Genomic DNA, 56,294 nt, shown 5'->3' on the forward strand with positions numbered 1-56,294 from the left:
CCGTCGCCGTGACCGCCGTCGCCGTGACCGCCGTCGCCGTGACCGCCGTCGCCGTGACCGCCGTCACCGTGACCGCCATCGCCGTGACCGCCATCGCCGTGACCGCCATCGCCGTGACCATCGCCGCCATGGCCACCATCACCATGACCGCCGTCGCCGTGGCTACCATCACCATGACCAACGCCGCCATGACCGTCGCCATCGCCGTGCCCGTGGCCATGTCCATCGCCATGACCGTCGCCATCGCCGTGGCCGTGGCCATCGCCATGACCATCACCGTCGCCGTCGCCGTGACCATGCCCATCGCCATCGCCGTGGCCGTGGCCGTGCCCGTCGCCATGGTGCCCGTGACCGCCCGTATCTCCCCCCGTATCTCCGCCGCCAGTGTTGCCGCCGCCCGTGCCGCCGTCGCCCGGACCGCTCGATCCCGAACCGGTGCCTCCGCCCGAGTTTCCGGAGCTACCTGATGATCCGCCGCCCGCGTTCGTGCCGCCCGCGCCCGCCGTCGCGCCCGGCCCGGCGCTCGCCGAGCCCTGACCGGCACCCGCGCCGCTGGTGCCGCCCGAAGCGCTCGAGCCGCTCGTGCCGCCGCCCGCGCTGGTTCCGGACGATCCATCGCCTCGACCGCCCCCGAGCAGAATCACGGTCGACGACTGCGTATCGACCGTCGGTTCCGTCGTCGGCGGCGCGCTCGTCATCGAGTCCGTCGCCGCAACCGTCATCACGGCGCTCAGACTGACAGGCGCGCATCCATCGGCTGTAGGGTTGGCGCAAGCCTGCGCAGTCGTTTGCGCCGACGCAAGACTCGACACGGCCGCGACGATCACGGCCACGCTGAGCTTGATCGCGGTATTCAAAGTCCATTTATTAGGATTACTCATGTTAGCCCCTTTTAGTATTTCTTCGCCACGCGTTACACGCGTCCAATGAAGCGTCCCGACGCGATGTGGGGCAAGAATGACAGCCTGTACGGAGCGTTCTGTGCGGTACGTAACCGGACGCGAGGCCGTGATCGTTTCGCGTCGTGCGAGACCGCGCAGAGAACGTTTGCGAGCGATCGGGAGAAGGGGAATGCGCTTGCCTGTCGCAGCGACATTCGTCGTGCCGGCGATCGGCCATGGCGGCCATTGCAGCCGCTCGCACTGAACATCGATAAGTCGCGACGCTACGGAAAGCGAAGGAATACCCCGACAGCGCAGCGACTCACATTGAAAGCTATATATCTATAAACAGTAGGCTATCTGTATGGAATGGCCCGCGTCAAACGCGCTGTGTGCTGTGAACCGCAAATCCAGATGACTGATGCAAGCGCAACAGCGCATCGGCATAAAAAGCGAACGCACGATCGATTACGCCCGCGGCAAGCGCATGATTTGCGAACGTCCCGAACAACATCGCAATTCTGTGAAGAGAACATATCGACTGACCAAATAATCGGCATCGAAGTTGGCGAAAATATCGACTACAGTTTTTAATTATTCATTTTTGAATCGCCTGTGCGCGCGTTGCTCGGATTCGTCGAAGTTAAGCGCACGCCCGAGGTTGCATAGAGAACGGACGATCCGCTAGCCGGTGCAGTGATGTTCATAAGAATTAGGAATACAAACTAACGGGGCGCATCGATGTGCATCCGACACATCGTATCTATCAACCGGAGGGTGCCATGCAAAAAGGGAAACGAGTCGCCTGCATCGAGGCGACGGCGATTGTCGCACTTTCGATGGTTCAGGCAGCCGTTGCGCATGCGGAGGATGAAGTCGTCGTGAATACGAATCCGGCTGCGTCGCGCATTGCGCTGGCGGATGTGCTGAACGTCAAGCCGGTCGTCAACGTGCTGCTTCCGCCGGACACATCCGCGATCATGCCGAGCACCGATGCGGGACCGTACGCGCCGGGCGTGATGACGCCGGATGGCATCGTGAGCCAGGCGCAGGCGAGAGCATATGGCAGTTTCGGCATTCCTTATACGAGTGGCCGCGTGCAGGACGGCAACCAGAGCGCGGGCGGCACCACGACCGCGAATTACCTGAGCACGACGTATCCGTATCGGACGATCGGCAGACTCACTTTCTCCGCCGGATATTGCACGGCGAGCCTGATCCGCAGAAGCGTCCTCGTCACGGCGGCGCACTGCATCCAGACGTTCGGAAGCGGAAACTCGCTCTTCTCGAACTGGCAGTTCATCCCCGGCTACTATGGCGCTTCCGGCGCCACGTCCGCGCAGATCGCGCCTTATGGCACATGGACCTGGGGCGGCCTCGTGCGGCCGTCGTCATGGGCGAACGGTACCGATACCGGATCGGGCTCCGCGCGCAACAACGATATCGCGGTGATCGCGGTGGCCAAGAACTCGTCGAACCAGTTCATCGGCGATATCGTGGGCTATCTGAACTATGGATGGAACAACTATTCCTTCGTATCGTCATCCAAAACCGGCAATCTCCAGACGGCGGCCGTCACGACGCTGGGTTATCCCGCGCTGCTCGATGGCGGTGCGATCATGCAGCGCACCGACGGCCCGACCTATACGACGACAGTCAGCGGCGCATCGCAGCTCTGGCAGGGCAGCAACCTCACGGGCGGCGCGAGCGGCGGTCCGTGGATCGTCAACTTCAGGGCGCGCGATGCCGCTCTGTCCGGCGGCGCCGTCGCGGGCAGTTCGCCGAATCTCGCGATCATCGGCGTGACCTCGTGGGGCTCGTCCGATCCGAACGCGCCCAAGGACAACTACGCGTCGCAGTTCCGTCAGAACGCGCAGTATCCGAACGCGAGCTACGGGAACTACGGATCGGGCAACATCGCGTCGCTGCTGAACACGCTGTGCAGCTCCGCGGCGCCGGGCGGCGGCACGTTCGCGTCGCAGGGATATTGCAACTAGCGTGCGCCTCGGCGATCCGCTGCTTCGAACGGACAGCGGATCGCCGGATTCAACTTCCGATGACAGGAGCAAGCGATGCGATGGCTCACAGTGACATCGTCGGTCGTTGGCGCATTGCTATGGAGCGCGGCGGTGATCGCACAGCCATTGACCATCGACGCGTTGCAGGGCAACTGGATGATGACCGCGCCGTCGACGGATGAACGCGCGCTGCCGAGGTTCACCATCGACGGTCAATCGATCCAGGGTTTCGACGGCTGCAACGAGTTCTCCGGCCGTCTCGATCAGCCGGGAAGCATCGGTTCGACACGGCGCGGCTGCCCCGGACAAACGCTGCGGCTGCCGTTCGATCTGAGCGATCCCATGCCGCGGCTCACATCCGGCAAGATCGAAAAAGGTAAACTGACCTTGCCCGCGGATGGACCTTTCCCCGAAACGTCGTTCAGAAAGGGTTCGTGAAGACGAGCCATGCCAAAGCCAGGAATCTGGCCTCGGTCCCATCATGGCATGCGCGGGCATGCGTTCCTGCATTGCCCCGATCACTCGCTATGTCCTCCATGTCTTCGCCTCCACTGCTCGATGAGACACTGCGGCTCGTTGCGCGCCGCTATCGCTTGCCTCCGCTCGCCGACGCGATGTCCCGCATGCAGGAGGCCAGTGCGTCGACGACGCTCGCGCTCGCGATCGAAGCGGCTCGCAGCGCGATCGAACGCGGCTCGGCGCCCGATTCAACGTCGAAGCGTCTCTTCATCGAAGCGCTCGCGCGCCTGATTCATGACGCGATGCGCACCGAAGCGGGCGATCCCGTATTTCAGGCCATGGTGCTGCGCCATCACGCGGCACAGGTGCGCGAGTATGCGTCGGTGTCCGCGCATGAAACGCAGGATCGCCGTGCCGTTCGTGTGGCCGTCGATTCGATCGCGCATCCGCGCAAGCAGGAGCGCATCGAGCACGCTTCGCAACGGGAGGCGCTTGCCCGGCTGCATGCTGCGGGATCATCCGAATCGGCGTCAGGTCTCTTCGATACAGTGCGATCGCTTCTGGATATGCCCGAGATCGCGAACGATTCATCGCTGGGGCGCGGCTTGACGCAACTGCGCGACAGCGCCGCGCTGGAGCGCTTGCGGCGTCTCGAAGCACTGGAGACGGAAGAAACCGTGCGCGAATACCGATCGCTGTGGGACCGGAGCGGTCCACGTCCAGGAAGCGAAACGGCTGTTGCGCGGGGCGTCGAAGCGAAGCGGCGTGGCGCGGCGATGGAAGCATCGGCCGCGCGCGCGCTCGAAGCGCTGGCGCTACGGCTCGAAGAAGCGCAAGGACAGGCCGCGTCGTATCGGGTAGTGACCTCGATGCGCGTGCCCGCTTCGATCCCCGGCAGTCACGCACGCGCCAAGACCGAATGGGATGCAGTACTGTTGCGAAGCGCACAGACGTCCGATGCCGAGCTAGTGTGGGACGTTTGCCTGTTCGTCGAAGCAAAGGCTTCCGTCGATGCCGCGACGACGGACTTCGCGCGGCTATTGCGCGGATTGCGCCTGCTCGCGCACGCCGAAGCGCATATCGACTACTCGTTCGATACGCAGCAGGGGACGTTCCTCATTCGCGGCGCCTCGCTGAGCGCGCTGCGCACCGACGAGGCCGCGCTCGAACGAACAGTGCTGTATTGCTGCGATGCGCCCGTCGAACGCGCGCCGCGTCTGCTGAGCGCCGCTGGCCGAATGCAGCTCCTGTCCACGCCGGCGAGCCTCGAATTCGCGTGCACGCTCATGAATGAGCAACACGCAGCTAATCGGGACCTTGAACCGGTCTGGGATGCATTGCTCGAATCGCCACAATGGGCCGCCGTGCTCAATCAATATCCGATGCTGTGCCAGGTGCGCGAATTGATGGTTCATCCGGAAGACTTACTGTGTGCGATAGCCGGTTGACAACCACTCACACATCTGTTGTTTTGGGCAAGCCGTGCTTCGTGCTGTGAAACAGGCGCCTCGAAAGCTTCGCTTGCTCTCTGGCGAATCTCGTCGCGTGAAGACAATACACTTGCTTCGACCGCCAATGTCGCCGGCGCAGCTTCGCTCATGGCATGGCGGATGCTAGCATGACAATTCTGCATATAGCGCTGCTTCCCAAGCCTGTCGCCGCGTCATAGACTGTGAGCCGGTAAGTGCACTTCGCTCGAGGATTCCTTCATACGTTTGATAAGGAATTTTCGGGCAGCGTGCACGGCGCGCCCTGCCGCGCCGCTGTGGAGACAATGGCAAGGGGCGCGGCATCGCACCGGACCCATGAAGATACTCATTGCGAACACTCTCTACTATCCCGATGAGCCCGGCGGGGCGGAAGTATCGACGCGACTGCTTGCGGAAGGACTGGTCAAGGCGGGCATGGAGGTCTGCGTAGTCTGCGCGACGGGGACGGGTGCCGACCGCGTGGAAGACGTGAACGGTGTGAAGGTGTATCGCCTTCGCTCGGTCAATCTCTACTGGCCGCATTCGCGAGAGAAGCGCGGACGTGTCGCCAGACTCATCTGGCATGTCATCGACGTGCATAACGTCGTCATGTCGCGCAAGCTGTCCAGCATCATCGCGCGGGAGAAGCCGGACGTTCTCAGCACGAGCAATCTGTCCTGCTTGTCCATCGATATCTGGCGCCTCGCGAACAATGCCGGCGTGCCCGTCGTGCATACCATGCGCGACTATTATCTGCTGTGCCCGACCGCGATCATGTGCTCGCATGGCAAGCCGTGCGAGCGGCAGTGCGGCGTCTGCGCGCTGTATGCGGAGCCGAAGCGGGTGGGGTCGGCGCGCGTCGCGGTCGCCGTGGGCGTGAGCCAGTACGTGTTGCAAAAACATCTGGATAAAAACTATTTTCCGCGTGCGGCACGCACGACGGTCATCCACAATTGCTGCGAGCCGTTCGACGGCCCGACGGCGCCGCAACGCACGCGCCGCTATGAAGGCGGACCGGTGCGGCTCGGCTTGCTCGGGCGCGTGGCGCCCGAGAAGGGAATCGAGATTCTGCTCGAACAACTGCTCGCGGACGATACCTTGCAATGGACACTCGCCGTCGGCGGTGCGGGCGATGCGGACTACCTCAGTTCGCTCAAGGCAAAGTATGACGATCCGCGCGTCGAATATCTCGGGCATGTGAAGTCCAGCGAGTTCTTCAACAGCATCGATATTCTGGTGGTGCCGTCGCTCTGGAGCGAACCGTTCGGTCGCGTGACCGTGGAAGCGTATTCCTATGGCCTGCCGGTCGTCGCCGCGAATACCGGCGGCATTCCTGAAATCGTCGAACCGCGCACGAATCTCGTGTTCGATATCGCGCGGCCCGAGACGATCATCGGCAAGCTGCATGAGGCGGTCGCGCTGCTCGAAGATCCGCGTATCCATGACCGTCTGCGCGAGCATGCCGGACGCTTCACTCGCGATGCAATGGTCGATTCCTATCTCGATCTCTACGAAGGCGTGCTGGGCGATGCGCCGATCAAGGGCGCGCTTTGCTGATTCATGCCCCGATGCACTCATGACATTCGCGCAAGACTGAAGCCGCATTCATGCGGCTTCGTCGAGCGCAAGGTCAGTGTTGCGGCGCGCCGTCCCAGGCGGGCAGCGTCGCGCCGTGATAAACGGACAGAATCGCCGATGCGACGTTCGCCTGCTGATAGCTGTCGACGAGCGTCTTCACCCACGGCGCCTGGGCATCCTTCGCATTGACGGCGATGAAGTTGCGATACGGATTGCCCTGCACCTTCTCCTGCGCGATGCGTTCCTGCGGAATCCTGATCCCCGCCTTGATCGCCCAGTCGGTGTTGACGACGGCCGCATCGAGATCGCCGATCGCGCGCCCGACGATGCCCGCATCGAGCTCCTTGATCTGAACGTGTTTCGGGTTGTCGGCGATGTCGCGCGCGGTCGGCAGCAGGCCGGCGCCTTCGCGCAGCTTGATCACGCCATTCGCCTGCAACAGCAGTAGCGCGCGGCCTTCGTTGCTCGGATCGTTGGGCACGCCGATCGCGGCGTTCTGCGGCAGTTCGGCGACCGATTTCACCTTGCGAGAATAAAGGCCGATGGGCTGCACATAGGTAAAGCCCACGGGCACGATGTTGTAATGGCGCGCCTGGATCTGCGCGTCGAGATAGGGCTTGTGCTGAAACGAGTTGGCGTCGAGATCGTGTTGCGCGAGCGCCTCGTTCGGCTGCGTGTAGTCGGCGAAGGTCGTGACCTTGACGGTGATGCCGTGCCTCGCCGCGTTGGCCGCGACCGCGCGCCAGACATCCTCGTCCTCGCCGGACATGATGCCGACGCGAACCGTCTGACCTGCCGCCTGCACCGGTTGCAGACTTGCCGCGCCCCATGCGAGCAGAACCGAGAGAAGCGCGGATTTGAATGGCGTAGAGATCTTCATGAATGCGGACGTCGTCGGTTAAAGGAGATGTGATGCTAGAGGCGCGGATACGGCGCGACAAATAATATCGAGCGCTATAGATATGCTCGCACTCAAGTTCCGCCGCGCGATGCCGTTACTTCGGCATACAGCCGAACCCGAAAGGAACCGGATCCGAAACCCTTTTATCGACTTGCGGCGCGCGCAAGTCATCACATCGACATGAAACTCGTAGTCGCCCTATCTGCACTTTCGATCGTCATCGCCGGATGCGGCGGAGGCGGATCGGATAGCAATCCGGCCACGCCGCCGGCGCCCGTTGCAAATGCCGCTCAAGGCCTCTATGCGGGAACCGATGCGAACAGCAACGCCGTGGGCGGAGCAGTGCTCGACACGGGTGCGTTCTATTTCGTGTACGCCAACACGAACACCAACGCATCGGGGCTGGTGCAAGGCACGGCTTCCGCATCTCACGGGACTTTTCAGTCCGACGATGCGCGCACGTTCGATATCAGCGGCAAAGGCGCGAGCGATACACCGATCCTCTCGGGTTACAACGAGAAGAACAGCCTTCAGGGCGCGATCTACACGAGCGCGGCGAAGCAGAACAGCATCAGGTTCAACGTCCTCTATGACGGCACATACGAGCAGCCGATCTCGCTGTCGACGATCGCCGGGACATACTCGGGCTCGGCCGGATCGACGAAGGGCGGGGAGGCTGCGACCTTCGCCATCGGTCAGGACGGCGCGATCAGGGGCGCGGGGCTGAGCGGCTGCACGTTCGGCGGCACGGCAAGCCCGCACGGAAACAAGAATGTGCTCGATGCATCGATCACCTTCGGACCGGCACCGTGCGTCTACCCCGGCGCGACGCTGACGGGCGTCGTATTCTTCAGCAGTAACCAGGTCGTGGCGGCGTTGACGCTGCCCGACCGTTCGGATGCGTTCGTCGTCGCCGCTTCCAAATAAGCCGCGCCCGCACGATCCAGTCTTCAGGCCCGGTACGGCGCATGCCCGCCGTACCCGCCGTCTCCCCCTCCCGCGCCCGTCCGTCATCGCCCCTCCCGTCGCGAGAGGGGCTTAAACCGCCCCCCTTCCGTATTCTCTCTGCGGGACTTCATTGCGCTGCCGCACTCGTATGCCGTGCGGCGGAGCGTGAGGATCGCCGATCGGCTCGCCATCGCGAGCATCGGCACATCGAACACCAGGCGGTTGCGCGAACCGTTCGCGCCTGATCGCTGCAACGGAACGCAAGAGCATGAGCATCATCGGATACAGCGTCGCGACGATCGACGAGTTCGTCGGGCAGGAATTGGGCGTGTCGGAATGGGTGATCGTCGATCAGGCGCGCATCGACGCCTTCGCGCAGTGCACCGGCGACACGCAATGGATTCACTTGAACGAGGAGCGCGCGAAGCGCGAAAGCCCTTTCGGCGGCACGATCGCGCATGGTTATCTGACGCTTTCGCTGCTGGCGACGCTCGCGATCGAAGTGGGCCTCATCCCGTCGGATGCGTCCGCCGGCCTGAACTACGGCCTCGACAAGGTGCGCTTCATGGCGCCCGTGCGATCCGGCGCGCGCGTGCGCAGCCGCGTCGTGCTGACGTCCGTCGAGCGGAAGAGCGGCGGCCGCATCCTCGTCAAGACGGATAACGAGCTGCAGGTCGAAGGCGAGGAGAAGCCCGCGCTGATCGCGCAGACGCTCGCGATGATCATGGTGTGACGATCATGCGGACGGAGAAGTCGAACATGAAGAAGGAGAAGGAGATGGCAGCGAACACGAGCAGCGAGAAAGACGACATCACGGCCGGTGCAACCGAGGGCATGCTCGGACCCAATCCGTTCGTCGGGCTGCGCCCCATCGATATGCTCGCCGCTGCCGGACAGATCGGCGCCCAGGCGATGCTGCATCCCACGCTGGTGCTGAAGCAGACCGCGGCGCTCGCGCGCGACCTGACGTCGGCGATCAGCGGCAAGGACGCACCGTCGCCGCAGAAAGGCGACAAACGTTTCGCCGATGAGGCTTGGCGCGATCAGCCGCTCTATCGCACGACGATGCACGGCTATCTGGCCTGGCGCAACGCGCTCGCCGGATTCGTCGAGCACTCGGCGCTCGACGACAGGAGCAAGGAACGCGCTCAGTTCGTGATGTCGCTCATGACGGATGCGCTCGCGCCGACCAACACGCTCGCGGGCAATCCCGCCGCGTTGAAGAAGCTCGTGAAGACGCGCGGCGCGAGTGCCGTTGCCGGCATGAAGAATCTGCTGACGGATTCGCTCGGCAACAAGGGCATGCCCTCGCAGGTCGACAAGCGCGCGTTTCGCGTCGGCGGCAATCTCGGCACGTCGGCGGGCGCGGTCGTGTTCCGCAACGAGGTGCTCGAACTGATCCAGTACGCGCCGGCGACGCCGAACGTGCACGCGCGCCCGCAGCTGATCGTGCCGCCGCAGGTCAACAAGTACTATATCTTCGATCTGTCGCCGGGCAAGAGCATCGTCGAGTATCTGGTGAAGAGCGAGTTCCAGGTATTCGCCGTGAGCTGGCGCAATCCGACCAAGGCACATCGCGATTGGGATATGGACACCTATGTCGCCGCGCTGATCGAAGCGATCGAAGCGGTGCGCGACATCACCGGCAGCGATGACGTGAACCTGCACGGCGCATGCTCCGGCGCAATGACGATATCGGCGCTGCTCGGCCATCTGGCGAGCCGTGGCGAGAAGACCGTCAATGCGGCCACGCTGATGGTGGCGGTGCTCGACAATACGTCGCCGTCGCAGCTCGGGCTTTTCACGACGCCCGAGGCCATCGAGATGGCCAAGCGGAACAGCAACACCAAGGGCGTGCTGGCAGGCGACGAAATGGGGCGCGTGTTCGCCTGGATGCGGCCCAACGATCTCGTGTGGAGCTTCTGGGTCAACAACTATCTGATGGGCGAGGCGCCTCCGGCCTTCGACATTCTCTACTGGAACAACGACACGACACGCCTGCCCGCGAAGCTGCACGGCCAGTTGCTCGACATCTTCACGGGCAATCTGTTCAGCAAGCCCGGCGCGCTGAATGTCCTCGGCACGCCGGTCGATCTGTCCAAAGTTACGTGCGATACCTACGTGATGGCGGGCATGACCGATCACATCACGCCGTGGAAAGGTGTCTACAACACCGCGCGCGCATTCGGCGGCAACACGCGATACGTGCTCAGTTCGAGCGGCCATATCCAGAGCCTGATCAATCCGCCGGGCAATGCGAAGGCGCAGTTCTTCCATAAGGCGGAGTTGCCCGAAGACGCCGAGGCATGGCTCTCCGGCGCGAAACCCGAAGCAGGTTCATGGTGGAACGACTGGCGTGCGTGGCTCGCCGAACGCTCGGGCGAATTGCGCGCCGCGCCCAAGGCGCTCGGCAGCAAGCGGCATAAATCATTGGCCGAGGCACCGGGAACCTACGTGCTCGAAGCCTGAGCCGCAGCGGAGTTTCATCAGGTGCGATGAGTTCAGCGCGACGCCGCGACACGACGGGCGACGCGGCCTCGCGAGCATGCAAGTTGCCGCCCGCCCGGCGCGGCGTTCCATCGACATTTACATGGGACAAGAACGATGAAAACGATGCGCACATTGGATATACAGACCGTCGCCATGGACGGCCAGCTGCTTCGCGTCGGCATATGGCGCGGCAGCGATGCATCGCCGCCGCTCGTCATCTTCAACGGCATCGGCGCCAATCTCGAACTGGTTCAGCCCTTCGCCGACGCACTCGGTGACGTGGAAGTCGTGATTTTCGATATTCCCGGCGTCGGCGGATCGCCCGCGCCGCTCGTGCCGTATCGCTTCTCCACGCTGGCGGTGTTGACCGACAAGCTGCTCGCTAAGCTCGGCTATGCCGGGCCGGTGGACGTGCTCGGCGTTTCGTGGGGCGGCGCGCTCGCGCAGCAGTTCGCGTATCTGTATCCGTATCGATGCCGGCGCCTCGTGCTGGCTGCGACGTCGCCGGGCGTCATCATGGTGCCGGGCCGGCTTTCCGTGCTGTCGAAGCTGGTTGGCGCGCGCCGCTATCGGGACCCCGATTATCTGCGTGAAGTGGGCGCGGAAATCTATGGCGGCGCGTACCGGAACGATCCTGACCTGCTCGAAGAGCATGGCCGTCATATTCAGGCGCCGGGCGGCCGTGGCTATCTTTATCAACTGCTGGCCACGTGCGGATGGAGCAGCCTGCTGTGGCTCGGCGCGCTGCGTCAGCAGACGCTCGTCATGCACGGCGACGATGATCCCATCGTCCCGCTCGTCAACGCGAAAATTCTCGCAGGCCGTATCCGTCAGGCGACGCTTCACGTCATCGAGGACGGCCATCTCTTCCTGATCACGCGAACGAGCGAAGTCGGTCCGCTGGTGCGCGACTTCCTGCGCGGCGCGTAGTTCGGACCAAAAAAGCGGACGTAAAAAAACCGGCTCCCGCCGTGTTCGAGATGAACACGGACGGGAGCCGGACGCAAGTCCGCTCCCCGTCATTACTTCAGAACTGATCCTCGTCGAGCGCGAGCACGCCCTGATCGCTCTTCGCGCTGACGATCGATGCCTCCAGCGCAACGGCCTGCGGCAGCACGTGATCCGCGAAGAAATGCGCGGTCGCGATCTTCGCGCCGTAGAACGCGGGATCGTCGGCGCGTTTCGTGTGCGCGACGATCAGCGCGCGCGCCATTTGCCAGCCCGACAACACGATGCCCGCGAGCTTCAGATACGCGACGCTGCCCGCGAACACGGCTTTCGGGTCCGCCTTCGCGTTTTGCAGCATGTACTCGACGGTGCTCGCGAGTGCGGCGCGTCCGGCCGACAGTCGGCGATGCATCGCGTCGAAGGCGGCGCCGTCATGCTGTTGGAGCGCGGCGAGCGTTTCGTCGATCTCGGCGAGAATCGCGCGGGCGGCGGCACCGCCGTCGCGGAGCGTCTTGCGGCCGATCAGATCGTTGGCCTGGATCGCGGTCGTGCCTTCATAGATCGTCAGGATGCGTGCATCGCGGTAGTGCTGCGCCGCGCCCGTCTCCTCGATGAAGCCCATGCCGCCGTGCACCTGCACGCCGAGGCTCGTGACGTCGATCGACATTTCCGTGCTCCAGCCCTTCACGACCGGCACGAGGTATTCGTAGATGGCCGCATGATGCGCGCGCGTGTCGGCGTCGGCCGCGCGATGCGCGATGTCCGAATGCGCCGCCGCGACATAGGCGAGCGCGCGGGCGCCTTCGGTCAGCGCGCGCATCGTCGCGAGCATGCGGCGCACATCCGGATGCTGAATGATGGCGACGGACCCCTTCGCGGAACCATCGACGGGACGGCTTTGCACGCGATCCTTCGCGTAGGCGGCGGCCTGCTGATAGGCGCGATCCGACACCGCGATGCCCTGCACGCCGACCGCGAAGCGCGCTGCGTTCATCATGATGAACATGTATTCGACGCCGCGATTCTCCTCGCCGATCAGATAGCCGGTCGCGCCGCCCTGATCGCCGTATTGCAGCACGGCGGTCGGGCTCGCCTTGATGCCGAGCTTGTGTTCGATCGATACGCAATGCACGTCGTTGCGCGCGCCGAGCGAGCCGTCGTCGTTCACCATGAACTTCGGCACGAGAAAGAGCGAGATGCCTTTCACGCCCTCGGGTGCGCCCGGCGTGCGCGCCAGCACGAGATGGACGATGTTCTCCGCCATGTCGTGCTCGCCGTAGGTGATGAAGATCTTCGTGCCGAACACCTTGTACGTGCCGTCGCCCTGCGGTTCCGCCCGCGAGCGCACCAGCGCGAGATCGGAACCGGCCTGCGGCTCCGTGAGGTTCATCGTGCCGGTCCATTGGCCGGAGATGAGCTTCGGCAGGTAGCGCTGTTTGAGTTCGTCGGAACCGGCGGTCAGGAGCGCTTCGATCGCGCCGTCGGTCAGGAGCGGGCAGAGCGCGAACGACATGTTCGCGGCGTTCAGCATCTCGATGCACGGCGTGGCGATGAGCTTCGGTAGTTCCTGCCCGCCGAACTCGGCCGGATGCACGACGCCTTGCCAGCCGCCTTCGCCGTATTGACGGAACGCTTCCTTGAAACCGGGCGTCGTGGTGACTTCGCCGTCGTGCCACTCGCTCGGATGCTGATCGCCCTGCGCGTTGAGCGGGGCCAGAATTTCGCCGTTGAACTTCGCGGCCTCGTCGAGGACGGCCTGGGCGGTTTCGAGCGTGGCATCCTCGAAACCCGGCAACGCGGCAACTTCCGCGATGTCGGCGAGTTCATCGATCACGAACAACATGTCCTTCAGCGGCGCGGTATAGCTCAATTTGTCTCTCCGGATGAATAAGGTGTGCGCGCCGTGGCAGCGGTCGAGAGAGCTTGCCGGTGCGCGCGCCGTACTCCGATGAAGCGTTGTTTCCCCATTCGGAGCGTCTCGAACCCGATCATAGGACGGGGCCGTTGCGGGACGCGCCTCCCGCGGCGGGAGGGTGCGTGCGGCCGATGCGCCGGAGACATCGTCCCTTGTTGACGCAAATCAACGGCGCGCGGGGCGGACAAGGTATCTTGGACACGCGCGAGGCCACGGCTTCTGCGGTTGCGCCGCAGGGCAGTGCGCCCGAATACCGATGATTCAACCGCCTGGAGATCATGATGCAAGCACGCGATGTAATGACCACTTCCGTAATTTCCGTGACCCCCGAGACCACGGTTCGCGAGCTGGCGGTGCTGCTGATGCAGCATCGGATCAGCGCGGCGCCTGTCGTCGATCAGGACAAGCATGTCATCGGCGTGGTCAGCGAAGGCGACCTGCTCCATCGCGACGAGATCGATACGGAAAGGAAGACGCGCCATTCGTGGTGGCTCGGCGTGCTTTCCGACAACGGCGCGGCCGACTACATCAAGTCGCACGCGCGCACGGTCGGGGAGATCATGACCCGCGATCCCATTTGCGTCGATGAGACGGTGTCGCTCGCCGATATCGCGTCGATTCTCGAAAGCCATCACATCAAGCGCGTGCCCGTGCTGCGCGACGGGCGCCTCGTCGGCATCGTGAGCCGCGCGAATCTCGTGCAGGCGCTGGCCACGGCGCTCCTCGAAAAGCATGCCCCGAGCGCGTCGTCGAACGATGCCGAAATCCGCGCGATGCTCATGGGCGAGCTGGCGGGACGCGGCTGGGCGTTCCCCGGACGCAATATCGTCGTGCGCGACGGCGTCGTGCATCTGTGGGGCGTGGTGTGGTCGAGCGATCAGCTCGACGCCATGCGCATCGCGGCGGAGAGCATTCCGGGCGTGAAGTCGGTCGAAGATCACACGATTCCTTATCCGGTGATGCCGGGACTGTGAACCGGGTCGGCCTCGCGCGGCGCGGCACACTGACGGCCGCCGCCGCGCGAGGCGCTCAAGCATCCCGATGGGTTTCGGCGACCGCCGGCACCGCATTGGCGATCAGGCGGTACAAGCTCTCCAGACTCTCGCCTTCGAAAGTCGCCTCGCGGAACGGGTCCGAGCGGTTCTCGACCGCCGCGTCGAAATGCGCCCAGTCGGCGTCCGAGAGAAAGCGCTGCGCGGCGGGGAGAATCATCGTCTCCTCGACGCGCCTGTGATGCGCGCAAAAATCGACATACTGCTCCATCAGCGTGCGCAGCCCGGACACGGCCGCCTTGCCCTTCAGCTCGAAGCGCGTGAGCGCGTGCTCCAGACCGCGCAGGCGCGCTTCGCCTTCGATGTGCTCGCGATGCAGTTCGTCGAGCACGTCGTCGAACTCGTCGGTACGGTTTCGCAGCGCGGCGAAGAGAAAGCGGTCCTCCATCGGGTGATGGAACTGCTCCGGATATTCGCGGATGTAGTAGAGCATGGCGCGCAGCACGATGGGATCGGGCGCGGGTCCGCCTTCGCCGAGTATGCGGACGAAATCGAGCATGGCCGTCGTGACGGAGGCGAGGCGCTTGTGATCCAGACGAATGACGTGCAGGGCGGCACGTTCCGCGGCTTCGTTCATGGCGGCTCCCGATGGCAGAGATCGTCTCCATTCTTTCATCGCGCCTCGGCCAGGCGATTGATCTGGATCAGCCAGCGTGAGCGCGAACGCGGCCTCGCATTGCGTCGATCGCCCATTTCGAGGTTGCCGTTTCATGTCACGGTCGCATAAAGTGAGTGAGAAGCATCGCGCCGTTCCGTGAATCGACGTCTGTATTCGAAGCAATTCAGGGGAATTGTTTCTCTCGGTGTTGACTGGAGCAGGCAAATGAACAAGTTGCTTATAACCGGTCCCGCGACGACGATCGCGCCGACCGGCGCGCTCACCCTGGGCCGTCAAACCGACGACATGCTCGACTTCGTCGCGCCGCGTTCATCGGCCGGGACGGAGTACGGCGGCACGCACTTCGCGCATCCCTTCGACATCGACCATCTGAACGACTCGTTTCAGATCAATCATTCCGTGAAATACGTGAGCCTGGTTTTCCCGGTTGACCGAGATGCCCGATTACCGCTTGTCACGCCGCACCGATTTCTATATTCAAAGCGTATGGCAGCGGGGAGTTCCAGCGGCACTACGCCGCTGAACGTGGCGTGGATCGATGGCGTGAGCGTTCCGTCCGCGACGAGCGATCAGATTCAGGCGACCGCCGGCACGACACATCGCTTCTGACGCGTCCGCAGAAACCGGGCGGCCGGCATCGCATCAGGTTTGATCTGGATCAAACCACGGCGCCCGGCCCGCCGACGGATTGGCGAAGGCCGCACGCGAACCCGCGGTCCAACAACCGTCACACGACGGTGCTGTTTTCCTTGAAGGAGATGAACGTGCGAGCTTCTGACATCATGACGACTTCGATCATCACCGCCAGCCCGGACATGTCCGTGCGGCAGGCCGCGGGGACGATGGTGTTCGCCGGCATCAGCGGGATGCCCGTCGTCGACGAGTCCGGCAAGCTGCTCGGCATGATCACGGAGGGCGATCTGATGCATCGCGCGGAGATCGGGACCGGCGTCAAGCAGCGTGCGTGGTGGCTCGAACTGGTCGCGTCGACGAGCGAGCTGGCGACGCAGTACGTGAAGGAGCATGCGAGGAAGGTCAGGGACGTGATGACCACCGACGTCACGACCATCACCGAATCATGCCCGGTCGGGGATATCGCCGAGCTGCTCGATCGCCGCCATATCAAGCGCGTGCCGGTCATGCGCGACGGCAAGGTGGTCGGCGTCGTGAGCCGCGCCAACCTGATACGCGCGCTCGTGACGATGGCGCCCGAGCTGCCCGCCACGGCGGAGAACGGCGATCACGCGATCCGCGAGGACGTGCTCGCCGCCATGGCAGGCCAGCCCTGGGCGATGGCGCGCGAGAACGTCATCGTCGAGAACGGGACGGTGCATCTGTGGGGGCCTGTCGTCGGCGCGGACGAAGGCAACGCGATTCGCGTCACGGCCGAGAACGTCGCGGGCGTCAAGGACGTCGTCACGCACTTCGGACGTCCGCCGTCGGATTCGTCGCTGGGATAGCACCGACAATCGTTCGCCAACGGCCGGGAGGAACCCGATGCGCGCCTATGTCTCGCTGCCTGTCCTTGCGTCAATGCTTTTCCTTGCCGGCTGCAATACGCCGCCCATTCCGCCGGGCAAGTCGGTCGACATACCCACGGCGTTGCGCAATGTCCTGGACGGACTGTGCGATTTCAAGAAGGCTCAGGCCGAACACAAGCAGGACTATGGCGTCAAGATCGATGCGATCACCGTCGAGCTCGACCTGACCGTCGATGGCGCGCAGAACCCGCCTGTGGCGGTCGCTCCGGATATCAAGTTCATCCCGACGGTCAGCTACGGGCACATCATCACGGCCAACACAGGGAGCAGACTGCTCGTTTCGCTGAAGAACGTCGATGGCGCCGGCGGATCGGCGATGCGGTGCGGCGCGACTGCAACCGCTCCCGCGCCGGCGCCCGCGTCCGCACCCGCGAAATAGGGCGATGCGAACTCGCGCGAGACGTTGCCATGCCGCCGTCGGAGTAAACTGTTTTTGCGGCATCCTTGCCGTAAAAGGAGGTTGCGATGAGATTCGCCGAGTTGTTCAAGCGACCGAAGCGGGGCGCCACGAGCGTTCATGCGGATGAAGCAGAGCCTCATCACGAGGAACCTGCAAAGTCGGCGCAGAAGCAGGCGAAAAACCTGTGGGATGTGATCGGCCGCAATCGCCATAAAAGCGCGAAGTGGCACTAGCAATATCACGGCTTCATGCCTCGTATGACGCGTGCCCGGGAAGCGAAGGTCCTGGGCCGCGAACCGTAACCCGGTTTTAAAGCTTTCAACCTCCCAATATACGGGACGACCCGTATTGCTCCAAATCACATGCCCGTCCTAATATCAGTTCCCGCTGCTATCGCGGCCAGAGTTGCCCCCGGGTCATGCGTCCTGAAGTGCGAGTGCTGAAGCCGATCGCCACGATTCACGCGGTCCGCAGCCGGCGCAGGCCTATACCATCTATTCGAACGATCGGGAGACAGGTATGCTCAGCGCCCACGAATTTGCCACACTCATGCTCGTCAAGGACGCCGCCGATCAGATCGTCGACCGGCACGAACTCGACACGCTGCTCGAGCGCCAACTGGTCGCGATGGAGCAGCTCGTGAGCGGCGCCACACTGCCGCGCATCACGGAAGACGGCGATTCATTGCTGCGTGCGGTGCGCCGCGTGCATTGAGCCATCGCGAGGGCGTTCAGCCCGCCGCAGCACGTCATGCTTGCTGCAAGTCCAGCCATCACATCACATCGCATGACGACGACGGCATGCTGATTGCGCGCATCCTTCGCTCCGGAAATAGCCGCGGGACCTCGCGCATCGTCCCGCGCCGTTGCGCCCGGCTACCTTTTGGCCGTCCGCAGATCATGTCTTCCTGGACAAAGGAGCGCCAAGATGCTTACGCAGAAAACGAAGGATATCGTCAAAGCCACTGCGCCCGTGCTGGCCGAGCACGGCTACCCCATCATTCAGCGTTTCTATGAGCGGCTGTTTCAGGCTCATCCCGAGTTGAAGAACGTCTTCAACATGGCGCATCAGGAGCAGGGCCAGCAGCAACAGGCGCTCGCGCGCGCGGTCTATGCCTATGCGGAAAACATCGAGAACCCGGAAAGCCTTGCGGCGGTGCTGAGAAACATCGCGCACAAGCATGCGAGTCTCGATGTGCGCGCGGAACATTATCCGGTCGTCGGCGAGCAGCTTCTGGCCGCGATCAAGGACGTCCTCGGAGACGCAGCCACCGACGAGATCATCGCGGCGTGGGCGCAGGCCTACGGCAATCTCGCCGACGTGCTGATGGGCATGGAAAGCGAGTTGCGCGAAACGTCGGCTGCGCAGCTCGGCGGATGGAACGGCTGGCGGCGCTTCGTCGTGAAGGAGAAGCGCCCGGAAAGCAGCGTGATCACGTCGTTCGTGCTCGAACCCGTCGACGGCCAGCCTGTCATGAACTTCGAGCCCGGTCAGTTCGTCAGCGTCGCGGTGAAGGTGCCCGCATTGAATCTGCAGCAGATCCGTCAGTACAGCCTGTCGGATATGCCCAATGGACGCAGCTATCGCATCTCGGTCAAGCGCGAGGACGGGGACGCGACGCGGCGGCCCGGCTATGTGTCGTCGCTGCTGCATGAGCATGTCGACGTGGGCGATGAACTCGATCTCGCCGCGCCGTTCGGCACGTTCTATATCGACGTGAACGCCACGACGCCGATCGTGCTGATCAGCGGCGGCGTCGGCCTCACGCCGATGGTGAGCATGCTCAAGCGCGCGATACAGAACCCGCAGCGGCAGGTCGTCTTCGTGCACGGCGCGCGCAATAGCGCTGTGCACGCGATGCGCGACCGGCTCCGGCAAACCGCGGCGACGTATGCGAACTTCAAGGCGGTCATCTACTACGATGATCCGTTGCACACCGATGTGCAGGGCACGGATTACGACCGCAAGGGCTTCATCGCTCTCGATGAACTGAAGGACCTCATCCTGCAGCCCGATGCGGACTACTACATCTGTGGGCCGATTCCGTTCATGCGCATTCAGCACGATGCGCTGAAGGGGATGGACATTCCTGAAGCCCGGATTCACTACGAGGTTTTCGGTCCGGACCTGTTCGCCGAATAGCAATCTGCGTCTGGATGAAAGCGCAAAAAGACCGGGCCGTCGAGCGGCCCGGCCGCGCTTTGCGATGTTCGGATATCCCCGATCTTGAACGGCAATTTGAAATTCCCTCCGCTGTCGATCAACTGCACATACTCGAGATATCGCGCCTTCGCGGCGTCGTGAGCGGCGATCAGGTCGCCCGGCAGGGGCGATTGTCGGGAAATGTCGGCATCAGATGCGGGCGCTTGAACACCTGCATCATGTCTTCGATTCGATAACCGGGCTCAGCCCTGTCAGGGTTTTCCCAGCGCTAAAGGCGGCGCACGGGAGCGCGTCGATGCGCCCGTCGTCTGCATAAATGCTATTCCCGGAGGGCACTGAATCGCTCGCGGATCCTTTCCTATACTGGCGCCTCAACCTTCACGAGGAGACGCATCGATGTTGATGGACGCCAAGGATTCGATCTACAGCCCGACGCAGGACGGCCTGATTTTTCCGCAGGAGCCGACGTTCTCCAGTTCCGCCGAGGAGCGCCGCTATCGCAAGGAGCATCTCGCGGCCGCGTGCCGGATTTTCGCCCGCCATGGCTTCAGCTTCGGCTTCGGCGGCCATCTGACGGTGCGCGATCCAGAGCATCCGGATCTGTTCTGGACCAATCCGATGTGCGTGCCCTGGTCGCGTACGAAGACTTCGCAACTGGTGCTCGTCGATCATTCGGGCACCGTGATCGAAGGCAAATACGCGGTGAATCGCGCGGGCTATGTGCTGCATTCGGCGATCCACGCGGAGAACTCGGACATCATCGGCTCGTGCCACGCGCATACCGTCAATGGCGATGCGTGGGCCGCGATGGGCAAGCCGCTCGATTATGTGACGCAGGACGCCTGCATGTTCTACGGCAGCCATACCGTCGTGCGCGACGGCGCGGGCAAGGTGCCGGTCGCGAATGAATCGGGCAATCCGATTGCGCGCGCCTTCAACGATCACAAGGCCATCATCCACCAGAATCATGGCTTGCTCACCGCGAGCCGCCATAGCATCGACGATGCCGTGTGGACCTTCATCGCGCTGGATCATTGCTGCAAGATGCAGTTGCTGATGGACGCGACCGAATCGCGCCCCGTGGAAATCGATGCCGGGTTCGCCGAGTATTCGCATCGGCATCTGGGCAATTCGTTCATCAGCTGGCTGCATTTTCAAACCATGCTGTATGAGATCAACGAAGAGGAGCCGGATTACCTCGACTGAGATCGTCGCGATTCCCCAGTGCGACGGCGGCTTGCGCTGCGTTGTAACGGGCGCATGCCGCATGAAAGCGCGCAAGAATATCTATATCGGAGACATGCATGGAAGCGCTATATGACGAAGAGGCAGCCAGGCAGGCGGATACCAGCCGCACCTATTACCGGGCTTATTGGCGGCTCTTGCCGCTGCTTCTGATCTGTTATCTGGTCGCGTATCTCGACCGCGTCAACGTGGGCTTCGCGAAGCTGCAAATGCTCGATGCGCTGCATTTCGACGACGCGATCTATGGCCTCGGCTCGGGCATATTCTTCGCGGGCTATTTCTTCTTCGAAGTGCCCAGCAACCTCGTGATGCGCAAGGTCGGTGCACGCAAGTGGATCGCGCGCATCATGCTGACGTGGGGCGTCATCTCTGCGGCGATGATCTTCGTCAAGACCCCGACGATGTTCTATATCGCGCGCTTTCTGCTCGGTGCGGCCGAAGCCGGTTTCGCGCCGGCGATCATGTATCTGCTCACGCTCTGGTTTCCGGCGCGCTATCGCGGCCGCGCGATGTCCATCTATGTGATGGGGGCGCCGCTCGCGTTCGTCGTCGGCGGGCCGATCTCGGGTTATATCCTGCACGCGTTCTCCGGCAACGAGCATCTCGCGGCGTGGCAATGGCTCTTTCTTATCGAAGCGATTCCGGCCATCGTGCTCGCGTTCGTCGTGCTCGCGTTCCTCGACGACGATCCCGCTCATTCGCGCTGGATCACCGACGACGAGCGCAAGAACGTGCTGGCCGAAATCCGCGCGGAAAACGCGAACAAGATCGATCATTCGAGCGTGCGCGCGTTCCTCGCCAACCGCAAGCTGTGGGAGTTCTGCGGGATCTACTTCTGCCTCATCATGGGCCTCTACGCGCTCGGCTTCTGGATGCCCTCGCTCATCAAGCGCAGCGGCGTGATGGATCCGTTCGCCATCGGCCTGTACTCGGCGGTGCCCAATATCTTCGCGGCCATCGCGCTCTATGTCTCGAACCGCAGCGCCGACCGCACCGGCGGGCGCCGCGTGCACTTCGCGTTGTTCATGGTGATCGGCGCGGTGGGACTGGCGGCGAGCATGCTGCTCTCGGCGGGGCCGGTCGTGACGACGGCGTGCCTGTCGGTTGCGGCAGCGGGCGTCTATTCGTGCATCGCGCTGTTCTGGGCGTTGCCGACGAGTCTGTTCGTGGGCGCATCGGTGGCGGCGGCGCTCGCGTTCATCAATTCCGTCGGCAATATCGCGGGCTTCATGTCGCCGTATCTCGTCGGCATGCTCAACGTGATGGTCGGGCACGCCGAGGTCGGCATGTACGTGATCTCCGCGTTCCTCGTGCTCGGCGCCGTGATGACCATGCGCCTGCCGACATCGCTCGACGATAAATGAGCGTATCGCTCAGGCGGCCCACGGCGGCCGCTTGAGCTTTTCCGCGATGTAATCGATGAAGGCCCGCACACGCGGATGCAGCGACGAATCGCGCGGATACAGCGCATAGATCGCGGTTTCGTCGCTGGGCTGGAAGTCGGTCAACAGCGGCACGAGCATGTTGCTGCGGATCGAGGGCAGCACCATGTGCTCCGCCATGCGCGTGACGCCGACGCCCGCGAGACACATATGGACCGAGCTCACGCCGCTGCTCGTCTGGAAGTTGCCGTTGATGAGCATCGACGTGCGTTCGCCGTCGATCACGAAGGGCCAATGGTTCAGATGATCCATCGGCGGTTCCCACATCAGGCAGTTGTGTTTGGCGAGATCGGCGGGTACGGAGGGTACGCCATGCCGCGCGAGATACGAGGGCGAGGCGGTCACCACGCGTTGCAGATGACACAGCTTGCGGCTCACGAGATTCGAGTCCTGCAGGCTGCCCATGCGGATCGCGACATCGAAGCCTTCGCCGATGACGTCCGCGAGCGTATCCGACAAGGACAGTCGCACGCGCAGCCCGGGATAGCGTTCGAGAAAGCCGGGAATGAGCGGCACGATCTGATCCATGCCGAACGAGGTCGCCACCGTCACGCGGATGCCGCCCGTCATGTGCTGACCCGCGCGCGAAAGTTGCGCTTCGGCGGTGTCGATGTCATCGAGAATGCGCTTGCAGAGCGCGAGATACTGATGGCCTTCCTGCGTGACCTGAATCCGGCGCGTGGAACGCCTGAGCAGCGCCACGCCGAGACGTTTCTCGAGAGTCGACACCGCGCGGCTGACGTAAGGCTGTTGCAGATCGAGCGAAAGCGCGGCGGCCGTGAAGCCCCCCGTCTCCGCGACCGCCCTAAAGATCCTCATCTCGACGAGGCGTTCGTCCTTCATGTTCGCGTTGCAATGCCGTGCGGGTATAAACCCAGCATCATAGCCAGCGCGCGAAGCGCCTCCTACCCGGTATTGCACGGGTATGCGCCTTTTCTCCTTTTCATCCGAGCCCCCGCTTCATTTACTTAGCACGATTCCTCGTTTAACCCGCAAGACACGCGTTGCTAACATCGCCAGCATCGACATCGGCGACGATGTCATCGCTCAACGAGGAAACACGCATGTCCGACCGCAAGAACGCATCCTTCGTCCCCGCGCGCCGCCGCACGCTCTTCACGCTCGCCGCGCTCGGTGCAGGGCTTTCGGGCGGATTCGCTTCATACGGCGCGCACGCCGCCGATGCGCCGAAGACCTTGCGCATCGGCTATCAGAAGTACGGCAACTTCGTCGTGTTGAAGGCGCGCGGCACGCTCGACAAACGTCTCGCCGCGCAGGGCGTCACCGTGCAATGGCTCGAATTTCCCGCCGGGCCGCAATTGCTCGAAGGGCTCAACGCGGGCGCCGTGGATATCGGCACGGTCGGCGAGACGCCGCCGATCTTTGCGCAGGCAGCGGGCGTCGATTTCGTGTATATCGCGCACGAGCCGCCCGCGCCGCATGCGGAAGCCATCGTCGTGCCCAAGGATTCGAGCATTCGTTCGGTCGCCGATTTGCGCGGCAAGAAGGTCGCGCTGAACAAGGGATCGAATGTGCATTACCTGCTCGTCGAGGCGCTCAAGAAGTCGAAGCTCGCGTGGTCCGACATCCAGCCGGTCTATCTCGCGCCCGCCGATGCGCGCGCCGCCTTCGTGCAAGGCAGCGTCGATGCATGGGTCATCTGGGACCCGTATCTCGCCGCCGTCGAAAAGCAGGCGGGCGCGCGTCAGCTCATCGACGCGAGCGGCATCGTGCGCAACGTGCAGTATTACCTCGCGACGCGCAAGGTCGCGACCGCGCAGCCGCAACGGGTGCATGCGGTGCTCGAAGAGCTCGATCAGGTCGATCGCTGGGCGCGTGACAACGTGCCGGCAGTGGCCGCGCAGTTGTCGCCGCTGGTCGGGCTCGACACGGGCATTCTCGAAACGGCATTGAGGCGCACATCTTATGGCGTACAGCCGATCGATCCGGCCACGCTCGGCTATCAACAGCAGATCGCCGATGCCTTCACCGAGCTCAAGCTCATCCCGAAGAAGCTCGATGTGACCGAGGCGCGCTGGAACGTCGCCTGAGCTTGTTCGTGCCACTCATCCCTTATACGACGAAATCAACAAGGCAGATTCCGCGATGAATGTTTTCTGGTTCATTCCCACACACGGCGACAGTCGCTATCTCGGCACGTCGCAAGGCGCGCGCGCCGCGAATTACGACTACTTCCGCCAGATCGCGGTGGCCGCCGATACCCTCGGCTACGAAGGCGTGCTGCTGCCGACGGGCCGTTCCTGCGAGGACGCCTGGGTCGTCGCATCGAGCCTCATTCCCGCGACGAAGCGCCTCAAGTTTCTCGTCGCGATCCGTCCGGGCCTGAGCTCGCCGGGTCTCTCGGCGCGCATGGCATCGACGTTCGATCGTCTCTCGAACGGGCGTCTGCTCATCAACGTGGTAACGGGCGGCGATCCGAACGAGCTCGCCGGCGACGGCGTCTTCCACGATCACGACACACGCTACGAAATCACCGACGAGTTCCTCACCATCTGGCGCGGCCTGCTCGAGCAGTCGCACGAAAACGGCAGCTTCGATTTCGACGGCAAGCATCTGCAATCGCAGGGCGGCAAGGTGCTGTATCCGCCGGTGCAGAAGAAGCATCCGCCGCTGTGGTTCGGCGGATCGTCGGCGGCGGCGCATGAGATCGCGGCGAAGCACATCGACACGTATCTCACTTGGGGCGAACCGCCCGAAGACGTCGAAAAGAAACTGGCCGATATCCGCCGCCGCGCCGCCGACGAAGGCCGCACGATAAAGTTCGGCATTCGCCTGCATGTGATCGTGCGCGAGACCGAGCAGGAAGCGTGGGCCGACGCGGACAAGCTCATCGGCAAGCTCGACGATGAAACCATCCGCCGCGCGCAGGCCTCGTTCGCGAAGATGGATTCGGAAGGCCAGCGCCGCATGGCCGCGTTGCACGGCGGCAGGCGCGACAAGCTCGAGGTGTATCCGCATCTGTGGGCGGGCGTCGGGCTCGTGCGCGGCGGCGCGGGCACGGCGCTCGTCGGCAATCCGGAGCAGGTCGCCGGGCTGATGAAGCAATATGCCGAATTGGGTATCGAGACCTTCATTCTGTCGGGCTATCCGCATCTGGAAGAGTCGTATCGTTTCGCCGAGCTGGTGTTTCCGCTTCTGCCGCGTCAGCAGCGCGAGCAGCCGGGCGGGCCGTTGTCGGGGCCGTTCGGCGAAGTGATCGGCACGTCGGAACTGCCGCGCGCATCGGCATCATGAAGCTGCATGCCATCGCTCGCCGCGCGTTGCCGTGGCTCGTGCCCCTGATGATTCTGGCCGCGTGGGAAGCGGCCGCGCGCACCGGCGGACTGTCATCGCGCGTGCTGCCCGAGCCGCTCGCGGTCGTGAAGGCTGCGTGGTCGCTGATCGAATCGGGCGATCTGTGGGCCAACGTGAAAGTTAGCGCGGGCCGCGCGCTCGCGGGCTTCGCGATGGGCGGCGGCATCGGCTTCGTGCTCGGTCTCGCGACGGGTCTCTTCAGGCCCGCCGAAGTCGCGCTCGATTCGACCGTGCAGATGATCCGCAACATCCCAGCGCTCGCCATGATCCCGCTCCTGATCCTGTGGTTCGGCATCGGCGAGGAAGCGAAGCTCGTGCTCGTGGCGCTGGGCGTGTTCTTTCCGGTCTACGTCAACACGTACCACGGCATACGCTCGGTGGATCGCGATCTGATCGAGATGGCGAAGAGCTATGGCCTGTCCGGCTTCGCGCTGTATCGGCATGTGATTCTGCCGGGCGCGCTGCCGTCGATTCTCGTCGGCGTGCGTTTCGCGTTCGGGCTGATGTGGGTGATGCTGATCGTCGCGGAAACGATCTCCGCGCAATCGGGCATCGGCTATATGACGATGAACGCGCGCGAATTCCTGCAAACCGATGTCGTGGTGGTCGGCATCCTGCTGTATGCGCTGCTCGGCAAGCTCGCCGACATGGCCGCGCGCGCGATCGAGCACGCGACCTTGCGCTGGCATCCTGCGTATCAAACGAAGGCGCAATCATGACCGTGATGAATTCGACGCTGTCCGCGAATGTGGACAGCTTCACGCAAACCTTGCCGCGCACGCAGCCGGTCGCGCGCGCGCCGTTCGTCGGGCGCGATCTCGCCGTGTCGCTGCGCGGCGTGGAAAAGCGCTTCGGAGAGCGCAAGGTGCTCGATCAGCTCGACTTCTCGATCGAGCGCGGCAGCTTCGTGTCGATCGTCGGACGCAGCGGCTGCGGCAAGTCGACCTTGCTGCGGCTCATCGCCGGTCTCGATCAGCCGACGGGCGGCGTCGTGCAGCGCAACGCCGCCGCGACATCGAACGAACTGCAGATCCGCATCATGTTTCAGGACGCGCGCCTGTTGCCGTGGAAGAGCGTGCTCGACAACGTGATGATCGGCCTGCCGCGCGGCAAGCGCGATGAAGCCCGCGCGACGCTCGCCGAAGTGGGTCTCGCCGAGCGCGAGAAGGACTGGCCGTCGCGCCTGTCGGGCGGGCAGCGTCAGCGTGTGGCGCTGGCGCGTGCGCTCGTGCATCGGCCTGATCTGCTGCTGCTCGATGAACCGCTCGGCGCGCTCGATGCGTTGACGCGCATCGAGATGCAGGGCTTGATCGAACGCCTGTGGCGCGAACACAAGCTCACCGCGTTGCTCGTCACGCATGACGTGCAGGAAGCGGTGTCGCTGGGCGATCGCGTCGTGCTGATCGAAGCAGGGCATATCACGCTCGATACCGATGTCTCGTTGCAAAGGCCGCGCGCGCGCACGGCGCCGGGGTTCGCGCAGCTCGAAGAACAGGTGCTTTCGCGCGTGCTTCAACGTGCCTGACTACGCCTCCAGCGGCACCGCGCTCACGCACTTGAGCTCATCGAGACACACGCTCGATTTCACGCCGCTCACGCCGGGAATGCGCATCAGCGTATCGAGCAGAAACTCCGACAGGCCTTTGAGATCCCGCGCGATCACCTTCAGCATGTAATCGATATCGCCCGTGACGGCGAAGCACTCCTGTATCTCCGCGAGCTTGCCGACGACGCCCTTGAACTTCGCCAGGTCGCGCACATGGCCGCGTTCCATCGTGACCTGAATGAAGGCGACGACGCCGAAGCCGAGCACCTGCGCATCGAGCCGCGTCTCGTAGCCCTTGATCACGCCCATCTCCTCCAGCCGCCGATGACGCCGCAGCGTCTGTGCCGGCGACAGATTGATCGCCTCCGCCAGTTCGAGATTGGAAATGCGTCCACGGGACTGCAGAATCCCGAGCAAACGCAGGTCGATACGGTCGATCTCGATAGTCTGCAATTTAATTTCTCCGATGCCCACATTCAGGAAATCCAGATCCGCAAACTAGGGTTTGTCTGCGCATCGTAGGAAATCATATTGTGCGGCAACAAATTTACACTGATTCCCCTAAATCGAGCGGGGACGCAGGCGGTTCGAGGCGTCCGGAAATACACCGCAGCACACAAGGAGAGAGACACGTGGCACATGAGGGAGACGGCACGCTCAAGCGCGGCCTGAAGAACCGTCACATACAGTTGATCGCGCTGGGCGGCGCGATCGGAACAGGGTTGTTTCTCGGCATCGCCCAGACGATCAAATCGGCGGGGCCATCGGTACTGCTCGGTTATGCGATCGCGGGCATCGTCGCCTTTTTCATCATGCGGCAACTGGGCGAGATGGTCGTCGACGAGCCCGTCGCGGGTTCGTTCAGCCACTTCGCGGACAAGTATTGCGGGCAATACGCGGGCTTCCTGTCGGGCTGGAATTACTGGGTGCTCTACATTCTCGTGTCGATGGCCGAGCTTTCGGCCGTGGGCATCTACGTGCAGTACTGGTGGCCGGGCATCCCGACATGGGTGTCCGCGCTCGTCTGCTTCGGCCTCATCAACGCGATCAACCTTACGAGCGTGAAGTCGTACGGCGAGCTGGAGTTCTGGTTCGCGATCGTGAAGGTCGTGGCGATCGTCGGCATGATCGGCTTCGGCGGCTATCTGCTCTTCTCGGGCACTGCCGGACCGGAAGCGAGCGTGACGAACCTGTGGCGTCATGGCGGCTTCTTCCCGAACGGCGTCTCGGGTCTCGTGATGGCGATGGCCGTCATCATGTTCTCGTTCGGCGGGCTGGAGCTCGTGGGCATCACGGCAGCCGAAGCGGATGATCCTTCGCGCACGATTCCGCGCGCGACGAATCAGGTGATCTATCGCATTCTGATTTTCTACGTGGGCGCGCTCGGCGTGCTGCTTTCGCTGTATCCGTGGGAGAAGGTCGTCACCGGCGGCAGCCCGTTCGTGCTGATCTTCCATGCGATGAACAGCAACTTCGTCGCGCACGTGCTCAATGCGGTGGTGCTCACGGCGGCGCTCTCGGTCTATAACAGCGGCGTGTACTGCAACAGCCGCATGCTGTACGGCCTCGCGCAGCAGGGCAACGCGCCGCGCGCGCTGATGAAGGTCAACAAGCGCGGCATTCCGCTGATCGCGCTGGGCGTCTCGGCAATCGCGACAGCCGCTTGCGTGCTGATCAACTATCTGATGCCGGGCAAGGCGTTCGAATTGCTGATGGGCCTCGTCGTGTCGGCGCTCATCATCAACTGGGCGATGATCAGCCTCATCCATCTGCAGTTCCGCCGCGCGAAAGCACGCGCCGGCGAAACCACCGCGTTCAAGAGCTTCGGCTATCCGCTCACCAACTATCTGTGTCTCGTGTTCCTCGCGGGCATTCTGGTCGTGATGTGCCTGATTCCCGATCTGCGCATCTCGGTCTATCTGATTCCGGTGTGGCTCGCCGTGCTCGGCGTGGGCTATGCGGTTCGCAACCGTCGTGCGGGCGCGTCGATGCCGTCGCGCGTGGCATCGCGTTAAAGGAGACTTGCATGTTCGAACACATCGATGCCTATCCCGGCGATCCGATCCTCTCGCTGAACGAAGACTTCGCGAAGGATTCACGCGATGACAAGGTCAACCTGAGCATCGGGATCTATTACGACAACGAAGGCCGCATTCCCGTGATGCGCGCCGTACGCGAAGCCGAGGCGCAGTTGCTTGCAGAGCCCGCCGCGAAGCCCTATCTGCCGATGGCCGGTTTCGCGCAATACCGCGATGCCGTGCAGTCGCTCGTCTTCGGCGACGATTCGACCGCGCGCGCCGAGGGCCGCATCGCGACCGTGCAGACCCTGGGCGGCTCGGGTGCGCTGAAAGTGGGCGCGGACTTCATCAAGCGCTATTTCCCGGACTCGCAAGTCTGGGTGAGCGACCCGACGTGGGATAACCATCGCTTCATCTTCGAGCGCGCGGGCTTCACTGTCGGCACGTATCCGTACTACGACGAATCGACCGGCGGCCTCAGGTTCGATGCAATGTTATCGGCCATCCGCGATCTGCCCGCGCGCAGCGTCGTGCTGCTGCACGCGTGCTGTCACAACCCGACGGGCGTCGATCTGAACGATGCGCAATGGGTCAGGCTGATCGAAGCGATCAAGGCGCGCGGGCTCCTGCCGTTCATCGACATGGCGTATCAGGGCTTCGGCGCAGGGCTCAATGCCGACGCCTTCGCGATTCGCGAGCTGGTTCGTCAGAACGTGCCCGCGTTCGTCGCCAATTCGTTCTCGAAGAACTTCTCGCTGTATGGCGAGCGTTGCGGCGCGCTCTCGGTGATCTGCGAGTCGGCGGATTCGGCGGCGCGCGTGCTCGGTCAGTTGACGGGCGCCGTGCGCGCGAACTACAGCAACCCGCCGACGCACGGCGCGAAGATCGTCGCGCGCGTGCTCACGACGCCCGCGCTGCGGCAGGCATGGGAAGACGAGCTGGCATCGATGTGCACGCGCATCGCGCGCATGCGCGGCGAAATCCACGCGCGCCTGCGCGGCAATGTGCCGGACGCGATGCTCGCGCGTTATCTGGAGCAGCGCGGCATGTTCACTTACACGGGGCTTTCCGCCGCACAGGTCGACAGGCTGCGCGAACGGCACGGCGTCTATCTGATCCGCTCGGGCCGCATGTGCGTCGCGGCGTTGAACGATCGCAATGTGGAAGCGGCCGCGTCTTCCATCGGCGAAGTGCTGGCGACCGAAATCGTCTGACGAGGCCGCTCATTTCCGGCTCATTCTGCGCGGGCAGACTGCATCCATCGCTCATGAAGGAGGGATGCAGTCATGAAAATGGAAACCGGAAAGAAAGCGGCCTTTCGGACTTATGTCGATGTCCTGCTCGATCAGCTCGAAGCGCACGCCGATCGCGCGGTGCTGCGCTATCTCGACGAGGACGTGACGGGCGCCGCGTTTCGAGCGTCGATCTATCGCTATGCGCGGGCGCTGGCATCGTTCGGCATCGGACGCGGTGCGCTCGTCGCCATGTTCGCGCCGAATCGTCCGGATGCGCTCGCCATTCGCTACGCGACGAACCTGCTCGGCGCGGCGACGATGTTCCTGCCCGCGATCAAGTCGGCGGAGCAGCGCGCGGCCTTCGTGACGCGCATGCAGCCGACGCTGCTCGTCGCGTTCGCGCAGACCGCGCATCTCGTGCCCGAGCGCTGCGGCGCGAAACTCGTCTATGTCGGCACGGGCCCGGCGCGTTTGCGGCTCGACATTCGCGCGTGCGTGCAGTGCGATACGCCGATGCCAGGCAACGCGATGCCCGATGATCTCGCGGTGATCGTCTCGTCGGGCGGCTCGACCGGCGTACCGAAAGCGAGCCGCCGCAGCTTCGCCGCGTACTCCGCGCTGGTGAGCGCGCCGAGTCCCTCGGACCGCCGCCAGCTCGTCAACGGGGCGCTCGCTTATCTCTCTCAAGTGCTCGTCGACAACACGTTGATGGGCGGCGGCACGGTCGTGCTGAAGCCTCGCTACGATCCCGTCGCCACGCTCGCGACGATCGAGGCCGAACGCATCACCGACGTATTGCTGGTCGAGCCGCAACTCTTCGAGACGATGGATCACCCCGACGCTCGCCTGCGCGATCTGTCATCGCTGCGCTCGATCGCGCACGTCGGCGGATCGGCGCCCGCGATCCTGCGGCGGCGCGCAATCGCGCGGTTCGGCCCGGTGCTCACGCATATGTACGGCGCGAGCGAAGCGGGGCTCGTGAGCGTGCTGTCGCCATCGGACTATCTCGCCGATGCAAGCTTGCTGGACAGCGTCGGACGCATCCGTCCCGGCGTCGATGTCCGCATTCGCCGCGCCGGCGGCACGTTCGCGCGGGAAGGACAGCACGGCGCAATCGAAGTGAAGTCGGCGGCGGTGGCGCAGGGCTACTATCGTCAGCCGATCGAGGCGGCGCAGAAGTTTCGCGACGGCTGGTGCCTCACGGGCGATATCGGCTTCATCGACGAGAAGCTCAATCTGCATGTGCTCGGGCGCGCGGGCGATGTCGCGGAGATGGATGGCGTCGTCATCGGCCCGGCGCAGATCGAAACGGCGCTGTGCGCGTTGCCCGATGTGCGCTATGCGCGCGCCGTGGCATCGGGCGATGCCGCACGCGGATATGCGTGGGACGTCGTGGTCGTGCCATGGCGGGGCAAGCCGATCGATATCGCGCGTTGCATGCGCGCGCTCGAATCGGCGTGCGGCGCGCATGTCGCGAAGGCCGTGCGGATGGCCGCCGTGCAACGCGTGCCGCTCACCGAGCAGGGCAAGGCCGATCGCGCCGCGATCGCGCTCCTGTGCGGCGATGCTTCGAACGCGGGCCTCGAGAAGGAAGCCGCCTTCAGCGCGTAGCGCAGCCGGCCGCGCTTCTCGCCTTCAGAAGCTCGAGCATGACGCGGTCGCGTTCCGTCTCCATCGACTCCGACGAACGCCCGGCAAGTGCCGCCTTCATCTCATCGACGACTTTGCGCTGCAGCTCGGGCGTCAGTTGCGGCGCGCCGAGGTCGTCCCACCAGCTTTGCATCGGCGGGCCGAGGTGATCGAGCGTATGCTGAATGCCGCCTTCGCCGCCCGACAGATGCAGGTTGGCGAACGGCCCGAGCACCGCCCATCGAAGGCCGGGACCGTAGGCGATGGCGTCGTCGATATCCGCGACGCTCGCCGCGCCGATCGACACGAGATGAAAGGCCTCACGCCAGAGCGCCGCCTGCAGGCGATTGGCGATGTGGCCCATCATCTCCTTGCGTGGATGGATGGGCCGCTTGCCGATAGCGGTGTAAAACGCCATCGCGCGTTCGAGCGATGCCGCGGATGTCGCTTCGCCGCCGATCACTTCCACGAGCGGAATCAGATGCGGCGGATTGAACGGATGCCCGAGCACGACGCGCTCCGGATGCCGGCATGCCTGCTGCATGCGGCTCATCAAAAGCCCCGACGTGCTGGACGCGATCACGACATCCTCGGGAAGCGCCGCATCGATTCTCCTGAGCAGATCGAGCTTCAGGTCTTCGCGCTCGGGCCCGTTCTCCTGCACGAACTGCACGCCGGACAGCGCGCTTTCGAGATCGTCGTGGAACGTGAGATTCGATAGCGAAGCGTCCTTCGCCAGGCCGATCTGCTCGAGCGTCGGCCAATGCCGCGCGATGGCCGTCATCAGCCGCTCGCGCGCGCCGGGCGCAGGGTCGGTCGCCGATACGCGCAGCCCGCGCGCCAGAAAATACGCGGCCCAGCTCGCGCCGATCACGCCCGTGCCGACGACCGCCACGCTTTCGATTCTGCTCGCTGTCATGTTCAGCTCTCCATGGCGGCAGCCGCGACGCCCGAGCGCAGGGGCTTCAGCCCGATGATCTCGCGCGCTTCTTCGGGCGTGGCCGGTTCGTATCCCATCTCACGCACGAGGCGCACGAGCCGCTCGACCAGTTGCACATTGGTGGCCAATTGCCCTTGCCGATAGTACAGGTTGTCTTCGAGTCCCACGCGCACGTGCCCGCCGAGCAACAGCGAGTTCATCGCAGCGGGCAGTTGCGCGGCGCCGATCGCGCTGACATTGAAGACGGTGCGCGCCGGAAGATGATCGACCATGGTCTGCAACAGGCGCGGCGTATAAGGCAGCGCACCCTGAAACGCATTCGCGCCGATGACGATGTTGATGAAATGCGGCGCTTCGTCGAGTCCTTCGTTGATCGCGCGCTGCACGTCCTGAACGATATCGGCGAGACCGAACACTTCCCATTCGGGCTTGATGCCGCGTTCCTTCATCATGCCCGCGATCTGCCGGATGCGCGACGGCGGCGTCGCGACCAGAATCTCCTTGCCTTCGAAGCTCGCGACCACGGTTTGCGCATCGAGCGTGCACATCTCGACGCCATCGCCCTGCATGCCTTTCAGCCGCTCTTCCCACATGATTTCCCACAAGCCGTTGTCGAGCTCGCGGACCATGTCGCCGTTGATGCCGCCGCCGGTGGAGTTGTTCAGGACGATGTCGCACTTGTCGCGGATCAGGCGGTTGATCTCGCTGTAGATGGCGGGATCGCAGGTCGCCTGATCGTCCGGGCGGCGCGCATGCACGGCGACGACACTCGCGCCCGCGTTATAGCAGCGATAGGTATCGTCGGCGATTTCGCGCGGCTGCGTCGGCAGATTGGGGTTCATCTTCTTGGTCGCCATGCCGCCCGTGGGCGCAACCGTCACGATGACTTTGGACTTGCTCATGATGTCTCTCTCCGAATGAGGAATGCAGGTTTCTTCAGGAATGGGTCGCGTCGGTTCCTACCCGAAGCGCGCGTCTGGGCAGCCCGATCAGGACCGTCAGACAACCGATCAGCACGACCGCGGTCAACGCGAGCAGACCCGTCTGAATGCTGCCCGTCGCGCCCTTGATCCAGCCGATCACGGTCGGGCTGACGAAGCCGCCGAGGATGCCGAGCGAGCTGATCACCGCGATGCCCGCCGCCGCGGCGTTGCGGCCGAGGTACGTCGGCGGAATCGACCAGAAGAGCGAACCGCCGCCGAAGATGAAGAACGAGGCCACGCACAGCAGCGCCATGACCGGAGCGATGCCCGCATGGACGAAGGACGTCGACGCCAGCGCGATGGCGCCGATCGCGAGCGTGCCGCCGACATGCCAGCGGCGTTCGCCGAAACGATCCGAGCTGCGGCTGATGACGAGCACGCCGACCGCGCCGAAGAAGTAGGGCACGGCGGTGAACCAGCCGATCGTCGATACGTTGGCGATGCCGATGCCCTTGATGATCGTCGGCAGCCAGAACGTCATCGTGTAGACGGCGCACGCGCAGCAGAAGTAGATGAACGCGAGCACGTAGGTCATCGGATCGGTCAGTGCGGCAAGGAGCTTGCCGTGTCCGTGTCCGCCGTGCGCGGCGTCATCCTTGTGGTCGGCGTTCATGGCCGCGCGCACGGTCTCTTTCTCGGCATCGTCGAGCCAGGCCGCGTCGTCGGGCTTGTTCGGCAGCATGCGGTAAAGGAGAAAGCCGAGAAGGACGGTCGGCAAGCCTTCGACGATGAAGAGCCATTGCCAGCCGTGCATGCCGCCGAACCCTTCCATGCCGCTCATGATCATGCCGGAGAGCGGGCCGCCGAGCACGCCGGTGATCGGCATGCCGAAGAGGAAGAGGCCGGTGACGCGGCCACGTCGCTGGCTCGGATACCAGTACGTGAGATACAGGATGATGCCGGGAAAGAAGCCCGCCTCGAAGATGCCGAGCATGAGGCGGATCGCATAGAACTGCCACGGCGCGGAGACGAAAGCGGTGGCCGCCGACGTGAGGCCCCACAGCACCATGATGCGAAGAAACGTCAGCCGCGCGCCGATCTTTTCGAGCAGCAGGTTGCTGGGCACTTCGAACAGCAGATACGTGACGAAGAAGATGCCGGCGCCGAGGCCGTACACGGCATCGGAGAACGCGAGATCCTGCTTCATCTGCAGTTGCGCGTAGCCGATGTTGATGCGGTCGAGAAATGCGAACACGTAAGCGATCAGCACGAGCGGCATGACGCGCAAACTGATCTTGCGAAAGACGGTGTCTTCGTCGGAGCGGCCGGGCGAACTGTCGATGACAGCGGCGCCGGCCAGCGAACGAGTGCGATTCATTGCGTGTCTCCCTGTCTGGTATGACACGCATTATTTGGGCGCGGGGTTATTGGAACTGTCGATCGGACGACAGTCCGGGTCAGCGTATACGCGAGGGCCTTATTGCGCGAGAGCCTGCAGCCCCGGCAGATCCAGTATGACGATTTCGCCGTATTCCGCGCGCACGAGGCCGGCGTTCTTGAAGCGGTTCATCGCCTTGTTGCAGGTCTGGCGCGATACGGCCGCGAGATTCGCGAGTTCCTCCTGCGAAATGCGCAGATTGCTCGTGCCGCTCGCGTTCGACAGCGGATGAATCATGCCCACCAGCGCCCGCGCGACGAGACTGTCGGTATCGAGCAGCCCGTGCGCCGCGGCGACGGCCATGAACCAGTGCAGGCGTTCGTTGACTTGCCACAGCAGGAACTCGTTGAACGAAGGCTGATGGTCGCGCAGCCAGTTGAACGTGGCGAGCGGAATCTGCGCGACGCGGCTGTCGCGCAAGGCGATGAGATCGGACTGGCGTGGCGCATTGCGAATCAGCGTGCCTTCGCCGAACCAGCTTCCGGCGGACTGGCCGCCGAGGGTCACGGTTTGCCCGTCGCGCGCGGTGATCGACCACTTGATGAGGCCTTCGAGCATGCCGAACCACACATGCTGCCGCTCGCCATGATGCCCGAGCACCTGACCCATGGCGACGGCGCGCTCGGACGCTTCCGCACGCACGCGCGCTTGCGCGGATGCGTCGAGCCGCGCGAACCACGACGATTGCGCGAGCAGTTCGTCCAGCGTGAGTGATGGGGCGCTCGTGCGCTTGCGTCGCGTCATGGGCTGGGGCTCACGATTGTCGCGGGATCGACAGTGTCGGGGAATCGCGAGGCGCACAATATCGGTAATCGAAGGAGGATCATGGGCTCATGAGCAAAGAAACTATCTACCGTATCGACGTGCAGTTCGGCGATTGCGACCCGGCGGGCATCGTCTTCTTTCCGAACTTCTCGCGCTGGATGGACGCCGCCTCGCACGATTATTTCATTCAGTGCGGCCTGCCGCCATGGCGCGCGATGACGGACCTGCCGAACTGCATCGGCGCGCCGCTTCTCGAGATGCACACGCGCTTTCATACCTCGGTAACGTATGGGGAAACCGTGGAGGTGCATAGCAGCATCGAGGAGTGGCGCGGGAAAGTGTTCATCCAGAATCATCGCATCATGCGGGGCGATACCTTGATCTGCGAAGGCCGCGCCACGCGCGCCCTGTGCGTCAAGCAGGCCGACGGACGCCTCAAGGCCGTGCCCGTGCCCGAGTTCATCCAAGCAGCCTGCTCATGATGGAGGACGCCATGACGATATCGACAACTCAGCGCGTGCTGGTTACGGCCGGCGCGAGCGGCATCGGCCACGCGATCACCGAGGCGTTCGTGTCCGCGGGCGCGAAGGTTTTCGTCTGCGACATCGATGAAGCCGCGTTGCAACGATTGCAGGAGCAGATGCCGGGCGTCGTGACATCGGTATGCGATATCGGCGATCGCGCCGCGGCTGCGCGCATGGTCGACGATGCCGCGGCCGCGCTCGGCGGCATCGATGTGCTCGTCAATAATGCGGGCATCGCCGGTCCTGCCGCCAGTGTCGCGGACATGGACACGGATGCGTGGGAGAGCGTGTTGCGCGTGAATCTCACCGGCACCTTCATCGTGACGCAACATGCGATTCCTCATCTGAAGCAGTCGGACGCGGGCACGATCGTGATCATGTCGTCGCTCGCGGGCCGGTTCGGTTATCCGAACCGCAGTCCTTATGCGGTGACCAAATGGGGGCTGGTCGGATTCGCCAAGACCTTGGCGCGCGAGCTCGGCGAATTCGGCGTTCGGGTCAACGCCATTCTGCCGGGCGCGGTGAAGGGCCCGCGCATGCAGCGCGTGCTGGAGGGGCGCGCGTCGGTGAGCGGTCGCAGCGTGGCCGAGGAAGAAGCGTCGGCGCTCGCGAATCAGTCGATCAAGCGTTTCGTCGATCCGGCGGATATCGCCGCGCTCGCAGTGTTTCTCGCATCGAGTGCGGGACGGTCCATCTCCGGCCAGATCATTCCGATCGATGGCGATTCGCAAAGCGCGTCGTGATTCCGCTCAACGTTTCCGCTTTGCGCTTCCGAGTATCAGATGCGCGAGCGTGCCGAGCACGATGCCCCAGAACGCCGAACCGAGACCGAGAAAACTCATGTTGGACGCCGTCGCGATGAACGTGATGAACGACGCTTCGCGATGCGCTTCGTCCTGCACCAGCCCGACGATATTCGCCGCGATCGCGCCGAGCAGCGCAAGTCCCGCGAGCACGGCGACGAACGCATTCGGCAGCGCGGCGAACAACATGACGACGGTGCCGGCGAAGCATCCGCCGATCAGATAGAACAGCCCGTTCGCGATGCCCGCCACATAACGGCGCTGCGGATCACGATGCGCGTCGGGGCCGGTGCACAGCGCAGCGGTGATCGCCGCGATGACGATCGTGATGCCGCCCGAGAACGCAACCAGCACCGACGCGAGACTCGTCCCGATGAGAACAGGGCGGCTCGGCGTCTGATAACCGGACGCGCGCAGAATCGCGAAGCCGGGCAAAAACTGACCCGTCAGACTGACGATGACGAGTGGCACCGCGAAGCTCACGGTCGATTGCCAGGTCCACGTGGGCATCGTGAAGACGGGGCGCGTGAGGTGAAAACTGACCGACTCGAAATGCGTGAGGCCGAGCCCCACGGCGAGCGCGCCGCCGAACGCCAGCACGAGAATGAGGCAGTAACGCGGCGCCCATCGGCGGAAAACGAGAAAGCTCGCCAGCATGCCGAAAGCGAGCCATGGCGTGACCGCAACCGACTTGAATACGTTGACGCCAAACTGAAAGAGGATGCCCGCCATCATGGCGCAGGCGATTCCTTTCGGTATTCGCTTGACGATCTGATCGAACAGGCCCGACACGCCGAGCGCGAAAATGCACGCGCCCGCGACGATATACGCGCCGATCGCCTCGCTGACCGGCATGCCCGGAAAGAGCGTGACCAGCAAGGCCGAGCCGGGCGCGGACCACGCGGTGATGATCGGCTGCTTCAGCCACCAGCTGAGCGCGATGCCCGACGCCGCCGCGCCCATCGAAATGGACCAGACCCACGACGCGACGACATCGTTGCCGACATGCGCGGCATGCGCGGCCTGAAAGAAGATCGCGAGCGGCCCGGCATACGAGATGATCACCGCCAGCAGCCCGGCGGTGACAGCCGATACCGACCACGTCCCTTTCGGGGCAGCGGGCAACAACGTGCTTTCCGTCTCGCGCTTCATGCGTGCGGTGCGCCGTTTCAGCGAATGGACGACGGATGATGCGCGAGCGCGGTCACCTTCATCGTCATGTACGGGAACAAAGGCAGGCCCGAGAGAATCGTGTGCAGTTCGTCATGCGAGTCCACATCGAAGACGCTGTAGTTCGCATATTCACCGACCACGCGATGCAGTTGCTGCCACTTCCCTTGCCGTTGCAGCTCCTGCGAGTACTCCTTCTCGCGTGCCTTGATTTCATCGGCCTTCGTAGCAGGCATGTCGTGCGGCAGATGTACGTCCATTCTCACCAGATAAAGCATGATTGTCCTCGTTGTCTCAGATGTTCTTGTCGCGACGATAGAACGCGAGCTTCTCTTCATCGATCTGAAGACCCAGGCCCGGTCCTTCCGGCATGTGCAGATCGAAGTCGCGGTATTGCGGTCGCGCCGTGACGATGTCGTCCTTCAACAGCAGCGGCCCGAACAGCTCCGTGCCCCACGCAAGCTGCGGCAGCGCGCTGAAGCCGTGCGCCGATGCAATCGAACCGATGCTGCCTTCGAGCATCGTGCCGCCGTACAGCGACACGCCGGCCGCATCGGCGATGGCGGCGGTGCGGATCATGCCGTAGATGCCGCCGGACTTCGCGATCTTCAGCGCGAACACATCCGCGCATGCATGGCGCACGAGTTCGAGCGCGTCTTCCGGACCCGTCACGGCTTCGTCGGCCATGATCGGCACGATGAAGCGCGCAGCGAGTCGCGCGAGCGCGCTGCGCTGCTCGCGCGGCGTCGGCTGCTCAATGAGGTCGATGCCCGCGGCTTGCAAGGCTTCGATACCGAGCGCGGCATCGGCTTCGTTCCAGGCCTGATTCACGTCGACGGTGACTTTCGCGCGATCGCCGAGCGCCGCCTTGATCTTCGAGACATGCGCGACGTCATCGCGTACGCTGCGGCGGCCGATCTTCAGCTTGAACGTGTTGTGACGGCGTTCGGCCAGAAGCATCTCGGCTTCGTCGATATCGCGCTGGGTATCGCCGCTCGCGAGTGTCCACAGCACCGGCAGCGTCTTGCGCACCGCGCCGCCGAGCAGCGTGGACACCGGCACGCCCAGGCGCTTGCCCTCTGCATCGAGCAGCGCCGTTTCGATCGCGCACTTGGCGAAGCGATTGCCGCGCGCGATCTTGTTCAGCCGGAGCATCGCGGCGTTGATATTGGTCGCGTCCTGTCCGACGAGCGCGGGCGCAAGATAAGTGTCGATGGTCAGCTTGATGCCTTCGGGACTTTCATCGCCGTAAGACAGGCCACCGATGGTGGTGGCTTCGCCAATGCCCTCGATGCCGTCGCTCGTGCGCAGACGAACGATGACGAGGGTTTGCTGCTGCATCGTCGCCATCGCGAGTTGATGCGCACGGATGGTCGGGAGATCAACCAGAATCGCTTCGACGGAGGTGATTTGGGCGTTCATACCTGAAATGTCGGAATGGATGGGTTGCTGAAGTATTGCGCGCCCATTTGCCGCGTGTCCAACACCGTTGACGTCTAGTGCCATACCCCCGAGGTATGGCGCGCGTCATTGCCCCCGAACCGTGCGCGGGGTATAGGTTATCCGTTCTTCTTCGTACAGCCGGTAGATGAGTTCGAGCATTTCCTTGATGTCGCGCGATTCGTCGAGCGCCCGCATGCTCATGATGATGGGCGAAACGAGTGTGGGGTCGTCGAGTTCCTTGTAGCTCACGTCGTCGCGCTTGAGGCCGTAGACGCTGCTCGGCACGACGGAAATGCCTTCGCCCGCCGCGACCAGCCCCAGCGCGATCTGCAGCTCGCGCACTTCGTAGATCTTGCGGGGCGCGAGCGCGCGGTCCTGAAACGCCGAAAGCACCTGATCCGCATAACTCGGGCGCGGCGCTTTCGGGAAGATGATCAAGGTCTCGTTGATGAGGTCGCGCAGCGAGAGCACGGGCTTCGCGAGCGAAAGCGGATGCCCGACCGGCAGCGCGACGATCAGCTTCTCTTCGCGAAGAATCACGCGGCGGATGTTCGCATCCTCATGACGAATGCGGCCGAAGCCGACATCGATGCGGCCATCCTTCAACGCGCGGATCTGGTCCATCGTCGACATTTCGTGGAGACTCAGTTCGACGGTGGCGTTCTCGTCGCGGAAACGCCGGATGATCTTCGGCAGCATGCCGTACAGCGTCGAGCCGACGAAACCCACCGAAAGACTGCGTTCGATATTGCCCACACGCCGCGTCATCGATTCGAGCTCGGCGGTCTGCGCCAGCAGCTGCACGGCATGCGAATAAAAGAACTTGCCGGTCTCTGTCAGCTTCAACGGGCGTGAGTTGCGTTCGAATAGCTGCACGCCGAGCGTCTCTTCGAGTTGCTGTATCTGACGGCTCAGCGGCGGCTGGGCGATGTGCAGCCGCTGCGCGGCGCGCGTGAAGTTGCGTTCCTCGGCAACCGCCACGAAGTAGCGCAGATGTCGCAGCTCCATCTCAATACCTCCTGGATATAGCCCAATACTAAATCAGTGTTGGACCGGGCCTCTTTACGTCGACTATTCTGCTTTCACGCTCTGTTTCAGCACCCGATTATACCTTCCGAGCATATCTCCGCCGGCGCTGAAGCAAGGGTAAACCCCACCAGAAAATTGCGAGATTCAGGAGCAGACATGAGCATCAATGTGTTCGATACGAAGGAAGTGCAGGACCTGTTGAAGGCCGCTGCCAACCTCGGAGGTCAGGACGGCAGTGCTCGCACCAAGCAGATTACGCATCGCCTGTTGAGCGACTTGTTCAAGGCGATCGACGACCTCGACATGACGCCCGATGAAATCTGGGCCGGCGTCAATTACTTCAACAAGCTGGGCCGCGACGGCGAAGCGGCGTTGCTCGCCGCCGGCCTCGGCCTGGAAAAGTATCTCGACATCCGCATGGATGCAGCGGACCGCGAAGCCGATATCCACGGCGGCACGCCGCGCACGATCGAAGGCCCGTTGTATGTCGCCGGTGCGCCGGTGCGCGACGGCGTGTCGAAGATCGACGTCAATCCCGACGAAGCCGCCGGCCCGCTGGTTATCAGCGGCACGGTCACGGGCCCGGACGGCAAGCCCGTTGCGAATGCGGTCGTCGAATGCTGGCACGCCAACTCGAAGGGCTTTTATTCGCACTTCGATCCGACCGGCGCGCAAAGCGATTTCAACCTGCGCGGCGCGGTCAAGACGGGCGCCGACGGCAAGTATGAATTCCGCACGCTCATGCCGGTGGGCTACGGCTGCCCGCCGCAAGGCGCGACGCAGCAATTGCTCGACTCGCTCGCACGCCATGGCAATCGTCCGGCGCACGTGCACTTCTTCGCGACCAGCGAGAAGCATCGCAAGCTGACGACGCAGATCAACATCGAAGGCGATCCGCTGATCTGGGACGACTTCGCTTATGCGACCCGCGAAGAGCTGGTTCCGCATGTCGTCGAAAAGACCGGCGGCGCGGCGCTCGGACTGAAGGCCGATGCGTACAAGGAAATCGTGTTCGACATCCAGTTGACTCCGCTGGTGCAGGGCAAGGACAACCAGATCGTCTATCGCCCGCGCGTATCCGCCACGGCGTAAGCGCCGAATCGCGGCGCCGGCCGATTGCGCCGTCGCCGCCTGAATCTCCGCAAGAAATCATTCGACACCGATGCCGGCGCTCCGTGAGCGGAGCGCGCATAGGAGAGCACACATGTCCGCCATCACCGACAAAGCCAGTCAGCTCGACGAACTGCTGCAGACCGCAGTTCAGGACGACAAGGAAAGCGGCGTATTCCGCTGCCGCCGCGATATCTTCACCAACACCGATCTGTTCGATCTCGAGATGAAGCACATCTTCGAGAGCAACTGGGTGTACCTCGCGCACGAAAGCCAGATCCCCAACAACAACGATTACTACACGACGTGGATCGGCCGCCAGCCCGTGGTCGTCACGCGCGACAAGACCGGCGAACTGCATGCGGTCATCAACGCCTGCGCACACAAGGGCGCGATGCTGTGCCGCCGCAAGCATGGCAACAAGGGCAGCTTCACGTGCCCGTTCCATGGCTGGACGTTCTCCAATACCGGCAAGCTGCTGAAGGTGAAGGACGAGAAGACCACCGAATATCCGATTCAGTTCAACACGCACGGCTCGCATGATCTGCGCAAGGTGCCGCGCTTCCAGAACTATCGCGGCTTCCTGTTCGGCAGCCTCAATGCGGATTCGATGCCGCTCGAAGAGTATCTCGGCGAGACGAAGGTGATCATCGATCAGATCGTCGATCAGGCGCCGGATGGCCTCGAAGTGTTGCGCGGCAACTCCTCGTATGTCTACGACGGCAACTGGAAGATGCAGATGGAGAACGGCTGCGACGGCTATCACGTCAGCACCGTGCACTGGAACTACGCCGCGACGATGGGCCGCCGCAAGGTCGAAGGCACCAAGGCCGTCGATGCGAACAGCTGGAGCAAGTCGGTCGCGGGCGTGTATGGCTTCGATCATGGCCACATCCTGTTGTGGACCAAGACGATGAATCCGGAAGTGCGACCGGTGTATCAGCATCGCGAAGAGATCAAGGCGCGCGTCGGCGAGGTGCAGGCGGATTACATCGTCAATCAGACGCGCAACCTGTGTCTCTATCCGAACGTGTTCCTGATGGATCAGTTCAGCACGCAGATTCGCGTGGTGCGCCCGTTGAGCGTCGACAAGACCGAAGTCAGCATCTTCTGCTTCGCGCCGAAGGGTGAAAGCGCCGAGGATCGCGCGACGCGCATTCGCCAGTACGAAGACTTCTTCAATGTCACGGGCATGGGAACGAGCGACGACCTCGAAGAGTTCCGCGCGTGCCAGTCGGGTTATGCCGGCATCACCGCGATGTGGAACGACCTTTCGCGCGGCGCGCCGTTGTGGGTGCATGGCGCGGATGACAACGCAAAGAACATGGGCATCAAGCCGCTCATTTCCGGCGAGCGCAGCGAAGACGAAGGTCTCTTCGTCGTGCAGCATGAATACTGGGTGAACGTGATGCGCGACGCCCTCAAGAAGGAACAAGGGGAGGCACTGGCATGAGCTTCGATTACCAGAAAATCTGCGCGACGCTGTACCGCGAAGCGCGCCTGCTCGATGACCGTCAATGGGACGAGTGGCTCGGCTGCTATGCGGAAGACGTCACGTACTGGATGCCCGCATGGGACGACGACGATCAAATCACCGACGATCACGAAAGCCAGATCTCGTTGATGTATTACCCGGATCGCGGCGGCCTGGAAGATCGCGTGTTCCGCATCAAGACCGAGCGCAGCGGCGCTTCGATGCCCGAGCCGCGCACGAGCCACAACGTCACCAACGTGGAAGTGCTGGCCGAGCGTGAGAACGAAGTCGATGTGCGCTACAACTTCGACACGCTCAGCCATCGGTACAAGATCACCGACCATTTCTTCGGCACGATGTTCGTGACGCTGCGAAAGGTCGACGACATTCTGCTGATCTCGCACAAGAAGATTGTGCTGAAGAACGATTACATCCGTCAGGTGCTCGACGTCTACCACGTCTGATACCCACGGTGATGAGACAGGAAGTAGGAGGCAACATGTCCAGCTATAACATTGCACTGAATTTCGAAGACGGCGTGACGCGATTCGTCGAATGCAAGGCAGGCGAGAAGGTTCTCGATGCCGCGTTCCGCGCCAAGATCAATCTGCCGATGGATTGCTCCGACGGCGTGTGCGGCACCTGCAAATGCCGCGCTGAAAGCGGCAGCTACGATCTCGGCGATGACTACATCGAAGACGCGCTGAGCGACGACGAGAAGGAAGGCGGCCTCGTGCTCACGTGCCAGATGGTTCCGTCGAGCGATTGCGTGATCGCGGTGCCGGCGTCTTCCACCGCGTGCAAGACCGCGCAAAGCAAGTTCGCCGCGACGGTCACGAAGGTCGAGCAGCATAACGACGCTGCCGTCGTGCTCGAACTGGACGTGGATGCCGCCACGACCGCGCCGGTGTTCCTGCCGGGCCAGTACGTGAATATCGACGTGCCCGGCAGCGGTCAGCATCGGTCGTATTCGTTCTCGTCGGCGCCCGGCGAAACGAAGATCAGCTTTCTCATCAAGAAGATTCCCGGCGGCGTGATGAGCACGTGGCTCGAATCCGCGCAGGCAGGCAGCGCGGTCGAACTGACCGGCCCGCTCGGCAGCTTCTATCTGCGCGCGGTCGAGCGGCCGTTGTTGTTCCTCGCGGGCGGCACGGGTCTCGCGCCGTTCCTCTCGATGCTGGAGGTGCTCGCGCGTGCGAACTCGCAGCAGAAGATTCACCTGATCTACGGCGTGACCCGCGATCTCGATCTCGTGCAGGTCGAAGCGATCGATGCCTATTCGGCGAAGCTGCCGAACTTCACGTTCAGCACGGTCGTCGCCGATGCGGATTCGGCTCATCCGCGCAAGGGCTGGGTCACGCAGCACATGCCCGCGGAATCGTTGAACGATGGCGATGTCGACGTGTATCTGTGCGGGCCGCCTCCGATGGTCGATGCAGTGCGCAAGCACTTCGACGACAACGGCGTGAAGCCCAACAGCTTCCACTACGAGAAGTTCACTCCCAACGTCGCACCGGTGGCCGCATGAGCACGCAACGATTTGCCGGCAAGGTGATGGTCGTCACAGGCGCGGCACAGGGCATCGGGCGCGGCGTGGCGCTGCGTGCGGCGGCCGAGGGCGCGAAGGTGTTGCTGGTCGATCGCGCCGACTTCGTCGAAGAGGTCGCCGCCGAAGCGGAAGGCGCGGAGACGGCAGGCTTCGTCGCTGATCTGGAGACGTATGAAGGCGCGGCATCGGCGCTGGCGTTTGCGGTGCGCAAGTTTGGCGGCATCGACATTCTGGTGAATGGTGTCGGCGGCGCGATTCGCATGCGTCCGTATGCCGAGTTCGAGCCCGCGCAGATCGACGCCGAAATTCGCCGCTCGCTGATGCCCACGCTGTACGCGTGCCATGCGGTGCTGCCGCATCTGATCGCGCGCGGCGGTGGGACCATCGTCAATGTGTCATCGAATGCCACGCGCGGCATCCGGCGCGTGCCGTATTCGGCCGCGAAAGGCGGCGTGAACGCGATGACGCAATCATTGGCGATGGAATACGCGGAGCACAACATTCGCGTCGTCGCAGCGGCGCCGGGCGGAACCGAGGCGCCTCCGCGACGCGTGCCGCGCAATGCAGCCGGCGATAGCGAGCAGGAAAAGATGTGGATGGGCGAAGCGGTGAAGCAGGTCAGGGAATCGACCTTTTTCAAGCGCTACGGCACGCTCGACGAGCAAATCGCGCCGATCCTTTTCCTCGCTTCGGACGAGGCGAGTTATATCACCGGCGCGGTGTTGCCCGTGGCTGGCGGTGACAACGGCTGATTCGGCGGAGACGCAATTCATGAGTGAACGCAAAGCTATCGTCCCTGCGGGAATGGAAGCCGTGTACGAGAAGATTCGCTACGCGCCCGCGGTCAAGGCCGGCAATACGATTTACGTGTCCGGGCAGATAGGCCGCGATTCGGCCATGCAACTCGTCGAGGATCGCGAGGCGCAGATCGTGCAGGCCTTCGAGAATCTCAAGCTCGTGCTGGAAGAGGCGGGCGCATCGTTGAGCGATGTGGTCGACGTGACCACGTTTCACACCGACATGCGCGACCTGTCCTTGTTCATGCAGGTGCGCGACCGTTATCTGACGACACATCCGCTGCCGGCATGGACGGCCATCGGCGCGCACATGCTCGGCGGCGCGGCGGGTTATATCGTCGAAATCAAGGCTGTGGCCGTGCTGGCTTAGCCAGAGAACCGATTCATCCACGACAAGAACTACAAAGAAAGACTTCATCGCAGTCCGTCAACGCAGAAAGACCCGCGACCCTGCTGCCTTTCGAAGGCAGCAGGCTGGGACGCGCTTCGCCCATCGAAGCCGTCGAATCGATAAAAAACAAAATCGCGGAAGTAAATCGAGTCCTATATCAAGGAGACACCATGCGCCACATAGACATTCAAAAGTTATGCGACGACGCCAGATTCAGGAAGTTTCATCTGCTGCTGCTTTGCTGGTGCGCGCTCATTATCATTTTCGATGGTTATGATCTCGCGGTCGTCGGGATCGCGCTTCCGTCGATCATGAAAGACATGGGCATTCAGCCGACGAGCGCCGGATTCATGGTGAGCTCCGCCTTGCTCGGCATGATGATCGGCGCGGTTTTCCTCGGCACCATCGCCGATAGAATCGGCCGCGTGCCCGCGATCGTGATCTGCCTTCTGCTCTTCAGCGTATTCACCGCCGCAGCGGGATTCACCCGCGATCCGGTGACATTCGGCATCGCGCGATTTCTCGCGGGATTGGGCATCGGCGGCGTCATGCCGAACGTCGTGGCGCAGATGACCGAGTATTCCCCGCGCAAGATCCGCAGCACGATGGTCACCGTGATGTTCAGCGGCTACTCTGTCGGCGGCATGCTGGCGGCGCTGGTCGGCAAAGCGATGATCGAGCGTTACGGCTGGCAATCCGTGTTCATCGCGGCGGGCTTGCCTGCGCTGCTCGCGCCCGTGATCCTGAAGTTCATGCCCGAATCGCTGGCGTTTCTCGTGCGAACGGGCCGCTCGGACAGTCTGAAGAAGATTCTTCCGCGCGTCGATCCTGCTTACGTGCCGCAACAGGCCGATAGTTTCTCTCTGTTCGAACGTGAAGCCGCGCCCGGTTCGACGATCAAGCGACTGTTCGCGGAAGGCCGCGGTGTGAGCACCGTCATGCTGTGGATCGCGTTCTTCATGTGCCTCTTCATGGTCTACGCATTGAGTTCCTGGCTGACGAAGCTCATGGCGAGCGCCGGACATAGCCTCGGCTCCGCGCTCACCTTCGTTCTCGTGCTGAACTTCGGTGCGATGATCGGCGCGATCGGCGGCGGATGGCTCGCCGACCGCTTCAACATCAAGCACGTCCTGATCGTCATGTATGCGCTCGCGGCCATTTCGATCAGCCTGTTGGGCGTCAAGGTGCCGGTGGGCGTGCTGTTCTTCCTCGTCGGGCTGGCGGGCGCGTCGACGATCGGCACGCAGATCGTCACGTATGCGTTCGCGGGACAGTACTATCCGACGGCCATTCGATCGACGGGCATCGGCTGGGCGTCGGGCGTGGGGCGCAGCGGTGCGATTCTCGCGCCCATCGTGATCGGCTTTCTCGTGAGCAAGGCCTTGCCGCTTCAGCAGAACTTCGTCGCCATCGCCATTCCGGGTGTCATCGCGATGCTGGCGGTCTGCCTGATCGATTCGCGCCGGCCCCGGCCGGACCGCATCGCTCCCGTCGCCGCGGAAGCCGATCCGGCGTAGACCATGTTATGAGACCGCGCCCCGCATTCATTCCTTCGGCGTTTCAGGCCGCGGGGCGCGTTTCGGCTGCTCGGGGGCGCCGCGTTGTGTCGGCGCTCTCGTACATGCGTCCGGTGGCGTGACATAGGGCACGTCGTTGCAGCAGCACGCATAGACCGGAAAGCCGTATGCGTTCGTGCGGATGATGGTTGTCGGCCCGTGCAGCGGGCACACCGCTTTCATGACGCCTCCTGAACCGTATTGCTCAAACGTTTCTATCGTACACGCCGTTTTGCCGCTCGGCCGGACGATCGCCGAGAGTCTGCAGACTGCTTCGCAACAGGAACGACACCAGTTCCGCCTGGCGATGCGTGTCGGTTTTCGAAAGCACCCGCTTGAGATAGCTGCGCGCAGTGCCGATTCCAATGTTCATCTGCCTGGCGGCTTGCCGCAGATCGGCGCCCTGAACGAGCCCGGCCGCGAGCGCGGCTTCGCGGTGCGTGAATCCGAACGTCGAGCTCAGGGACGGAGCATCGATTGCGGGCGGACGATCCGGTTCCATGATGAAGACGATCGTTCGCGCGCTCGCAACATCCATCGATGACCGATAGGGCGGACCCACGGGTATGACGCGCGCGATGAGCGGGCTGCGCGGCGGATCGCGGTGAATCAGGCATTTCCACGCCGATGAAGCGAGCGTCGCCGATTCCGGCGCGTCGTGTCGTGCGCCACCGAAGCGTGTCGCCGATGCGATCGCATCGGCGAGGTTCTTCGCGTCGTCGGGGCGAATCGCCGATAGCCGGTGCGCTTCCAGCAGCAGGCCATCGCGTGACCTTGCCAATGCTTCGGCGCAAGGATTCGCGAGAACCGGACGCATCTTTTCATCGAGGAACACGACACCGACACTCAGTCGCTCGATCGCTTCGAACGCGGCCGATGCGCGCCCTTCCGAGTCCGCGATGCGTTGCCAGACTTTCAACGCAGTGACGAGATGCGAACCGATGAGATTCGTCGCGCGAACATCTTCTGCAGTAAAGTCAGCCGAACCCAAGTTACGCGCGATCGCCAGAAGTATTCGATGGTCCGGCCCGCGCAGGAGCGGTGCGACGATGCCATAGAACCCGCCCGCCGGACGCACCGCGATGTTATACAGGTCCGATTTCCTGAACTCGTCATCCGATATGGCGGATGTCTGGCGCAATGCGGTGCCTGTCGGAATAGCTTCGATCCAGTCGGGAAGTCGGTGCTCGAGTTCTTGCCGAAGACGAATCACGTCATCCGCGCGAAAGCCGCTGGAAATAGCGAGATTCGGTCCGCTCGAAGCGGCCGCGTGCAATATCGCCTTGTGCGCGCAGCCCGCTTGCGCCACCGAAGCTATCGCGCCCGGCCAGTTCTCCGGGTCCAGTGTTGCCTCGTAGATATGCTGGATCGCCCGATGAATTGCATCGACTCGGTGCATGCCGCCTCCCGCCATGAGTCTTCGCGCTTTTCACTTTCCGGATGTGTGAGCCGTTTAAGTAAGCTCGACGAAAAGTATATGTAAATTTCCGGCGATGTTCCTCCCAAATGGGAGTATCGAATCCCGCGCGAAAGACGGACACTCAATGGTCATACGAAGACGTCCTTAACAACCGCGCGGCTGATCGCACGTTCGTAAGAAAGCATTCTTCGACGAAAAGCGGGGCATGGCCTCGCGAATTCGCATGGTCGCGAACATCAAGAAGAATTTCGTGTGGAGGTCGGCGATGAAAAGCAGCACGCGCATATCCCGTTCTTTGGCGCTTGCGGTAACGGCAATGGCGATGGTCGCATTACCTTCGGCCGGCTCGGCGCAGACGCTGCCCAAGCAGGGCAACATCGAGGCGACTTATGTCGCGACAGGCGCGGACGTTCGAGAGATCGGCGCGGGCGGCGAAGACGCGGTCTATCTTTTCGAATCCACGCTGCTGATGACGAACGACAGCAAGGCGCCGTTGATGCATAACGTCACGGCGCGCTGTGTCGAAGCCGGTTTCAGCGCGGGCACGACGAACGGCTACTGCGTGTACACCGACAAGGACGGCGACAAGTTCGTCGAGTCGTTCAGTTATCGCGGCGGATCGACGACGGGCAAGGGCTCGCTCACCGCGGGCACGGGCAAATACAAGGGCATCGAAGGCAAATTCGACTGGCAGCAAGTGCAGGTCCTGCCCGCGGACAAGGGCACCTACAGCTATGTAGGCAAGAAAAGCGGCAGCTACCGCATTCCTTAGCCTTCAGTGCGACATCAGCACGGGCACGGTCATCGACGCGAGGAAGGTGCGCGTCACGCCGCCGAGCACGAGTTCGCGCCAGCGCGCATGGCCGTATCCGCCCATCACGATGAGATCGGCGCCGATATCGGCGGCGCGTGACAACAACGCGTCGCCGGCCGATGCGTCGGTGCCCGCCGTGCCAGACGCGACTTCCACTTTCACGCCATGCCGCGCGATGCACGCGGCGATGTCGGCGCCCGCGATGCGTTCGCCGTCCGGCGTGCCACCGGTGCCGTGGGTGTCGATGGTGACGATGGTCGCGCAGAGGCACGACTTCAGGAACGGCAACGCGTCGTGGACCGCGCGCGCGGCTTCGCGGCCGGCGTCCCACGCGATCATCGGATACTGTCCCGGCGAGGGAAAGAAGCCCGTGTAGGGAACGAGGAGCACTGGCGTTCCCGCCGACAGAACGACGTTCTCGCGAAACTGATCGCCGATATACGACTCGGGATCGCCCGGATCGTCCTGCCCCGCGACCACGAGATCAGCGCATCGCGCATGGCGCGACACGGCGCGGTCCGGCTGCTCGTTCGGAGCGATCCATTGGCCCGTCACGCCGGCACGCTTCAACTCCGCGTGGAACAGCCGCTCGATGGCCCCCGATTGTTCGCGGCGCATGGCCGCCTGCACTTCGTAGTAACCGGCGCTGCCGGCCATGACGTTGAACGCGCGGGCGTTGGGCTGAAACACCGCATAGAGGCCGATCAGATGCGCGTCGAAACGCTTCGCGAGCTGCAGCGCGGTTTCCAGACGCGGATGGGCGCGCACGCTCGAATCGAGATGCACGAGAATCGTCTTGTAGCTCATGGCGTGGCTCCGCGAGTCCGCTGAAAGTAGCTGGTCTCCGAGTCTATGGAGACCGCGCGCCATGCGCTTGACTCAGATCAACGGAACCGCCTTTGCGCGCCGACGCGGATGCGGTTGACCCAGGTCAATCGCAGCGTCATCCCCCGGCGATAGAGTGGGCACGTCCGATCCACCTCACGCGTCAAGCAGGGAGCTCGCAGATGAAGGCACTCGTCTATCACGGTCCGGGGAACAAGTCGCTCGACGAGCGGCCGCAGCCGACGCTCGCCGCCGCCACCGATGCGATCGTTCGCGTGACGCGCACGACCATTTGCGGCACCGATCTGCACATCCTCAAAGGCGACGTGCCGACCTGCGAGCCAGGCCGCGTGCTGGGGCACGAAGGCGTGGGCATCGTCGAGCAGGCGGGCGCGGCGGTGTCGGCGTTCAAGCCGGGCGATCACGTGCTGATCTCGTGCATCTCCTCGTGCGGAAAATGCGACGCGTGCCGGCGCGGCATGTATTCGCATTGCGCGACGGGCGGCTGGATACTCGGCAACAAGATCGACGGCACGCAAGCGGAATATGTCCGCATTCCCCACGCCGATACGAGCCTGTATCCGATCCCGGCGGGCGTCGAGGAAGAGGCGCTCGTCATGCTGTCGGACATTCTTCCGACCGGCTTCGAGTGCGGCGTGCTGAACGGCAAGGTACAGCCCGGCAGCACGGTGGCGATCGTCGGCGCGGGGCCGATCGGTCTTGCTGCCTTGCTCACCGCGCAGTTCTATGCGCCGGCGCAGATCATCATGATCGACCGCGACAAACATCGGCTCGAGGTGGCGAACACCTTCGGCGCGAGCGCATGCATCGATATCGCGAGCACGGAGCCGGTCGGCGAGATCATGCGTCTCACCGAAGGCGCGGGCGTCGATTGCGCGGTGGAAGCGGTCGGCGTGCCGTCGTCCTTCGAATTGTGCGAGGAGATCATCGCGGCGGGCGGGACCATCGCGAACGTGGGCGTGCATGGCGTGAAGGCGGATCTGCATCTCGAGAAGCTCTGGGACCGCAACATCACGATCACCACGCGCCTCGTCGATACCGTCAGCACGCCGATGCTGCTCAAGACCGTGCGCGCGGGCCGGTTGCAGCCGACGAAGCTCATCACGCACCGCTTCACGCTCGATCAGGTGCTCGATGCCTATGAAACCTTCGGCCACGCGGCGGAAACGAATGCGCTGAAGGTCATTATCGAAGTGGCCTGATCATGGAAAGCACGCACCAATCGAAAACGCTCGTGGTGTGCTACTCGCGCACCGGCAGGACACGCGCACTGGGCGCCGCGCTGGCCGCGCGGCTTCATGCCGATTTCGAAGAGATCACCGAGCCGCTCGATCGCGGCGGCGCGGCCGGCTTCCTGCGTTCGCTTGCGCAAACGGTGTTCGGCTGCGATGTGCGCGTCGGGGCTGCGCTGAAGGATGTCGCGGCGTACGATGTGGTCGTGATCGGCACGCCGGTGTGGGCCGGGACGCTCAGCGCGCCCGTGCGCGCCTGGCTTGCCGCGAACCGGCGCAAGCTGCGGCACGTGGCCTTCTTCTGCACGCAGAGCATGCGCCGCGAGACGAACGCGCTGCGCGACATGGCGAGACTCACGGGCAAGCAGCCGGTCGCGCGCTGCGCGATCGCCGGTCATCCGCGCGCAGCGGACGAGGACCGGCTCGTCGAAGGCTTCGTGGAGCGCATCGAACGCAAGCTCGTGCGCATCGACAATCTCAAGTGGGCGGCTTGAACGCGCAGCCGCGCAAGCAGGCGACATCATGTACCGCAATATCTTCGTGGCTCTCGACGGCAGCGACTGCGCGCAACGCGCGCTCGACGAAGCGCTGCGCATCGGCGCGGGTGCAAGGGTGCGCGTCGTGCTCGTGCTCGACACGACCGCGCTTTCGTCATTCCCGGTGAGCTATCGCGCGAGCATGGCCGAGGAGGGACGGCGCACGCTCGATTCCGCGCGCGCACGCCTGACCGAAGCCGGCATCGAGTGCGAAACGGAACTGGCGGAGACCCGCAACGTGACCGATTCGGTCGCGCAATGCCTGCAGCGCCGCGCGGCGGACATGCCCGCCGATCTCGTCGTGATGGGCACGCATGGCCGCACCGGATTGAAGCGGCTCGCGCTCGGCAGCGTTGCGGAGGTGTTCGTCAGGCGCTCAGTGTGTCCGGTGCTGCTCACGCGCGCGTCGAAAGACGTGTAAGCAGGTATGTGAAAACCACATTGATCTGGATCAAGGCGGCCTCATGATCGATCGCAGACACTGAAGGGATATCTTTTTCGCGTCGCCCCTTGAGCGAGGTACCGGCATGAACATCACGTTTTTGAGTCAGGCGCCCGTCTATCAGGGCGACGCGCCTTCGCTCACGTTCGCCGCCGTCGCGGACGGCGAGCACGTCGAGTGCACCATTTCCGCCGAGGCGCTCGAAGATCACTTCGGCGCCGCGTCATGGCGGGAGGAAGACCTGCAGCGCGCATTCGAGAGCCATCGGTCTTCGATCCAGGGGGCCGCCGAACAGTTGCTGAGCCGCGTCGGTGCCACCTCGGTCACGCTGCGCAGCGGCTTCTTCCGCTTCCGCGAAGCGCGCGGTCAGACTTCTTCGAGCCGGGCCTGATCGAGAATCCGCACGTCCTTGCCGCGCGCGTCGATCACGCCGGCCTTCTGCAGCTTCGAGAACATGCGGCTGACGGTTTCGATCTTCAGCCCGAGAAAGCTGCCGATTTCCTCGCGCGTCATGCGCAGGACGAACTCCGCGCGCGAATAGCCGCGCGCCTTCATGCGCGTCGAGAGATTCAGCAGGAAGGCCGCGACGCGCTGTTCCGCCGTCATCGTGCCGAGCAGCATCATCAGGTTCGATTCGCGCACGATCTCGCTGCTCATCAGACGATGCACATGATGCTGGATCGTCTTGACCTCGCGGCACAGCAGTTCGAGCAGATCGAAAGGAATGATGCAGACGACGCTGTCTTCCAGCGCGATGGCATCGCATGTGTGATGGTCGGCGCTCACGCCGTCGAACCCGAGCGCGTCGCCCGCCAGATGAAAACCCGTGACCTGCTCGTTGCCTTCGCGATGCATGATGACGGTCTTGAAGCAGCCGCTGCGCACGGCGTAGAGGCTGCGGAACGTATCGCCGCAGCGATACAGCGCTTCGCCGCGCCGCACGGTGCGCGTCGTGCAGATGAGCGCGTCGAGGCGCTCGTAATCGACGGTCGACAGGCCCGAGGGCATGCAGACTCGCTGCATCGAGCACGTCGAGCAGCGGGTGCGGGAATTGTCAGCGGGAACGACGAACATGCTGCGCCTCCTGTAGGGACAGATTCGCGCAGACGGAACGTGCTTCGGATCAGGAAGCCCGAAGCATCGATGCGCGGCCACGGATTCCATGCACTGCATTATTGGCCGCGCCATCTCGAAAATATATCGTCGATGGCGGATCGTGCTGTAGGCGTTCGCGAAGTCGTGTAGGGAAAGCCTTACACGCGTCCCCGCGAGGTCAGCCGCTTTCGTCCTCGAAGAGCCTGTGGCGCACCGCATAGCGCACGAGCGCGGCTTCGTGCGGCATCTGCATCTTCTCCAGGACGCGCGCCTTGTACGTGCTGATGGTCTTCGCGCTCACGCACAGCGCCTCGCCGATATCGCTGATGGACTCGCCCGCGCACAGCCGCCGGAACACCTCGAACTCGCGGTTCGACAGGCGCTGATGCGGCAGCGCCTCCGCGGGCTCGGTCAGGCTCTGCGCGAAGCGCTCGGCCATCGCGAGGCTCACGTAGGCGCCGCCCGCGGCCACCTTCGTGACCGCCGCGACCAGCTCCGCGCTCGCGCTCTCCTTGGTGAGATAGCCCGATGCGCCGGCCTTGAACGCGCGCGCGGCGTATTGCTGCTCCGCATGCATGGTGAGCACGAGAATGCGCAGCGCGGGCTTCTCGTCCTTGATCTGCTTGAGCAGGTCGAGGCCGCTGCGCCCCGGCATCGACAGGTCGAGCACGAGTACGTCGGCGTCGGTCGAGCGTGCGAGCGCGAGCGTGCTCGGCCCGTCGCTGGCTTCGCCGGCGATTTCGAAGCCGCTCGCGTTGCCGAGAATATGGCGCAGACCGTCGCGCACGAGCGCGTGGTCATCGGCAATCAGCACGTGGATCGTCATGGATGCGATTCCGCGCGTCAGCCGTTCGCTTCGCGCTGCTCCGCTTCGCGGCCCGGCACCAGCAGCACCGGACAGCGCGACAGACGCACGAAGCTCTCCGCGACGCTGCCGAGCACGAGACGCCGCCATCCTCGCCGCCCGTGCGTGCCCATGACGATGAGGTCGGCGCGGAAATCGTCGGCGCAATGGCGGATGCGCTGCGCGATGTCGTCGCCGACATAGTCGACTTCGCAGACCCGCGGCGTGCCTTTCACGCCCGCTTGCGCCATGCGTTCGGCGGTCATCGCCGAGATCCGCCGGCCTTCTTCGAGCAGGGCATCGCGCAGGTTGGGATAGAACGCGCTCGTCGCATCGTAGGACACCGGCTGCATGTCGACGACATAGAGCGGCTGGAGCTCGGCGCCGCTCGCGCTCGCGATCTTCAGCGCTTCATCGAAGGCCTGCATGGCGGTCGGGCTGCCGTCGATGGGCAAGAGAATGCGGTTGTACATGACGACCTCGTGATTCGATGTGACGAGACGGCGCGGGCCTGCGTTCGAGTCTACGGAGACATCGTCCGGCGCTGTTGACTCAAATCAAGGGAATATCGGCGGCGATGCGAAAGCCCTGGCCGGGCGCGCTGTGAAACTCGATGACGCCGCCGAGCTGGCGCACGCGCTCGCTCATGCCAAGCAGGCCGAAAGCGCCGATGCCGCGCGGCTGGGCGAGGTCGGCGCCGCGACCGTCGTCCTCGACGGACAAGCGGCAGCGCGAGCGCGCGCAGATGATCTCGATGCGTACCTCGCTCGCGCGCGCATGACGCACGACATTGGTGAGGGCTTCCTGCACGAGCCGGAAAACCGACGTGGACGCGATGGTGTCGAAGCCGGTTTCCTCGCCTTCGATATGCAGATGAATGTCGAGATCGTAGCGCCGGCGAAAGTCGCAGACGAGCCAGTCGATCGCGGCGAAGAGGCCGAGATCGTCGAGCACGGGCGGGCGCAGGCCGGCCGCGATGCGCCGCACCGAAGCGATGATCGTGTCGATCTGTTCGAGCGATTGCTGTTTGACGCGCACGCCTTGCGCGGAGGTGTCGAGGATCGACAACTGCATTTTCAGCGCGGCGAGCTGCTGGCCGAGATCGTCGTGCAGTTCCCGCGCGATCGAAGCGCGTTCGTTTTCGAGCGCGGTCTGCACGTGCGCGGACAACTCGCGGGCGCGTTGCAGTTCCGCGAGACGCAGCCGGTCGGTCATGTCGCGCGTGACCTTGGCGAAGCCGATCAGATTGCCATGCGCATCGCGCAGCGCGGTGACGACGACGTTCGCCCAGAAGCGCGTCGAATCCTTGCGAATGCGCCAGCCCTCGTCTTCGATGCGTCC

General features: G+C 63.5%; 57 protein-coding genes and 1 pseudogene (1 of these 58 running past the window's edge). 39 read left to right on the forward strand and 19 right to left on the reverse strand.

Features of this window, described 5'->3' with window-relative positions; all coding sequences use genetic code 11:
* The 5 genes from AWB78_RS47790 to AWB78_RS30805 all read left to right on the forward strand — a co-directional run.
* Positions 1–467 (forward strand): hypothetical protein (locus AWB78_RS47790; protein WP_374729500.1); only part of this gene is annotated, 467 nt, incomplete at its 5' end.
* 1,196 nt (positions 468–1,663) lie between these two features.
* Complete coding sequence (locus tag AWB78_RS30790) at positions 1,664–2,878, forward strand: trypsin-like serine peptidase (RefSeq protein ID WP_232477947.1); 1,215 nt, start codon at positions 1,664–1,666, stop codon at positions 2,876–2,878.
* A 75-nt stretch (positions 2,879–2,953) separates the two neighbouring features.
* On the forward strand, positions 2,954–3,337 hold the full coding sequence (locus AWB78_RS30795; protein WP_062610411.1) for an META domain-containing protein: 384 nt from the start codon (positions 2,954–2,956) through the stop codon (positions 3,335–3,337).
* A gap of 89 nt (positions 3,338–3,426) precedes the next feature.
* Positions 3,427–4,806: a hypothetical protein gene (locus AWB78_RS30800; RefSeq protein WP_062610412.1), complete on the forward strand. Its 1,380-nt coding sequence runs from the start codon at positions 3,427–3,429 to the stop codon at positions 4,804–4,806.
* Positions 4,807–5,163: 357 nt separating this feature from the next.
* A complete protein-coding gene (locus tag AWB78_RS30805; RefSeq protein ID WP_062610413.1) occupies positions 5,164–6,384 on the forward strand; it encodes a glycosyltransferase family 4 protein in 1,221 nt (406 codons plus the stop codon).
* 73 nt (positions 6,385–6,457) lie between these two features.
* On the opposite strand, the gene AWB78_RS30810 is transcribed toward AWB78_RS30805, so the two are convergent.
* On the reverse strand, positions 6,458–7,285 hold the full coding sequence (locus AWB78_RS30810) for a MetQ/NlpA family lipoprotein (protein WP_062610414.1): 828 nt from the start codon (positions 7,283–7,285) through the stop codon (positions 6,458–6,460).
* 201 nt (positions 7,286–7,486) lie between these two features.
* On the opposite strand from AWB78_RS30810, the gene AWB78_RS30815 reads away from it, so the two are divergent.
* The 4 genes from AWB78_RS30815 to phaZ all read left to right on the forward strand — a co-directional run bounded on the left by AWB78_RS30815 (position 7,487) and on the right by phaZ (position 11,674).
* On the forward strand, positions 7,487–8,233 hold the full coding sequence (locus tag AWB78_RS30815; protein ID WP_062610415.1) for a hypothetical protein: 747 nt from the start codon (positions 7,487–7,489) through the stop codon (positions 8,231–8,233).
* Between the two features lie 289 nt (positions 8,234–8,522).
* Positions 8,523–8,987: a MaoC family dehydratase gene (locus tag AWB78_RS30820; RefSeq protein WP_062610416.1), complete on the forward strand. Its 465-nt coding sequence runs from the start codon at positions 8,523–8,525 to the stop codon at positions 8,985–8,987.
* A gap of 44 nt (positions 8,988–9,031) precedes the next feature.
* Positions 9,032–10,723 carry an alpha/beta fold hydrolase gene (locus tag AWB78_RS30825; RefSeq protein ID WP_062610462.1) on the forward strand — a complete coding sequence of 564 codons (1,692 nt, stop codon included), beginning with the start codon at positions 9,032–9,034 and terminating at the stop codon, positions 10,721–10,723.
* A 144-nt stretch (positions 10,724–10,867) separates the two neighbouring features.
* Entirely contained in the window at positions 10,868–11,674 is an 807-nt protein-coding gene (gene phaZ / locus AWB78_RS30830; RefSeq protein ID WP_374729501.1) for a poly(3-hydroxyalkanoate) depolymerase, read from the forward strand.
* Between the two features lie 97 nt (positions 11,675–11,771).
* Here phaZ and AWB78_RS30835 read toward each other — a convergent pair whose 3' ends face one another.
* Positions 11,772–13,562 (reverse strand): acyl-CoA dehydrogenase, encoded by a 1,791-nt coding sequence (locus tag AWB78_RS30835; RefSeq protein WP_062610418.1) that lies wholly within the window; start codon positions 13,560–13,562, stop codon positions 11,772–11,774.
* Positions 13,563–13,888: 326 nt separating this feature from the next.
* On the opposite strand from AWB78_RS30835, the gene AWB78_RS30840 reads away from it, so the two are divergent.
* Positions 13,889–14,581, forward strand: coding sequence for a CBS domain-containing protein (locus AWB78_RS30840; RefSeq protein ID WP_062610463.1), 693 nt, complete (start codon positions 13,889–13,891; stop codon positions 14,579–14,581).
* 55 nt (positions 14,582–14,636) lie between these two features.
* On the opposite strand, the gene AWB78_RS30845 is transcribed toward AWB78_RS30840, so the two are convergent.
* Complete coding sequence (locus AWB78_RS30845; RefSeq protein ID WP_062610419.1) at positions 14,637–15,236, reverse strand: hemerythrin domain-containing protein; 600 nt, start codon at positions 15,234–15,236, stop codon at positions 14,637–14,639.
* A gap of 294 nt (positions 15,237–15,530) precedes the next feature.
* Here AWB78_RS30845 and AWB78_RS45905 point away from each other — a divergent pair.
* From AWB78_RS45905 to AWB78_RS30880, 8 genes and pseudogenes are all read left to right on the forward strand, one after another.
* A pseudogene (locus tag AWB78_RS45905) lies at positions 15,531–15,692 on the forward strand (porin); the annotation flags it as partial.
* Positions 15,693–16,042: 350 nt separating this feature from the next.
* Positions 16,043–16,738 (forward strand): CBS domain-containing protein, encoded by a 696-nt coding sequence (locus AWB78_RS30855; protein ID WP_062610464.1) that lies wholly within the window; start codon positions 16,043–16,045, stop codon positions 16,736–16,738.
* A 37-nt stretch (positions 16,739–16,775) separates the two neighbouring features.
* On the forward strand, positions 16,776–17,198 hold the full coding sequence (locus AWB78_RS30860) for a hypothetical protein (protein WP_062610421.1): 423 nt from the start codon (positions 16,776–16,778) through the stop codon (positions 17,196–17,198).
* Positions 17,199–17,284: 86 nt separating this feature from the next.
* The gene (locus AWB78_RS47795; protein ID WP_198399388.1) at positions 17,285–17,452 is read left to right on the forward strand and encodes a hypothetical protein; all 168 of its coding nucleotides are present in this window, start codon (positions 17,285–17,287) and stop codon (positions 17,450–17,452) included.
* A 286-nt stretch (positions 17,453–17,738) separates the two neighbouring features.
* Positions 17,739–17,933, forward strand: coding sequence for a hypothetical protein (locus tag AWB78_RS30865; protein WP_062610422.1), 195 nt, complete (start codon positions 17,739–17,741; stop codon positions 17,931–17,933).
* A 213-nt stretch (positions 17,934–18,146) separates the two neighbouring features.
* A complete protein-coding gene (hmpA, locus tag AWB78_RS30870; protein WP_062610423.1) occupies positions 18,147–19,361 on the forward strand; it encodes an NO-inducible flavohemoprotein in 1,215 nt (404 codons plus the stop codon).
* 417 nt (positions 19,362–19,778) lie between these two features.
* Positions 19,779–20,588 carry a class II aldolase/adducin family protein gene (locus AWB78_RS30875; protein ID WP_062610424.1) on the forward strand — a complete coding sequence of 270 codons (810 nt, stop codon included), beginning with the start codon at positions 19,779–19,781 and terminating at the stop codon, positions 20,586–20,588.
* A 98-nt stretch (positions 20,589–20,686) separates the two neighbouring features.
* Entirely contained in the window at positions 20,687–21,991 is a 1,305-nt protein-coding gene (locus tag AWB78_RS30880; protein ID WP_062610425.1) for an MFS transporter, read from the forward strand.
* A 9-nt stretch (positions 21,992–22,000) separates the two neighbouring features.
* On the opposite strand, the gene AWB78_RS30885 is transcribed toward AWB78_RS30880, so the two are convergent.
* Entirely contained in the window at positions 22,001–22,912 is a 912-nt protein-coding gene (locus tag AWB78_RS30885; RefSeq protein WP_062610426.1) for a LysR family transcriptional regulator, read from the reverse strand.
* Between the two features lie 221 nt (positions 22,913–23,133).
* Here AWB78_RS30885 and AWB78_RS30890 point away from each other — a divergent pair, with 221 nt between their 5' ends.
* Genes AWB78_RS30890 through AWB78_RS30905 form a run of 4 tightly spaced genes read left to right on the forward strand, consistent with a single transcriptional unit; the run spans position 23,134 to position 26,909 of the window.
* Entirely contained in the window at positions 23,134–24,120 is a 987-nt protein-coding gene (locus AWB78_RS30890; RefSeq protein ID WP_062610427.1) for a sulfonate ABC transporter substrate-binding protein, read from the forward strand.
* 55 nt (positions 24,121–24,175) lie between these two features.
* The gene (gene ssuD, locus AWB78_RS30895; protein WP_062610428.1) at positions 24,176–25,324 is read left to right on the forward strand and encodes an FMNH2-dependent alkanesulfonate monooxygenase; all 1,149 of its coding nucleotides are present in this window, start codon (positions 24,176–24,178) and stop codon (positions 25,322–25,324) included.
* Positions 25,321–26,103, forward strand: a complete 783-nt coding sequence (ssuC, locus tag AWB78_RS30900) for an aliphatic sulfonate ABC transporter permease SsuC (protein ID WP_062610429.1) — start codon at positions 25,321–25,323, stop codon at positions 26,101–26,103. Before ssuD ends, ssuC begins: the two co-directional genes overlap by 4 nt.
* Positions 26,100–26,909, forward strand: a complete 810-nt coding sequence (locus tag AWB78_RS30905) for an ATP-binding cassette domain-containing protein (protein WP_062610430.1) — start codon at positions 26,100–26,102, stop codon at positions 26,907–26,909. Before ssuC ends, AWB78_RS30905 begins: the two co-directional genes overlap by 4 nt.
* Here AWB78_RS30905 and AWB78_RS30910 read toward each other — a convergent pair whose 3' ends face one another.
* Entirely contained in the window at positions 26,910–27,383 is a 474-nt protein-coding gene (locus tag AWB78_RS30910; protein ID WP_062610431.1) for an Lrp/AsnC family transcriptional regulator, read from the reverse strand.
* Positions 27,384–27,562: 179 nt separating this feature from the next.
* Here AWB78_RS30910 and AWB78_RS30915 point away from each other — a divergent pair, with 179 nt between their 5' ends.
* The 3 genes from AWB78_RS30915 (at position 27,563) to AWB78_RS30925 (ending at position 31,794) form a co-directional block, all read left to right on the forward strand.
* Positions 27,563–28,945: an amino acid permease gene (locus AWB78_RS30915; RefSeq protein WP_062610432.1), complete on the forward strand. Its 1,383-nt coding sequence runs from the start codon at positions 27,563–27,565 to the stop codon at positions 28,943–28,945.
* Positions 28,946–28,956: 11 nt separating this feature from the next.
* A complete protein-coding gene (locus tag AWB78_RS30920) occupies positions 28,957–30,162 on the forward strand; it encodes an amino acid aminotransferase (protein ID WP_062610433.1) in 1,206 nt (401 codons plus the stop codon).
* A 72-nt stretch (positions 30,163–30,234) separates the two neighbouring features.
* Complete coding sequence (locus AWB78_RS30925; RefSeq protein WP_232477948.1) at positions 30,235–31,794, forward strand: class I adenylate-forming enzyme family protein; 1,560 nt, start codon at positions 30,235–30,237, stop codon at positions 31,792–31,794.
* Here AWB78_RS30925 and AWB78_RS30930 read toward each other — a convergent pair.
* The 4 genes from AWB78_RS30930 to AWB78_RS30945 all read right to left on the reverse strand — a co-directional run bounded on the left by AWB78_RS30930 (position 31,784) and on the right by AWB78_RS30945 (position 35,857).
* Positions 31,784–32,731: a 3-hydroxyacyl-CoA dehydrogenase NAD-binding domain-containing protein gene (locus AWB78_RS30930; protein ID WP_062610434.1), complete on the reverse strand. Its 948-nt coding sequence runs from the start codon at positions 32,729–32,731 to the stop codon at positions 31,784–31,786. The two genes, AWB78_RS30925 and AWB78_RS30930, sit on opposite strands and share 11 nt — an antisense overlap.
* A 2-nt stretch (positions 32,732–32,733) precedes the next feature.
* Entirely contained in the window at positions 32,734–33,654 is a 921-nt protein-coding gene (locus AWB78_RS30935) for a beta-keto acid cleavage family enzyme (protein ID WP_062610435.1), read from the reverse strand.
* A 34-nt stretch (positions 33,655–33,688) separates the two neighbouring features.
* Positions 33,689–35,053 carry an MFS transporter gene (locus AWB78_RS30940; protein ID WP_062610436.1) on the reverse strand — a complete coding sequence of 455 codons (1,365 nt, stop codon included), beginning with the start codon at positions 35,051–35,053 and terminating at the stop codon, positions 33,689–33,691.
* Between the two features lie 99 nt (positions 35,054–35,152).
* On the reverse strand, positions 35,153–35,857 hold the full coding sequence (locus tag AWB78_RS30945) for a Crp/Fnr family transcriptional regulator (protein WP_062610437.1): 705 nt from the start codon (positions 35,855–35,857) through the stop codon (positions 35,153–35,155).
* Between the two features lie 89 nt (positions 35,858–35,946).
* On the opposite strand from AWB78_RS30945, the gene AWB78_RS30950 reads away from it, so the two are divergent.
* Positions 35,947–36,360 (forward strand): acyl-CoA thioesterase, encoded by a 414-nt coding sequence (locus AWB78_RS30950; protein ID WP_062610438.1) that lies wholly within the window; start codon positions 35,947–35,949, stop codon positions 36,358–36,360.
* A gap of 11 nt (positions 36,361–36,371) precedes the next feature.
* Positions 36,372–37,145 (forward strand): SDR family oxidoreductase, encoded by a 774-nt coding sequence (locus AWB78_RS30955; protein WP_062610439.1) that lies wholly within the window; start codon positions 36,372–36,374, stop codon positions 37,143–37,145.
* Between the two features lie 6 nt (positions 37,146–37,151).
* Here the strand turns inward: AWB78_RS30955 and AWB78_RS30960 are convergent, their stop codons facing one another.
* The 4 genes from AWB78_RS30960 to AWB78_RS30975 form a co-directional block, all read right to left on the reverse strand.
* Positions 37,152–38,357, reverse strand: coding sequence for a benzoate/H(+) symporter BenE family transporter (locus tag AWB78_RS30960; protein ID WP_062610440.1), 1,206 nt, complete (start codon positions 38,355–38,357; stop codon positions 37,152–37,154).
* Between the two features lie 17 nt (positions 38,358–38,374).
* Positions 38,375–38,653, reverse strand: coding sequence for a muconolactone Delta-isomerase (gene catC / locus AWB78_RS30965; RefSeq protein WP_062610441.1), 279 nt, complete (start codon positions 38,651–38,653; stop codon positions 38,375–38,377).
* A 16-nt stretch (positions 38,654–38,669) separates the two neighbouring features.
* Positions 38,670–39,797 carry a muconate/chloromuconate family cycloisomerase gene (locus AWB78_RS30970; RefSeq protein ID WP_062610442.1) on the reverse strand — a complete coding sequence of 376 codons (1,128 nt, stop codon included), beginning with the start codon at positions 39,795–39,797 and terminating at the stop codon, positions 38,670–38,672.
* Between the two features lie 105 nt (positions 39,798–39,902).
* On the reverse strand, positions 39,903–40,826 hold the full coding sequence (locus AWB78_RS30975; protein WP_062610443.1) for a LysR family transcriptional regulator: 924 nt from the start codon (positions 40,824–40,826) through the stop codon (positions 39,903–39,905).
* Positions 40,827–41,003: 177 nt separating this feature from the next.
* Between AWB78_RS30975 and catA the strand changes: the two genes are divergently transcribed.
* The 7 genes from catA (at position 41,004) to AWB78_RS31010 (ending at position 47,685) form a co-directional block, all read left to right on the forward strand.
* Complete coding sequence (gene catA, locus AWB78_RS30980) at positions 41,004–41,939, forward strand: catechol 1,2-dioxygenase (protein ID WP_062610444.1); 936 nt, start codon at positions 41,004–41,006, stop codon at positions 41,937–41,939.
* A 112-nt stretch (positions 41,940–42,051) separates the two neighbouring features.
* Positions 42,052–43,410 (forward strand): Rieske 2Fe-2S domain-containing protein, encoded by a 1,359-nt coding sequence (locus AWB78_RS30985; protein ID WP_062610445.1) that lies wholly within the window; start codon positions 42,052–42,054, stop codon positions 43,408–43,410.
* A complete protein-coding gene (benB, locus tag AWB78_RS30990; protein ID WP_062610446.1) occupies positions 43,407–43,895 on the forward strand; it encodes a benzoate 1,2-dioxygenase small subunit in 489 nt (162 codons plus the stop codon). The genes AWB78_RS30985 and benB overlap by 4 nt, the downstream gene beginning before the upstream one ends.
* Before the next feature lie 35 nt (positions 43,896–43,930).
* Complete coding sequence (gene benC, locus AWB78_RS30995) at positions 43,931–44,959, forward strand: benzoate 1,2-dioxygenase electron transfer component BenC (RefSeq protein ID WP_062610447.1); 1,029 nt, start codon at positions 43,931–43,933, stop codon at positions 44,957–44,959.
* Entirely contained in the window at positions 44,956–45,732 is a 777-nt protein-coding gene (benD, locus tag AWB78_RS31000) for a benzoate diol dehydrogenase BenD (RefSeq protein ID WP_062610448.1), read from the forward strand. Before benC ends, benD begins: the two co-directional genes overlap by 4 nt.
* 19 nt (positions 45,733–45,751) lie before the next feature.
* A complete protein-coding gene (locus tag AWB78_RS31005) occupies positions 45,752–46,147 on the forward strand; it encodes a RidA family protein (RefSeq protein ID WP_062610449.1) in 396 nt (131 codons plus the stop codon).
* Between the two features lie 191 nt (positions 46,148–46,338).
* On the forward strand, positions 46,339–47,685 hold the full coding sequence (locus tag AWB78_RS31010; RefSeq protein WP_062610450.1) for an MFS transporter: 1,347 nt from the start codon (positions 46,339–46,341) through the stop codon (positions 47,683–47,685).
* 244 nt (positions 47,686–47,929) lie between these two features.
* On the opposite strand, the gene AWB78_RS31015 is transcribed toward AWB78_RS31010, so the two are convergent.
* The gene (locus AWB78_RS31015; protein ID WP_063959054.1) at positions 47,930–49,123 is read right to left on the reverse strand and encodes a helix-turn-helix transcriptional regulator; all 1,194 of its coding nucleotides are present in this window, start codon (positions 49,121–49,123) and stop codon (positions 47,930–47,932) included.
* A gap of 343 nt (positions 49,124–49,466) precedes the next feature.
* Here AWB78_RS31015 and AWB78_RS31020 point away from each other — a divergent pair, with 343 nt between their 5' ends.
* Entirely contained in the window at positions 49,467–49,916 is a 450-nt protein-coding gene (locus AWB78_RS31020; RefSeq protein ID WP_232477949.1) for a hypothetical protein, read from the forward strand.
* A 3-nt stretch (positions 49,917–49,919) separates the two neighbouring features.
* On the opposite strand, the gene AWB78_RS31025 is transcribed toward AWB78_RS31020, so the two are convergent.
* Positions 49,920–50,765, reverse strand: coding sequence for a universal stress protein (locus AWB78_RS31025; protein WP_062610452.1), 846 nt, complete (start codon positions 50,763–50,765; stop codon positions 49,920–49,922).
* Positions 50,766–50,965: 200 nt separating this feature from the next.
* Here AWB78_RS31025 and AWB78_RS31030 point away from each other — a divergent pair, with 200 nt between their 5' ends.
* The 4 genes from AWB78_RS31030 (at position 50,966) to AWB78_RS31045 (ending at position 53,405) form a co-directional block, all read left to right on the forward strand.
* On the forward strand, positions 50,966–52,006 hold the full coding sequence (locus tag AWB78_RS31030) for a zinc-dependent alcohol dehydrogenase family protein (protein WP_062610453.1): 1,041 nt from the start codon (positions 50,966–50,968) through the stop codon (positions 52,004–52,006).
* A 2-nt stretch (positions 52,007–52,008) separates the two neighbouring features.
* Positions 52,009–52,530 (forward strand): flavodoxin family protein, encoded by a 522-nt coding sequence (locus tag AWB78_RS31035; RefSeq protein ID WP_062610454.1) that lies wholly within the window; start codon positions 52,009–52,011, stop codon positions 52,528–52,530.
* Positions 52,531–52,558: 28 nt separating this feature from the next.
* Entirely contained in the window at positions 52,559–52,993 is a 435-nt protein-coding gene (locus AWB78_RS31040; protein WP_062610455.1) for a universal stress protein, read from the forward strand.
* Between the two features lie 106 nt (positions 52,994–53,099).
* Positions 53,100–53,405 (forward strand): DUF1488 family protein, encoded by a 306-nt coding sequence (locus AWB78_RS31045; RefSeq protein WP_062610456.1) that lies wholly within the window; start codon positions 53,100–53,102, stop codon positions 53,403–53,405.
* Here AWB78_RS31045 and fnr read toward each other — a convergent pair.
* The 4 genes from fnr to AWB78_RS31065 form a co-directional block, all read right to left on the reverse strand.
* Positions 53,381–54,088, reverse strand: coding sequence for a fumarate/nitrate reduction transcriptional regulator Fnr (gene fnr / locus AWB78_RS31050; RefSeq protein ID WP_062610457.1), 708 nt, complete (start codon positions 54,086–54,088; stop codon positions 53,381–53,383). The genes AWB78_RS31045 and fnr overlap by 25 nt on opposite strands.
* 199 nt (positions 54,089–54,287) lie before the next feature.
* The gene (locus AWB78_RS31055; protein WP_062610458.1) at positions 54,288–54,935 is read right to left on the reverse strand and encodes a response regulator; all 648 of its coding nucleotides are present in this window, start codon (positions 54,933–54,935) and stop codon (positions 54,288–54,290) included.
* A gap of 17 nt (positions 54,936–54,952) precedes the next feature.
* Entirely contained in the window at positions 54,953–55,426 is a 474-nt protein-coding gene (locus AWB78_RS31060; protein ID WP_062610459.1) for a universal stress protein, read from the reverse strand.
* Positions 55,427–55,505: 79 nt separating this feature from the next.
* On the reverse strand, positions 55,506–56,294 hold the 3' portion of the coding sequence (locus tag AWB78_RS31065) for a PAS domain-containing sensor histidine kinase (protein WP_062610467.1). It continues 282 nt past the right edge of the window; the window shows 789 of its 1,071 coding nt (coding positions 283–1,071); its start codon lies beyond the right edge, outside the window; the stop codon is at positions 55,506–55,508.

This window comes from Caballeronia calidae, from assembly GCF_900044055.2.
GTDB classification, from domain to species: domain Bacteria; phylum Pseudomonadota; class Gammaproteobacteria; order Burkholderiales; family Burkholderiaceae; genus Caballeronia; species Caballeronia calidae.

Bases quoted from the DNA above. Each gene is read 5' to 3' on its own strand.
- AWB78_RS30790 (WP_232477947.1), top strand. From the start codon at position 1,664: ATGCAAAAAGGGAAACGAGTCGCCTGCATCGAGGCGACGGCGATTGTC.
- AWB78_RS30795 (WP_062610411.1), top strand. From the start codon at position 2,954: ATGCGATGGCTCACAGTGACATCGTCGGTCGTTGGCGCATTGCTATGG.
- AWB78_RS30800 (WP_062610412.1), top strand. From the start codon at position 3,427: ATGTCCTCCATGTCTTCGCCTCCACTGCTCGATGAGACACTGCGGCTC.
- AWB78_RS30805 (WP_062610413.1), top strand. From the start codon at position 5,164: ATGAAGATACTCATTGCGAACACTCTCTACTATCCCGATGAGCCCGGC.
- AWB78_RS30810 (WP_062610414.1), bottom strand. From the start codon at position 7,285: ATGAAGATCTCTACGCCATTCAAATCCGCGCTTCTCTCGGTTCTGCTC.
- AWB78_RS30815 (WP_062610415.1), top strand. From the start codon at position 7,487: ATGAAACTCGTAGTCGCCCTATCTGCACTTTCGATCGTCATCGCCGGA.
- AWB78_RS30820 (WP_062610416.1), top strand. From the start codon at position 8,523: ATGAGCATCATCGGATACAGCGTCGCGACGATCGACGAGTTCGTCGGG.
- AWB78_RS30825 (WP_062610462.1), top strand. From the start codon at position 9,032: ATGGCAGCGAACACGAGCAGCGAGAAAGACGACATCACGGCCGGTGCA.
- phaZ (WP_374729501.1), top strand. From the start codon at position 10,868: ATGCGCACATTGGATATACAGACCGTCGCCATGGACGGCCAGCTGCTT.
- AWB78_RS30840 (WP_062610463.1), top strand. From the start codon at position 13,889: ATGCAAGCACGCGATGTAATGACCACTTCCGTAATTTCCGTGACCCCC.
- AWB78_RS30845 (WP_062610419.1), bottom strand. From the start codon at position 15,236: ATGAACGAAGCCGCGGAACGTGCCGCCCTGCACGTCATTCGTCTGGAT.
- AWB78_RS30860 (WP_062610421.1), top strand. From the start codon at position 16,776: ATGCGCGCCTATGTCTCGCTGCCTGTCCTTGCGTCAATGCTTTTCCTT.
- AWB78_RS47795 (WP_198399388.1), top strand. From the start codon at position 17,285: ATGAGATTCGCCGAGTTGTTCAAGCGACCGAAGCGGGGCGCCACGAGC.
- AWB78_RS30865 (WP_062610422.1), top strand. From the start codon at position 17,739: ATGCTCAGCGCCCACGAATTTGCCACACTCATGCTCGTCAAGGACGCC.
- hmpA (WP_062610423.1), top strand. From the start codon at position 18,147: ATGCTTACGCAGAAAACGAAGGATATCGTCAAAGCCACTGCGCCCGTG.
- AWB78_RS30875 (WP_062610424.1), top strand. From the start codon at position 19,779: ATGTTGATGGACGCCAAGGATTCGATCTACAGCCCGACGCAGGACGGC.
- AWB78_RS30880 (WP_062610425.1), top strand. From the start codon at position 20,687: ATGGAAGCGCTATATGACGAAGAGGCAGCCAGGCAGGCGGATACCAGC.
- AWB78_RS30885 (WP_062610426.1), bottom strand. From the start codon at position 22,912: ATGAAGGACGAACGCCTCGTCGAGATGAGGATCTTTAGGGCGGTCGCG.
- AWB78_RS30890 (WP_062610427.1), top strand. From the start codon at position 23,134: ATGTCCGACCGCAAGAACGCATCCTTCGTCCCCGCGCGCCGCCGCACG.
- ssuD (WP_062610428.1), top strand. From the start codon at position 24,176: ATGAATGTTTTCTGGTTCATTCCCACACACGGCGACAGTCGCTATCTC.
- ssuC (WP_062610429.1), top strand. From the start codon at position 25,321: ATGAAGCTGCATGCCATCGCTCGCCGCGCGTTGCCGTGGCTCGTGCCC.
- AWB78_RS30905 (WP_062610430.1), top strand. From the start codon at position 26,100: ATGACCGTGATGAATTCGACGCTGTCCGCGAATGTGGACAGCTTCACG.
- AWB78_RS30920 (WP_062610433.1), top strand. From the start codon at position 28,957: ATGTTCGAACACATCGATGCCTATCCCGGCGATCCGATCCTCTCGCTG.
- AWB78_RS30925 (WP_232477948.1), top strand. From the start codon at position 30,235: ATGAAAATGGAAACCGGAAAGAAAGCGGCCTTTCGGACTTATGTCGAT.
- AWB78_RS30930 (WP_062610434.1), bottom strand. From the start codon at position 32,731: ATGACAGCGAGCAGAATCGAAAGCGTGGCGGTCGTCGGCACGGGCGTG.
- AWB78_RS30935 (WP_062610435.1), bottom strand. From the start codon at position 33,654: ATGAGCAAGTCCAAAGTCATCGTGACGGTTGCGCCCACGGGCGGCATG.
- AWB78_RS30940 (WP_062610436.1), bottom strand. From the start codon at position 35,053: ATGAATCGCACTCGTTCGCTGGCCGGCGCCGCTGTCATCGACAGTTCG.
- AWB78_RS30945 (WP_062610437.1), bottom strand. From the start codon at position 35,857: ATGACGCGACGCAAGCGCACGAGCGCCCCATCACTCACGCTGGACGAA.
- AWB78_RS30950 (WP_062610438.1), top strand. From the start codon at position 35,947: ATGAGCAAAGAAACTATCTACCGTATCGACGTGCAGTTCGGCGATTGC.
- AWB78_RS30955 (WP_062610439.1), top strand. From the start codon at position 36,372: ATGACGATATCGACAACTCAGCGCGTGCTGGTTACGGCCGGCGCGAGC.
- AWB78_RS30960 (WP_062610440.1), bottom strand. From the start codon at position 38,357: ATGAAGCGCGAGACGGAAAGCACGTTGTTGCCCGCTGCCCCGAAAGGG.
- catC (WP_062610441.1), bottom strand. From the start codon at position 38,653: ATGCTTTATCTGGTGAGAATGGACGTACATCTGCCGCACGACATGCCT.
- AWB78_RS30970 (WP_062610442.1), bottom strand. From the start codon at position 39,797: ATGAACGCCCAAATCACCTCCGTCGAAGCGATTCTGGTTGATCTCCCG.
- AWB78_RS30975 (WP_062610443.1), bottom strand. From the start codon at position 40,826: ATGGAGCTGCGACATCTGCGCTACTTCGTGGCGGTTGCCGAGGAACGC.
- catA (WP_062610444.1), top strand. From the start codon at position 41,004: ATGAGCATCAATGTGTTCGATACGAAGGAAGTGCAGGACCTGTTGAAG.
- AWB78_RS30985 (WP_062610445.1), top strand. From the start codon at position 42,052: ATGTCCGCCATCACCGACAAAGCCAGTCAGCTCGACGAACTGCTGCAG.
- benB (WP_062610446.1), top strand. From the start codon at position 43,407: ATGAGCTTCGATTACCAGAAAATCTGCGCGACGCTGTACCGCGAAGCG.
- benC (WP_062610447.1), top strand. From the start codon at position 43,931: ATGTCCAGCTATAACATTGCACTGAATTTCGAAGACGGCGTGACGCGA.
- benD (WP_062610448.1), top strand. From the start codon at position 44,956: ATGAGCACGCAACGATTTGCCGGCAAGGTGATGGTCGTCACAGGCGCG.
- AWB78_RS31005 (WP_062610449.1), top strand. From the start codon at position 45,752: ATGAGTGAACGCAAAGCTATCGTCCCTGCGGGAATGGAAGCCGTGTAC.
- AWB78_RS31010 (WP_062610450.1), top strand. From the start codon at position 46,339: ATGCGCCACATAGACATTCAAAAGTTATGCGACGACGCCAGATTCAGG.
- AWB78_RS31015 (WP_063959054.1), bottom strand. From the start codon at position 49,123: ATGCACCGAGTCGATGCAATTCATCGGGCGATCCAGCATATCTACGAG.
- AWB78_RS31020 (WP_232477949.1), top strand. From the start codon at position 49,467: ATGGTCGCATTACCTTCGGCCGGCTCGGCGCAGACGCTGCCCAAGCAG.
- AWB78_RS31025 (WP_062610452.1), bottom strand. From the start codon at position 50,765: ATGAGCTACAAGACGATTCTCGTGCATCTCGATTCGAGCGTGCGCGCC.
- AWB78_RS31030 (WP_062610453.1), top strand. From the start codon at position 50,966: ATGAAGGCACTCGTCTATCACGGTCCGGGGAACAAGTCGCTCGACGAG.
- AWB78_RS31035 (WP_062610454.1), top strand. From the start codon at position 52,009: ATGGAAAGCACGCACCAATCGAAAACGCTCGTGGTGTGCTACTCGCGC.
- AWB78_RS31040 (WP_062610455.1), top strand. From the start codon at position 52,559: ATGTACCGCAATATCTTCGTGGCTCTCGACGGCAGCGACTGCGCGCAA.
- AWB78_RS31045 (WP_062610456.1), top strand. From the start codon at position 53,100: ATGAACATCACGTTTTTGAGTCAGGCGCCCGTCTATCAGGGCGACGCG.
- fnr (WP_062610457.1), bottom strand. From the start codon at position 54,088: ATGTTCGTCGTTCCCGCTGACAATTCCCGCACCCGCTGCTCGACGTGC.
- AWB78_RS31055 (WP_062610458.1), bottom strand. From the start codon at position 54,935: ATGACGATCCACGTGCTGATTGCCGATGACCACGCGCTCGTGCGCGAC.
- AWB78_RS31060 (WP_062610459.1), bottom strand. From the start codon at position 55,426: ATGTACAACCGCATTCTCTTGCCCATCGACGGCAGCCCGACCGCCATG.